Genomic DNA, 41657 nt, shown 5'->3' with positions numbered 1-41657 from the left:
ATTGATAGTATCAATGCAATTACGCCATTAAACAGAAATTTGAATTTTATGGATTTTAAAGAAGTTAAAACTCATGATCTTTTTGATTTTATGTCCCAAATAAGTCTGGAAATGTCCTCGGAGTATGACCGTATTCAAAAACGTGCTACTATATAGCGGTTATCGCCCTTGATGCAATACAATCGAGGGCGCAGACCCTGCGCCCCTACTGAGTTTGCGATTAGCTGACTGTATCTCACAAAGAGTGCATACCGCTATAATATGATTTAATATTAGAAAGGCAATTTCGTAATTAAACGGATCTTTGAATTTTATGGATATCGCACCTAATCAATCATCAACTCAATTTTTATCTTCAGAAGAATCAGCCCAAGTTGATGCAGCTTTGTTGTCTTCTCCGGAAAAGTTTTTAACTAGATTGACTATTTCTTCTTTGAGAATTTTACAACATATTGCTAAGGAATATGAAGTTCCTATTGAGGAGTTAACCACAAAACAAATTATTACTTGGTTTGAAATAGATGCAAAAGTTAGGCGAGAATATGGAGTTGAGGAGGCGTTTTTGAAGTGGTAGGTAGTTAATAATTGGTAATTTTTAAATAATAAAAAAAGCACTTGGAGAAAGTGCTTTATAAATTAATTGGTTTTTATAGTTAGTACATCATGGCGTTTTCAAACGATTAAAAATTAAGAACAAGCTGGTTTTATCTGCTTTTTTAATTTTTAATTATTAATTCCGCCCTGCGGTACTAGTTGTCAAGAATTGTAATTATTAGTTCTAGAAGGGGTACGCGCACCTGCTACTGCTCCGATTAAAGAAGCAACTAAACCTAAGAGAGAACCAAAGACAAACCACCACAAAGTTCTCGAAGTTGCAGCCGCAATATCACGGGTCTGTTCGGCAGTCAAGACGGGTATATTCGGCGTTACCAAATTGCCTTGTAGCTGTAGTTGATTAATAAGATCTGCTGCATTATAAGCAGCTACACCAAAAGCACCTAATACTCCATTTGCTAATAGAAAGGAGCTAAATGCTAGAGTTGTTGCCCAAAGAATTGCACCATTTAGTAGTGCTGTATCTTTGTGCATTGGACCACAAGCACGGGTTGTTATCCAACCGCCAATAAATAGGGACAATAGTAAAGCAAGTGTTGACCAAATTCCAACATTACTAATAATATTAGGGGTAATTGTTCTCGGTGCGAATGATTCAGCAATTGTTTCTGTACCCAGGGCGCTAAAAAAGGAACTCAAGATTAGTTGAGTTGCTAAAGCTACTAACACACCAGAAATAATAGGACCCCACCGCACACGGTCCCGATATTCAGTGACTCGACTAGCTACCAAAGACTCAGGAGGACTAATTTCCTCACCTACCCGATTTACGTATGACATAGCTATTTTTCTCCCTTGCTATTGCAGCAAAGTTGCTCAGGTATTGTATATTTTTTGAGAAAAAACCCTGGTTGGGAATTTTTTCTTCTCAACGCTCTTTTTTATGCTTATGTTTAAAATTAAATCGCTAATTATGATTTTAAATATCTATCAATAGAAAGACTTGTTTACTCTTTCTTTGGTCATAAATTGACTAGATAAGCTTAATTGATAAATTAAAAAATCAGGGAAATATTAACGAATTTTGACGGCTGTCCCTGTGGCTGTAATTACTAATAAAACACCAGATTGATCAACATTAATTGTGCCGGTGTCAACGGCGATACCAATGACAGCATCTGCGCCTAAACGTTGCGCTCTTTGTTCTAATTCTTCCATTGCTTTTCGTTGTCCTTCTTCAAATAACCGCTCGTAGCTACCGGTGCGTCCACCAACAATATCTCGAATACTCGCTAAAAAATCTCGTAAGAAATTGCTACCATAGACAACTTCTGCTGTCACAATACCTAGATATGATTGAATTACAGCGCCTTGAATAACATCAGTAGTAGTTAGAAGCATAAATTTAATAAAAAGAAGGACTAAGCCATATTTTGATTTTCAGTTTTACCTTATGCACTTGCAATCTGCTCTGGCTGTGGTAAGGTTTCTGACAATTTAAAAATAACATATATTATATAGTTAGTCATAAGTGAGATGGAAATTTATGAAATTCTGGGTCAATCAAGATATTTGCATGATTATTTGTCCTTATTGCTTGGCGAAGGTATTAATTCATTGCTATAATGGTGTGTCAAGTTATTTAATAAATTATTAATATTCTGTGAATGTGAATAAATACGCATTACAAAAAGAGATATTTTTGTTTTAATGTACAAATAAAAATAATTTAACAGACTGTAGGAAATTTTACTATGTACAAAAAAACATCATTTGTGTTAACTGTCTTATTATTAGGATGTTTTGTTACTAGTACACCTGTAGTAGCACAAACCGATGTATTAGTTGCACAAGCTAAGAATTCAGAGTTGAAAAATTTGATAGAAGAGGGAAAAAGACTGGTAGATTCTGGAGATTATAATGGAGCGATCGCTGTTTATCAAAGAGCCGCTAAGTTAGATCCCAGGAATGCCAGAATTCATGCAGGTGTTGGCTATTTATATACACAACAAGGGAATTTTCCCTTAGCCTTAGCTGCTTATCGGCGAGCGATCGCTATTAATCCTAATAGTAGTGATTTTTACTATGCTGTTGGTTATATAAAAAGTAACACAAGAGATAACAACGGCGCAAAAGAAGCTTATCGTCGTGCTATCCAATTGAATCGTAATAATATCAACGCTTATCTAGGATTAGGAGTTGCTCAAACTAGTTTAGGTGATTATAAAGCAGCTATGTGGGCTTATGAACAAGCAATTAATCTTGATAGAAATAATCCTCGTATCTATGAATTAATGGGTACAATGTTCAAGCAGCGACGACAAACTACACAAGCCAACAGTGTTCTTAGAAAAGCATTAGATTTGTATCGCCGGGGAAATGATACAGAAGGAGTAGGACGGGTACAAACAATGCTGGGACAAATAGGTGGTTAGATGTAGTTATTAAAATATCTAACTCAAATTGCTGTGATTTTATTCCACATTCCGCATTTCAATAAATAGTATGAAGTGCGGAATGTTTACATCTCTAAGGGTTAAGTTAGATCACTATTTATTTGTCATTAGATTCTTTTTTTCTCTACTCATATAAGTTACATTTTGTCAAAATAATTTAGATCATTTCCCCTGACTGCACTCATGGCTGTAAATGAAGTTATGAATGTTTGTTTTCGTTATTGGAAGGAACAGGGAACGGCTGATAATTTATCTGGTTTGATGAACTTTCAGGATTTTCAAGAATTGATGGATGTGCCGCAATATTTAGCTGTGGAAAAGCAGTATAAAAAATGAATTATGAACAGCATTAATAATTATGTTCGATAATTTACTGTAGGAAGATGACGACCTATATAGCCAATAATAATTTTTCCTGGCTGCAATGGAAAGAAATGAATCCGCCAATTACAAAACCTTAATTTAATATGACGTTCAAATAAACGTTCCTCATCATCAGGACAAGTAAATAGTCTTTCTTGTCCATATTTGTTTAAAGTTGGTTCACTTTCTCCAGATTCATCAAGAGAATAACCTGTGACACTAAATCCTCCACTTTTCCAATTTTGACAACATTTCTGAAGTTCAATTAGGGTTTTATATACTGGTGCTAATTCTAATTGTCTACATTGAATATTTTTTAACTGTTTGCTGACATGATCACAAAATTCTAGATTAGGAAATAACTCTTCTTTTCTATCCCAAATATCCTCACCATCAGTAATAGATGCTTGAATTTGCCCTTGTATCCATTCAGTATGATCTTGAACATGAATATTACAACTAGCGTGACGAATTTCTAAAATTTTTCTATCTTCTTCACCATTTTCCGTATATTCTAGGTAGTTGATTTCCAAGTTGCTTAAATTCCAGCATTCATCTGATATAAAACTAATTGCTAATGTATTAATTCCTAATATATCAAGTAAATAAGCAATACCTAATCCAACTGCAACTATTCCTTGATAATAAAATTCTGATAATCCTTGATTATTTTCAATATCTTGAATTTCTGAATTGATAATATTCGTGGAAAAAGGACTTCCTGTAGCTAAAGTTTTAATAAAAATCTGTTCTTCTTTTGCTACTTCTTGATCATTTAGCCAGCTACGTAAAGGATATTCATGGGCAAGTATAGTTTTATAAAAATCATATTGAGTACGAAGATAAACTTTTACTCCTTGAGATTTTACTGCTTTAACAGTTTTAATGAAGTTTGACATCCATTCTCGTGCTGTTTGCTGATCATAAGCAGGATTTTGTAGAGAGAGTTCATTTAATATTAAGTCAATTTCCACAATTTACTCTCCCGCAGGTTCTAACAAAATATCCAAACTTTTTTCCCACTCATCAAAAAATCCATCAGGCCATCTATCAATCCTGCCATTTCGATCAATGCGTGGTGAAATAACTTTTGTAAAAGCTTGTTTTTGTTTTTCTTGACGTTGTAAATAATGTAATTGCACATCTTCTGGTTTAATTTTCCCTCCATGAACAGCTAAACGAATACCATTTAAAACATGATCACTATGGGTTTCTATCACCACTTGAATACCACAACTAGCTGCTAATGCTAATAATTCTCCCATTTTTGCTTGTCCTCTAGGGTGAAGATGTGCTTCTGGATTTTCAACTAGAATTAATGTACCAGGAGGGGATGCAAGTACAGCTACAATAATTGGTAACGTGTAGATAATTCCAAATCCTACATTAGTAGAACGATAACGGTTACTATCTCCAGAACCACACCGTATATTTATGACACCCATATCGAGGCTTGATTTAATTTTGAAGCGTGTACCAGGGCTAATTTCTCCCATCCATGCTTCTACTTGATCTATTAGTTTTAAGGATAGAATTTCTGGACCATCATACTGGGATTGGGAAAATTTTACATTTGGATGACTTAATTTCGTATCAAAAATATCCTTACTTTCATTAATTTCTAAGAAATGTATAGTATATTCGCATCTATTACCTAACGTTCCTAGACGTTGTACTTTGTCATAAGATATTTTATTAAAAGCTCTTGAACCTATACGTTCTGCTGGAATATAATGGAAATTTTTCGTAAATAGGCTAGTTTGATAAACTTCATCGTTTATTTTTGAAAAAAGATTAATAAAACTATTATCCAAATTTTCTGTTTCTTGAAATTTCCATATTCCTTGTTTTCCATCTGACCAAACAATATCGAAAATTATAAAATCTTCTTTTTTTGCTCCTTCAAAAAGAGCATCTTTTACTGTCCCAATATTAACTAAATCACCATTCAGCGTTAGTCCATTTTCTGGTAATAATTTCTGTAAATAAGACTGACGCAGTAAAAGCAATGATTGTAGAATTGAAGATTTACCGGTACTGTTCAAACCAGACAGAAGTGTTAAAGGTTTGAATGGAAGTAACTGCTCTTGAAAAGGTTTGAAGTTTTGCAATTTTATGGAAACAATCATGAAAGTACCTCTTGAATTATTTTTTCTATAATGCTGAATCGGTATTGAACCTTTTCAGATGCCTGTGAAATAGATTTTAGAAAAATTTTGTCATTATCCATATTATCAATAAATTTATTGATTAATTCTTCCCGTTTACTTATTAATATTTTCATTTGTTCATCATTTAATTTACTAATATTTACAGACCAAGCCTCAAACAAAGCCTTATTTATTGGATATTGCCGTTTTTGGGATGTAGATATTTTACGAAAAGCATCTTTATTAAAGAGATTCCAAGCAGCAATCATAGTTCGTTGAAAATTATTTTCAATTTGATTTAAATCAGTTTCTGTAAGTCTATTGGTTTTAGATAGTGCTTTGGTTAAAAAAGTATCTCTATTATTACTGTATTCTTCGTAAGGAGTTAAGGTAAAAGCTAGAAAACCAAGTATAAATTCTCGATCTTCCATCCGCATTTTTCGTTTTTTGTCTAGTTGAACTACTTGCAGAAATTCGGAAGATCCAGCAAGTTTAGTTAAAAATTTTGTTCCCTTACCAGGATTGAGAGCATGACGTAGTTCTTGAGGAGATAGAGCTAATCCTCCCGTGTTAATACGTTTAAAAATATTATACTTAATTTCTGGCGGTGTTCCTTTTTCAATTAAATATACTGTTAGTTGAGTTTCTTCAAGACGACGTTGATATCGGCGATCAATTTCATCAAAGGTTTTATCTTTGAGATGGGTAAGATACTCTAACCCAGAAAGTTTTAGTTCTTTGTCAAGCATAAACCGTTTTAGTGCGAATAATCTTTGTAATCCATCTACTACTAACCATTTATCTTCATTAGTAGCATCTATATAAAATGCTGGTATAGGAATACGAATTATTATAGATTCTATTAACCTACTTTGAGCATCTTCTTGCCATATATCGGCATGACGCTGGAAATCAGGTGCTAAGTCAAGTTCTTCTTTATTTATTCTCTTGAGTAATAGCTCTATCGTAGGTTCTTTCGTGCTAATATTAATCTGATCGGGGTCATATATGAAAGTATCTTTCTCATATTGTTGATCATTACTATCTTCTACATCTAAATTTTTATCATCAAGTAATTCTGTGTTGTTATCATTCAAATCTATCACGGCATTTACTCCTTACTAATTCTATTTATATCTTCTCCCACTTCTCGTAAATCTAAAATTGATACTATCGCATTTTTAACCCAAAATCCAAATAATATTAAGCTTCCGGTTCAACTCCCAAAGCACGCAATTGTGCTGCCAAGCGATTTGCTCTTTCTTCACCAGTTAATAACAAATTACCTTGCAAATCCCACCACCGCAACCAGGGTAATTCCATATTTTTATATTCTCCCTGCCATAAACCCAACTCAATACCCATAGTTGTAATTGGATAATGTCCTCTTTCATTTGCTGTTAATAACTGATATTGTCCACCAATTAATTCATAAACTTCTACACTTGCTTTATTCACTTCATAAATGCCATAAAAAGCGGGTTTAATGACTTGTTCATAAATCCAGAATTTACCTTTCCAAGGCGTTTTATCTCGCTCTTCTGCACCATTTCCAGAAACAAATTCTAACACAATTAATGGCGAAATATATTCTTGCCACAGTACATAGGAACGTCGGGTTTTACCATTGAGTAAAGGTGGGACATTCGGGACATAATACCAGTCTGGGGCTTCTGCACCTTTTTCTGGTGGCTCGGTAATACGCCAATAGATACCGCAATCTTGACCTATAGTATATTGTTCATCTGGATGGAGTTTTTGTAATACTTGTGTGATGGACTCTGTTAGTAGAATGCTTTGGGGATGTGCCTGGAAATTTTTTACAAAAGTACCGTTAGAGTCTGGTAGTTGGGTATGATCTGGAAGAGAGGTTTCTGGGTAAGGGCGTAAGTCTGGATCTTCCTGGATATCAGTTGTAAAAGTCATATATCCTCCTGCTGGTGTGAGGTTTATTCTAGTTTAGCAAAATTAGGAGGTAAAGCGATCGCACATAAGTTAATACGATCGCATTTCCTCCTAACTAACTTTCTCCACCCCCGCTAAATCCAAAATTGGTGCAATCAAATCTTCCCGCTTCACCGCCATCAAATGCACACCTTGACACAATTCCCGCGCAATTTGCACTTGTTCTGCTGCAATTTTGATTCCTTCTTCTAGAGGATGTTTCGCTTTTGCTAATCTCTCAATAATGTGTTCAGGAATATTCACACCGGGAACAGCCTTATTAATAAACTGGGCATTTTTTGCCGATTTCAAGAGAAAAATTCCCGCTAAAATTGGTTTGTTGTAACCACAAGCAATTTTATCCATGAACTTTTCTAATATTTCAAAATCAGTAATTAATTGACTTTGAAAAAATTGCGCCCCGGCTGCTATTTTCTTTTCAAAACGACTTTGCAAACCTGACCAACTTTTAGATTGGGGATCTACTGCTGCACCTGCAAATAAATCTAATGCTCCATCAGTGAGGGGTTTCTCATTAAAATCAACACCCTGATTCATGTTTCTAATTAACTGCAATAACCGCACAGCTTCCAAATCAAAAACAGGTTTTGCATCAGGATGATCACCTGCTTTTACAGGGTCGCCAGTTAAAGCTAAAATGTTGCGGATACCCAAAGCATGAGCGCCCATTAAATCTGCTTGTATTCCGATTCTATTACGATCGCGGCAAGCAAACTGACAAATCGGCTCAATACCATTCTGCAATAAAATCACCGAGGCTACCAACGAAGACATCCGCATTACGGCACGGCTACCATCAGTAATATTGACAGCATGAACCCTTCCCTTAAGAGTCGCTGCCATTTCGATGGTATGGGTGGGATCTCCTCCCTTGGGAGGTGCAACTTCGGCGGTAATTAAAAAGTCACCAGCAAGGGCGGCTTTACGGAAGTTATTAAAAGCACTGGAGCTATGGGTATCCGGCATAATGTTATCACTTCGGTTTTCTTAAAGGGTAAAACAAATTACACCTAAAAGCTTAAACCTTAGAGAGGGACAGAGAAACCCAAAGCAGCTTTCACATCTGCTAGAGTCTGATTAGCGATCGCTCTGGCTTTCTCTCCACCATCCCGCAACACAGAGTCTAAATAACCTTTATCGGCCATTACCTCCTGATATTTGTCTTGAATTGGCTTTAAAGCATGAATCGCCGTTTCTGTCAACAAAGGTTTAAATTGTCCCCAACCCATATCTGCACATTCTGCTGCTACATCTTCCTTAGTTTTTCCCGACAGCAGCATATACAAAGTTAACAGGTTATGGCATTCTGGACGATCTACATCATCAAAGGTTAAACCCCTCACCAAGTCAGTTTTACAGCGTTTAATCTTCTTCGTAATCTCCTCTGGTGAATCTAAAACATTAATCCGACTTAATTCTGAAGGATCAGATTTTGACATTTTCCGAGTTCCATCTGTCAAACTCATCACCCTTGCACCTTCTTTTCTAATTAAAGGATCTGGTAATTTTAATACAGGCGCTTTTTTCGCAAATTGATGATTAAAGCGATTGACGATATCCCGCGTTAGTTCTAAATGTTGCTTTTGATCTTCACCTACAGGCACTTTATCAGCTTGATAAAGCAGAATATCCGCCGCCATGAGTACGGGATAATCTAACAAACCAACACCGACATTTTCCCCTTGTTTAACGGCTTTTTCTTTAAACTGGATCATATCTTGCAACCAGTTCAGGGGAGTAATGCAATTTAGCAACCAGGTAAGTTCACTGTGTGCGGAAACATGAGACTGGACAAAAATACTAGAATGCTGTAAATCAATGCCACAAGCTAAATATAAAGCCGCAATGTTGTAAGTATCAGCCGCTAAAGTGGCGGGGTTATGTGGTACAGTGATGGCGTGTAAATCTACCACACAAAAGAAATTTTCATATTGGTCTTGAATTTCTACCCAGTTGCGAATCGCACCTAAATAGTTTCCTAAGTGTAAGTTACCAGTTGGTTGAACTCCCGACAAAACGCGCTGCTTACCCATAATTATCCGTTATTTATCTCCTCTTCCCCGCTTTGTAAATGGGGCGGTTACAACACTCATTTTAGTAGTCATTGGGGATTAGTGATGGGATTAATGAAAAGTATCTTTTGTCTTTTTCCGATTTTTGCCATAAGTTTATTAACAATTAATAATTTTAAACATTACCTAGTCAAGCCATTATTCAGCTAAATAAGTAGGATTTATTTTGAAAAAAACTGCTAATTCTTGAGTTTGTTTTTCTGTTAATTGGCATTTACCATCAAGAATATCTAAAACTATGAACTCACTTTCTAAGACAGCAACTAAATCTTTGGGTTGCAGATTAGATTCTTCTAGTAAAGCTTGAAGGAGTGCAATACCTTTTAGAGGAGGTATTATTTCATGTTGTTGTTCATAATCATAAACAAGAGTACCAAGAACCTGAAGATAGTCTCGATCATCTTGTGTAATATTTCTTTGATCCAAAATAGAATTAATTTGATTTTGCGTAGCAATTAATTCATCTTCATTGGTAATTGGCCGTGGCGGAAATGTGGTAATTAGCTTGATATAGTAGTTACTAGGAGTTTTTAAACCAGTTGTCATTTTTCCAATTCTCCTTATCGTATTCAGAATGAGTGAGTACAGCACGGATAAATAAAAGTTGATATTCGTAATCTATATAGGTTATCAGCCTATAATGATTACCTTTGATATTAAAAATAGTCAAGTTACCCACTAAGTCTGCTGATGGAAAAATTTGTCTAACATCATTAAAAGTTTCTAATTGAGAATCAGATATGCGCTGATACCATAGTAAAAGTCCTGATTCCGCTTGGGAGTGCTTTCCCCAAAAGTCTCTAAGTATTTTTTTGCTAATAACACGCATTCAGTTAACACAACAACATTATAGCTATTTTCAGGTAAATTTACCATATATTTTGTTTCATGTTTCAGTCGCAGATAAATTTTGTTTACTACTCTGTTTCTGATCCCTACTTCACGGATTTCTTTTCTAAAGAATCAAACTAAAAGAATCTGTACCTTTAGAGAGATAAAAACTAACTAACCCAGCTTTTATAGTTCAAGACTAAATGGGTTTTGAACTTAAATAAATATAGAGGCAGATGATTGATGAAAGCCTTATTAATCTGGCCAATAATGCCTAATTCCTTCTGGTCTTACCAGGAAACCCTTAATTTAGCTAATTTGCGGGCTACAAACCCGCCATTGGGTTTAATTACGGTTGCAGCGATATTACCCAGTGATTGGGAATTCAGATTGAGCGATCGCAATATCAGTCTAGAAACAGATGCAGATTGGGAATGGTGCGATATTGTGATCATCTCTGCAATGATTATTCAAAAACAAGATTTTGGCGAATTAATTAGGAAAGGTAAAAAGTTAGGTAAAAAGGTCGCAGTAGGTGGACCATTTGCCACATCTGTGCCAGAATTTGTTTTAGAAGCAGGAGCAGATTATTTAATTTTAGATGAAGGGGAAATCACCATTCCCATGTTTTTAGAGGCGTTAGAAAAGGGTGAAGAAAAGGGAATTTTTCGCGCTACAGAAAAACCAGATGTCACCACAACTCCTTTACCCCGATTTGATTTATTAGATTTAAATGCTTATACAGCAATGACTGTGCAGTTTTCACGGGGTTGTCCATTCCAGTGTGAATTTTGCGATATTATTACGCTTTTTGGTCGCAAACCCCGGACGAAAACACCTGAACAAATTCTTGCAGAATTAGATGTATTATATCAGATGGGTTGGTGGCGTTATGTATTCATAGTTGATGATAACTTTATTGGCAATAAACGTAATGCTAAAGTCTTTTTAAGGGAATTAATTCCTTGGATGGAAAAACGTAATTATCCTTTTGCGTTATTAACAGAAGCTTCTTTGAATTTAGCGGAAGATGATGAATTATTAGAATTGATGGTAAAAGCTGGTTTTGTTCAAGTATTTATGGGGATTGAAACTCCTGATGTAGATAGTCTAATCGGCATTAATAAACCACAAAATACTCGGAATTCCTTAGTGGAATCTTGCAATAAAATTACTAAAGCCGGATTACAAATTATGTCTGGTTTTATTTTGGGATTTGATGGGGAAAAACCAGGTGCAGGTAAACGAATTCAAGAGTTTGTAGAAGAAACCTGTATTCCCCAAGCTCATCTAAATTTACTCCAAGCTTTACCCAATACGGCTATGTGGACTCGTCTGCAAAAAGAAGGACGGTTAATGGATGGATTAGGTGAATTTGTCGGTTCTCAAAAAGCTTTGATGAATTTTGTTCCGACTCGACCAATGTCGCAAATTGCTGAGGAGTTTATTGAAACTTTTTGGAATTTATATGAACCTATGCCATATCTGAAACGGACGTTTAAACATTTTATGATGATGGAAGGTTGGCGGGCTAAATATGAAAGAACTTTAACTAAACCAGAGTTCCAATTTTTAATGTCTATTTGTTGGCGACAAGGGGTATTACGTTCTACACGGTTTGTTTTTTGGCAGCAATTAATAACAATGGCAGGGCGTAAACCTCATCTATTATATGATTATTTAATTGCTTTAGGTACAGGCGAACATTTTTTCAAGTTCCGTCATGAGGTGAAGGCAGAAATAGAATCGGAATTAGCAGAATTACAGCAACAGGAACGGCAACAAAAAGCCATTAGTTTAGAGTTAGAAACTGTGAATTGATTTGGTGTTGCCTAATGGCGGTATAATTTATATTTCGCGCAAAGAGACAAAGGGGCAAAGGCGCAAAGTTGAAAATTTGGAATTTTCCAATTTCGGCGTTGCTGAATTAGGGTATGAAATTCAAAAATCAATGATTTCAAACTCTTACTCTCTGTAGACTCTGCGCCTCTGCGTGAAACAAAATCATACTCTTAATCAGCAACGCCCAATATCGCTATCGCTGTTAATTTAAAGGACTTACACAACTCGGCACAGGTGAAAAGATAGAGACTTTCCATGGAAGGTCTCTAGATTCTTTTCTGGAGATGTCTACTATAATTAGAAATTGGGTGTTTTTGTGTGCTAAATGAAATTTATTGGTATTGATTTGGGCTGGAAGTCTCAACCAAGTGGACTATGCTGTTTAGAATTAAGAGATGGAAAACTGCAATTATTGGATTTAGATCGCCAAGACTCTATTGCAGATATCCTGACTTGGATTGATAAAAGTGTAAAATTAGACGAATCTGCTATTGTGGCTGTTGATGCCCCAACGCTGATACCCAATGCGACTGGAAGTCGTTTACCTGATAAACTTAGTCATAAATATTTTGGTAAATATCATGCTGGTTGCTATCCAGCCAACCAAAATTTAGCCTTTGCAGAACGGACAATTAACTTTGGTTTAGAATTAGAATCCCGCGGCTTTGTCCATGCTCCCACTATTGAACCACAAAAACTGGGAAGATATCAAATCGAGGTTTTCCCGCACCCAGCCATAGTTAATTTATTTAATTTACAACGAATTCTCAAATATAAAAAAGGACGACTGAGCGATCGCCAATTAGAATTGATTAAACTATATAATTACATTCTAGAAGTCTTACCATCTATCTCTCCTCATCTACATCTATCTGCGTTTATCTGTGGTCAATTTCCCCATACAGGTGCAAAACTCAAAGAAACAGAAGATAAACTCGATAGCCTCATTTGCGCTTATGTAGCCGCTTACTGGTGGTATTGGGGGACACAACGCAACCTAGTATTAGGTGATGATACCACTGGCTATATTGTTATCCCACAGCGAATTTCAGAGGTAATTGGTGATTGGTAATTGGTGATTGGTGATTGGTAAGAATTATTTCTCCTACCTCCTGCTCCCTGCTCCCCTGCTCCCCTGCTCCCCTGCTCCCTAACTCCCTTATAGAGACGTTCCATGGAACGCCTCTACGCAATGATATTATTCAGCCCAAGCGATTAACCTGGGTTCATAAGGACTAGAGAGGTATTGATTGCGAGGTAAAACACGCAAAGACATACCTTGCAAACCAGAAATAGTGTAAGTGATATTTGCCGTATAAACACTTAAACCTTCTGGATCAGATCCTTGGTAATCCATGACGACAGGGATAGCATTGACAATATCACCATTGGCATCAATAGAACCTTGATAGAGTTCTACTTGAACATCATCATTTTTCAAAGTTGCTAAATCAACCTTAGCTTTTACCGCTACAGTTTGATTAACTTCAATATCTGATGCTGCGGATACGTCAACATCCTTGATTTTGATGTTAAACCAATGTTCCCCTAGTTTCGCTTTCCAAGCGGCTAATTCCTTGGCTGGGGCATAATTATCAACAGTGAGGGTATGATAGCGATCGCTCGCCGGGAAATAAGCCCTAACTGCATATTCTCGCACCATCCGGGCTGTATTAAAGAAAGGACAATTCAAGCGAATTGCATCCTTCATTTTTGCCACCCAAGGACGAGGTAAGCCATCACCATCACGATGATCATAGAATAAGGGAACAACTTCCTTTTCTAGTAACTCATAAAGAGCATTAGCTTCTACTTCATCTTGGTAATTGGGATCTTCGTAATTTTCCCCATGGCCAATTGCCCAACCAGTGCGGACATAATCAGCTTCATCCCACCAGCCATCAAGTACACTTAAGTTTGGTAAACCATTCATTGCGGCTTTCATGCCACTTGTACCAGAAGCTTCACGGGGACGACGGGGGGTATTTAACCAGATATCACAACCTGCTACCATCAAGCGAGCGATGTGAATATCGTAGTTAGGAACAAACACCACTTGTTTTTCTAAGTGTTGTTCATGGATAAAGTGATTAATATCCCGGATTAATTCTTTCCCCGGAATATCTTTAGGGTGGGCTTTCCCAGCAATGACAAACTGCACCTTGCGGTTTTTATTCCCTAGCAAAATCCGCTTGATTCTATCCAAATCACGCATCCATAAGGTAGCGCGTTTGTATGTGGCAAAGCGACGGGCAAAACCAATAGTTAAAACGTTAGGATCAAGAACTTCCTGGGCTTGGGCAATTTCCGAGGCCGAAGCACCGCGATCGCGTAAATGCTTCACTAAATGTTCTCGGACATACAAAACCATATCCAAGCGGCAGCGTTCATGGTTGCGCCATAATTCCTCATCAGGAATCCCATCCATTCGTTCCCACAATTGGTTATCTGGTGGTGCTGATGACCAGTTTGGACCAAGATAGCGATCGTATAATTCCTGAGTAGATTTACTCACACAACTGCGAGCATGAACCCCGTTAGTAATAGCGGTAATTGGCACTTCTTCCACAGGAACTTTTTGCCACAAACCCTGGAACATCTGCCGGGAGACAACACCATGCAATTGTGCCACACCATTGGAGAATGTCGCCATCTTCAGGGCTAAAACTGCCATACTGAAGGGGCTAGACAAATCACCAGTATTTTCTCTTCCCAAACCTAAAAATTGCTCTTTAGGTAAACCAAAGATATCTGCGTAGTAACCCAGATAATACAAAATCTTATCGGGGGCAAATAAGTCAATACCAGCGGGTACGGGAGTGTGAGTAGTGAAGATATTGCTAGAGGATACTACCTGTCTAGCTTGTCTGTAACTCAGTCCTTCTTCCTGAATCAGAATCCGAATCCGTTCTAAAGCAGAGAAGGCCGCATGACCTTCATTCATGTGATAAGCTGTCACCTCATAACCCAAGGCTTTCAGCATTTGCACTCCACCTATGCCCAGCATAATTTCCTGGTGGATACGCATATCTATATCACCACCATACAATTGATCGGTGATGTCGTGGTCGTAAGCCTTATTGGGTTCGATATTGGTATCAAGCATATACAGGGGTACTGTCCCTACTTGGACACGCCACACTCGTGCATATACCTTGCGTCCTGGATAATCTACCGCAATTCGCAGTTCTGTACCATCAGGATTCCGTTCTAAATGCAAGGGCATATTATAGAAATCATTGATGGGATAGCGTTCCTGTTGCCAACCATCAGCATTAAGATACTGAGCAAAGTAGCCTTGTTGGTACAGTAACCCTACGCCTACCAGCGGTAATCCCAAATCACTAGCCGATTTGAGGTGATCTCCTGCTAGTACGCCCAAACCACCTGAGTACACAGGTAAACAATCTACTAACCCAAATTCAGCCGAAAAATAGGCGTAACATTCTTTGGTTTGTTGATTTCTTTGTTTTTTATACCAAGTGCGCTCTTGCAAATAATCTTCTAATTGCCGCGCGGCTCGATCTACTTGTGCTAAAAAGCCTTCATCTTCGACAACTTCTAGCAGCCGCTTTTGGCTGATTGTTCCCAGCATTAAGACTGGATTATGATGGCTTGATTCCCACAAGTCAGGATCTAAGCGCCGAAATAAGTCTTTGCTCTCAACATTCCAATCAAAGTGAAGATTGTATGCCAGTTTCCGCAAAGGTTCTAGCCTGGATGGTAGTGAAGGAGATACGTTAAAAGTGCGAATTGGCTGCATAGTTTAGAAAAACTTTTAAGTTCAGCTATGGTTATTGTTTACTGTTTTTACTTAATGTTGCCAACTCTTTATACTATGTTTGTGAATTTTTGATGACTTTGTTAAGAATTGATAATCATTTAATTGTCTAGATAGACATTACGCCAATAGCTTTCATGAGTCTAGGGGTTTTCCTAAGTTATTACCAAAGCTTTAGTAAAATTTAATTATGTGTCCTTTGGTTAGGCAATATAGCAATACCAAGGGTGGGTGTACTTCTATCACAGGGAACAGGCTGGAAAGTCTGTGTGTATCATTTAGTTGATATCCCAACCAGCTTTATAGTTGCTGTATTTCGGGAAAAGCGATCGCTAAAAACTTAGATTAAATATGTAGCATTTTTACTGCCAATTAACAATCATGACAGTATTTACCCCCAATGTGCTGTAGTTATCCGGATCTAATCTTCCCCTATCCGGATATTCAGAAATATCTTTACTGAATTTGTTTATGAATTCACAAAATTAGAGAATGTTTGAAAGTTTTAGGCGCTACGACATAAGTCAAGTCCTAAGAAAATCAAGAATTTGAAACCCACGGAGGTGGGTTTTGTCTGTGTAGCTACGACTTCTAGTCGCCAGGGCTAATTAAAAAAAATGTCCCACCAATTAAAAATATGCTATGCTTAAAAGCAATTGTTTTTAATTAACAATTATGTAATTAAAAGTGTAATTTAGTTAGCCTATAAATCATCTTTGTGCAACATGATTAGAGCCATATACTCTAGAAAATTTTTACAAGAAAGCCGTCACAGCAATCGGGGGAGTGCTGTCTTGTTTGCACCAATGGTGAATTTTAATGTAATGGCAGACGTTGGTGATAATCCACCTTAAATTTATTTATAAGTAGTAGTGCCAAAAAATGCACATTTTGGCAAGTAAACAGAGAACATAACAAGATTACAAAGATTCCTCTGCTTCTAAAAAATGTAAGTAGGCAAGTTTAATTAAAAGCAAGATAGAAAAGGTATCTAAAACTCTTATCAATCAATGGCTTGATCAGATATTGAACCTGCTCGATTATCTTATAATTAATTTTGCTGAGGTACGTATAGAGTATTCTAACTGAAAAATGATTCAGAAGTATCATTTTGTGCGCGGAGCGTGGCAGATGAATTCTCTGTTATCATGCCAACTAAGTAGGTAGGTGGGAAAACTTATAACTATGTCATTGCGAGTGGAACGGAGTGGAACGCAGCAATCCCAAGAGTTTTGGGTAATTTACAGTTCGTTACATAGTTGGGTTGATTAGCATCTACCTACTTATAGCCATCTAAAATGCAGTGTAGTCAAAAATCTCCAAGATGCTAAACGGAGTAAAGCATGACTGGGTATTTTATTTCTTGAAACACTCTTCAACAATGGACAATTGGTTAATTTTGTTTAAAATTTCTTTTTTGCAAGATAAACAGCAAAAAACCTTTCCTTATTTTCAATCTTCTACCATTGCCAGATAGGTAATTGAAAATGATAAATTGATAAGTTTTTCTTCCGCTTGTTACCAAAATACACAACTGTATCTATAGTTGCATCAAAAACTTTTCAATTTTGTCAATGTACTCTTATTGTTCCATACTTGTTGATTCTTACTAGTACAAAACGGCAAAAATCAACTACCAATCTCACAACATTAGCAAGCTTAGAGATTAAGCATTTTTAAAATTCCAAATCATGATTTAGTTTACAAAAATGTCTTTTACTACCAAGACTTCTCGATTAATGAAAAAGGGTAAAAGAGAAAGCAAAACCTTTTCCTAAACCAACTTAACTAATTCTCTACATCTTCAGGCTTCTAACTCGAAAAAAAGATTGGTATTATAGATTTCCAAGAGACTGCGGACTGTTTTTAGGATAATCTCACATTGGGCTTCATGGTGAATAATTACTAATTAACTGCATCTAGAAATACAGAAATTCTCAATCATTTGGGAACAATCTTCAGTGGTCAATAGTAGGCATTATGCAAAAATCAAATAATAGTCCTACACCACAAGATACAAAAAAATATCAATTTTTCACCTTGTCTAAATAATTTATTGGAGATATTTTTAGCTATGATTAACCAACAATATTCTGCAAAATTAAAGCGATTCCAAGAACTATTAATAACCACCTTATTAGGAAGTATTCCTAATATTGCCCTGGGTCCTCAATTAAGAAGATTAATATATCAACATATTTTTGCAGTTCTTGGTAATAAAGTTTACATTCAGCATGATGTAGAGTTTTTCTCTACTGCTTGTATTGAAATAGGCAATGGGGTACATATATTTAAAAATGTGCGTTTAGATGCCAAAGGACACCCAAACAATAAAATTCATTTAGCAAATGGAGTAGCACTTGAGCGCAATGTGGATATAGGTTGTTTAGAAAATACCTGCATACACATAGGTGAAAATACTTTTATTGCTCCTAACGTTTGTATTGCCGGACCTGGAGATATCCACATTGGTAAACACTGTATGATAGCGAGCCATTCTGGACTATATGCTAATAATCACATTTTTAGCAATCCATTGTTACCAATAAAGGATCAAGGTATTACTCGCCAAGGAATTACCATTGAAGATGACTGCTGGTTAGGACATGGAGTAACTGTATTAGATGGCGTTACTATTGGTAAAGGTAGCGTTATTGGTGCAGGTGCGGTTGTCAATAGAGATATTCCCCCTTATTCCATTGCAGTGGGTATACCGGCAAAAGTTATTAAGAGCCGAGTTGCAAACGTAATTTGTAATTTGTAATTACTCCTGTAGGGGCGAAGCATTCGGACGATAATTTATCGGTTTTTCCCAAGTTTATTTTCCGAATGCTTCGCCCTTACACTTACTTACTTTGCCCGTACACTTACACCGAATACTGATACTTCCATCTCCCGTCATGTATACGCCCCTAACCGAAAGACTTTTATAGCTAACGCCACCCTTACGCTATCAGCAAACCATGTAGACAGTGAACAGTTTTTGGTCAAATTGCATTAGTCCTGGATAGACTAAGAAAGTAAAGAAATGTAAATATAACCAATTTGACCAAAATGGAAACCATTACATACAGTTTTTGGTCTAATTGCATTAGTCGTAGATAGACTAAGAAAGTAAAGAAATGTAAATATAACCAATTTGACCAAAATGGAAACCATCACATTAGGAAAAAATGGTCTCGCTGTTCCCCCTCTTTGTATAGGGACTTGGGCTTGGGGTGATAAAATATTTTGGAACTACGGCGACAGCTACGGAGAAGAACAGTTACAAGCAGCTTTTACCGCAGCCTTAGATGCTGGTGTCACTTTCTTTGACACTGCGGAAGTTTACAGTTTAGGACTTTCAGAACAGTTGTTAGGAAAGTTCATGAAACAAACCTCCCAACAAGTGCAAATTGCCACAAAGTTTGGCCCCTTACCTTGGCGTTGGGATGGTAAATCTGTATCTGAAGCCTTAACCGCTAGTCTTCAACGTCTCCAAGTTGAGAAAATTGAATTATATCAAGTTCATTGGCCTTTCACTTTATTTTTGAGCCAAGAAACTCTGATGAATACCCTTGCAGATGAAGTGAAACGGGGGAGAATTGGTGCAGTTGGTGTGAGTAATTATTCAGCCGCCCAAATGCGAGAAGCACACCAGCTATTAGCCGCTAGAGGTGTACCTTTGGCTGTAAATCAGGTGCGTTATTCTCTACTAACACGCCAAATAGAAGGTAAAGGCATTTCTCAAACAGCCCGTGATTTAGGTGTAACTATTTTAGCTTATAGTCCCTTAGCGCAAGGATTACTCACAGGTAAGTATACACCCTCTCAAAATCCTACGGGCGCAAGAAGCATAGATCCGCGATTTAGTCGAGATGGTTTAAATAAAATCGCCCCAGTTTTATCTTTATTAAGAGAAATTGGTGAAAAATACGATCGCACTCCCGCTCAAGTATCCTTAAATTGGTTAATTGCCCAAGGTAATGTAATTCCCATTGCTGGAGTTAAAAATGCTGAACAAGTTAAACAAAATGTTGGTGCTTTAGGTTGGAAAATGACTGAAGATGAAATTGCCGAATTAGAAAAAATTTCCCGTCCTTGGTTACATTAATTTAACTTTGAATACCGCGCAAATATTCCTAATATAGGTGAGGTGAAAATCCTCACTTGCCAAACATTCATCCCCACAGCATAATTTGATTTTTCGACTATTAAGAAAAACGAATTACTTTAATTGCTGAATTCTTTGATTGGCTAATGTCAATAATCGTTGTGACTCAGCATAAGCAGTAGTCCCTGGTTTAATGGTATTAAGTTGAGTCATAACTCCCTGAATTTCGGCTCTAATTTGATTTTTGTCAGTTGGTGGAGAAGCAATCAATCGTTGAATTTCTTTGTTAGCTTCGTTAAGAATTTCCACTGCATCACTTTCCATTTGCTGACGAATCTTAATAGTTCCTAAATTGGTTTGATATTGTGCTATTAATGTTTGCGCTTCCACATAACTAGGTTCAGTAACTTCAATTCTTTTTAATTGCTGAATTGCATCTTCCCATAATTCACCAATTTGTCCCCATCTTTGAGTTGTATGAGGGGGATTTTGGGCAGATTTCGCAGCAGCTAAAGCATACTGTTTTCCAGCTTCAATTAAAGTCGAACTGCGTTGATCAACAACAGTATTTTGTTTGACTTGATATGCAGCTATTAATTTTTGTGCATCTAAATAACGGGGATTTTTATTTGGTACTTGTTCAAGTCTAGTAATTGCTTGTTGCCATAATTCGGATGCTGCTTGAGAGTTTGTAGATTTAACTTTCTGGGCTTCTAAATCAAATTCCTGGGCAGCAGCAATAAAATTACTAATTTGCACATTTTCAAAATCACGTTTGTAGGCTGCAAGTTGAGTTTGGGAATTTTTACCAGCGAATGTTTGTTGAGAAATTTGATCTAATTTATCTATAGCTGTTTGCCAAGATGCGATCGCAATTTCTCGATCTTTTGTATTTTTCGCTTCTTGATATTCCTGCTTTGCTGTCAGTAACGCTTTCTGTGCTTCATTAAATGGTACTAAAGCATTTTTATCCTGAAAAGCCACAGCTTCTAACCGTGCTACTCGCTGACGTGCTTGTTCAAATTCATCAAAAGTAAACTTCCAGGAACAACCAAATAAAGTACAATAACGTTGAGGATAGTAACCCAAAAACCAAACTGGTAAATATTCCAAGTGTTTTTTAGCATCTTTGACTTTTTCTCCACCCCGTTCAATATCTGCAATGCTAGTAGCTTTACTAATTAATTGATCTGCCTGTTCCAGAGAATCAATAGCACCTCGGTAGTGAAGATCCATACTCATAAAACTGGGTAATAACAGCAATGGCGCTGCTTGAGCTACAGGTTGACGAATCATGGGGTAAGGTAAATTTACAACCCACAATATCCCTGCTGTACCCCCTACAATAATCGCCGCAAATTTTATTTTACCGAACATAGTCATTCATATTTAAGATACATACTAGACCGTATAGTATGATATCGCCAGAAATATGCAAAAAAGTTTACCTGGAAAACATTCTCCTTCACCTTATAAACCTCCGTAATTTACCTATAAGTAATTCTAACCATTATTTCTCATCTTTCTATAAATATTTACGTAAATATATAGTATTATTACAGATAAAGCGAGTTAGGTCAAAGCAAGGATTTTAAAAATGCAGCCTCAAACACAGCAGTATTGCAAATTAGGACTAACCACTTTATTTATTATTGGTGGCACAATTACAAATCAAAGTGCATTTGCTCAACTTACACCAGATAACACATTAGGTACAGAAAGCTCAATTGTGAACCAAATTAATCTTTCCAAAGACAGAATAGAAGGTGGTGCTACGAGAGATACAAATCTATTTCATAGTTTTCAAGAATTTAATGTAGATGCAGGTAAAAGTGTTTATTTTGCAAATCCTACAGGAATTGACAATATATTAACTCGTGTCACTGGTGGTAATGTTTCTAATATTTTAGGAAAGTTAGGAATAGAAGGAACAGCAAATTTATTTTTAATTAATCCCCATGGAATTATTTTTGGACAAAATGCCAGTTTAGATATTAGTGGATCATTTACTGCTACAACTGCGGATAGTATTAAATTAGGAGAGGATGGTTTATTTAGTGCAACTAATCCCCAAGGTAGTAATTTACTTTCTGTGCAACCAGGAGCATTATTCAAAAATGCTTTAATAACTCAGCAATCAGAAATTAAAAATGAAGGTAATTTGGAAGTTGGTCAAAATCTAACATTTAATGCAGATAATCTTAGTTTATCTGGTCAATTACAAGCAGGGGGAGATATTAATTTGAATGCCCCTAATCAAGTTACAATTACAAACGCTAAAATTAATAGTACAAATGCTAATGGCTTTGGTGTAATTAAAATTGGTAGTTTTCAAGACCCTATTAATACCTTTTTACCTCAACATATTATCATCAATAATTCTACTTTAAGCACCAATAACACTAGCTCTGAATTTGCTGGAGATATTATATTAAATGCCAGTAAACAAATAGAGATTAATAATAGTAATGTATCCAGTGAGGGAAATTTTGGACGTATCTTTATCGGTAAATCTCAAACTTTAAATGAACCATTTTCACCTATAAATGTCATAATTGATAATTCTAATTTAAATACTAAAAACAGTAATATTATAGAGGCTAATGACGAAAATATTGATGCAGGTGATATATCTATTGATGCACTGAATAGGATTGATTTATTAAATAAATCTCGCATAGAAACATCTACTGTTCGTAAGGGAAATGCAGGTAATATTATAATTACAACTGGTTCATTATCAGTCAAAGATAATGCTAGAATCTTATCACGAAATGATGGTGGACAAGGAAATGCAGGTAGTATAACCATCACTGCCAGTGATATAGTTGAATTGGCTGGAACTCAACAAAATGGAGATGCTACTGTTGGCACTGATGTAGCAAATGAAGGAATAGGAAATGGTAATAATATTAATATAATAGCACGCTCAATCTTTATTAAAGATAAAGCTATAGTTGCTGCTAGTATTATTAATGGTAAAGGCGAAAATAACCTAAAAGCACAAGCGGGTAACGTAAATATTACAGCCAGTGAAGAAGTTGCTATTAACAATAATGCAGTCATTTTTAGTGAAGTAGGTGAGGCATCAATAGGTAATGGTGGTTCAATAAATATAAAAGCTCCTACTGTTTCTCTTGATAGTGGTGGCTCTTTAATTACACAAATTAGAAAAAATGGTCAAGGCGATGGAGGAGATGTAAATATCTCAAGTAATTCACTTTCTGTCAAAAATGGTAGTAAATTATTTGCTGGCACATTTGGAAATGGAAACGCAGGAAACATCACAATTACTAACAGCGAAACTGTAATTTTTGATGGCACAGGAAACAATATATGGAATAGTGACCCTTCCAGTGGTGCTTTCAGTACAGCAGAAGAAGGAGCAGTAGGCAAAGGCGGGAATGTGGATATTTCCACTAAATCTCTAGAATTGCTGAATGAGTCTAGACTTTCTGCTAGTACATCGGGAAAAGGAGATGCAGGTAATGTGAAGATTACTGCTACTGATACCATTAAATTTGATGGTAAAAGTGTTGCTGTTAGTCGCGTCGAGTCAGAGGCAGTAGGAAACGCAGGAGGTGTAGAAATTTCTACCAAATCTCTAGAACTGCTAAATGGTTCTTACTTTTCTGCCAGTACCCTTGGTAAGGGAGATGCAGGTAGTGTGAAGATTACCGCTACTGATACTATCAAGTTTGAGGGAATAAGTGCTGCTGAGAGTCTTGTAGAAGAAAGAGCAGTAGGAAACGCAGGAGGTGTAGAAATCTCTACCAAATCTCTAGAACTGCTGGGTGATTCTAGACTTAATGCCAATACCTTTGGTCAAGGGAATGCAGGTAATGTGAAGATTACTGCTACTGATACCGTTAAATTTGATGGTAAAAGTGGTGTTAGTAGCCAAGTTGCACCAAACGCAGTAGGAAACGCAGGAGGTGTAGAAATCTCTACCAAATCTCTAGAACTGCTAAATGGTTCTGAACTTTCTGCTAATACCTTTGGTCAAGGGAATGCAGGTATAATTAAAATCATAACTAAAAATTTAAACATCCAAGGACGAGGAGCAGGAATTAGCGCTGCTACCATAGAGAAAGGTAATGGTGGTAGCATTCTTATTAATGCTGATGAAGTCAATATTAGTAATACTGATGAAGTCAATATTAGTAATACTGATGAAGTCAATATTACTAATGTTAATAGATTCAATATTAGTAACGCTGATGGAATCAATATTGATAATCTTGCAGGAATTGCGGCTTTGACTACCAGTCAAGGGAACAGTGGTAATATTATTATTAATGCTTCAAAAGAGATTAATATTAGTGGTAATAGTTTATTGACAGTAGAAACAACAAGTACAGGTAATGCAGGTAATATTCAAATTATTACACCACAATTAAATATTCAAAATGCTGCTAATGTTTCTGCTGCTACATCTGGTTCTGGTAAAGGTGGAAATATTCAAATTAATGCTAATGACTTCAAAACTGAATCTGGTGGAAAATTAATCACAACAACCTCTGCTGCTGGACAAGCAGGTACGATTATTTTAAAAATTAAAGATAATCTATATTTAACTGGAGAAGATACAGGAATATTTGCGAATACAAAAAAAGGTTCAACTGGAGCAGGTGGTAGTATTGATATTGACCCTATTACTATGCTGATTGAAAATGGAGCAAGTATTAAAGTGGATAGTCAAGGGACAGGAATAGCAGGTAATATAAAAATTGAAGCTGGTAATTTAACTTTAAATAATCGAGGCACAATTAGTGCAGAAACTTTTGGAGGTGAAGGAGGTAATATTAATTTAAAGATTGCTGAAAATATTGAATTAAGAAACAATAGTCTGATTTCTGCGGAAGCAGGAAATGCAGGAAATGGTGGTAATATCAATATCAATGCAGGTGGATTTGTTTTAGCATTTCTTAATGAAAATAGTGATATTGTTGCTAATGCTTTTGCTGGAACAGGGGGTACAGTTACAGGGAAAGCTGTAGGTATATTTGGTTTTCGTCAATTTATCAAAGAACGTACTCCAGAAAGTGATTTTATTGCTAGTTCCAAGTTAGGCATAGATGGTATTGTTAGCATCGAAACAAATCAACAAAACTTACCTCAAGTATCTCCTGACTTTATCAATATAGAAAGTCTCAATAAAAATGTTTGTGCTATCAAAGATGATAAAATTGCTGGTGGTAATTCTTTCACTATTACTGGTAAAGGTGGTTTACCTTTAGATAGTTATGAATTAATTAGCAATTCTCCTGCTTTTGTAGAATGGGAAAATAATTCAGAAGTAGTTACACAAGTTTCTAATTCTCCAGTCAAAGTTACTCAAAAAAATACAAATCATCCTCAAAAAATTCAACAAGCCCAAGGTTGGATAATTGGTGAAAATGGTAAAGTAATTCTCACGGCTGATAGTCAAAAAGTAACTTTACAAACTGATAAAAATAATCTGCCTGATTGTAAATAATAAATTAAAGGTTGGGTTTTATTTTATTCAACCCAACCTACGGCTAAAATTAATTGTTAAATCTCGCTAACAATTCCTCACGGGATAATTGTAAACACAAACGAGTATATTCTTCCGGTGGAAAATTTAGCAAATTATTGATAATCGTAGATAATTCATCATCCAAATTACCAAATCTGACCTTTAATAAACTTTCCAAAACCACACGCTGTCCTTCTTGTACAGCCTCAGCCCTTGCTTCTTGATAAGCTGCTGTCAACTTCATAATTAACTCCTGGTCATCTTCTGTTAATATGTCTTGAGTTTGTAAACTCACACGCCAACTAAAAACCAGTTCTAAAATATTATGACGTAATGGGTTTTCCTGTGGTAGTGCAAGTAATTCTTTTACTGCTTCCTCTTGAACCTTATCCCGTCCTAACAACCTACACAACAGTGTTTCACCAGTGACAGGTAACTGGTTAATTGCTACTATTGCCGTTTTGAAAGCGTCCGGGAGAAAAAATACTCCTGGTAGCCAATTATCTAAATCTAGTTTACCTCCAAAACTCTCTATTAAACCAGGAGAAGCAGAGGGAGCTAAAACCCACAAACGTGGTAAATTAGTTTCTGCTAAAGAAGTATTTTCTCGTTTAGCTTTCCGTTGAAAATCGCCATAAACAGAAAACAATTTTATGATACAGTTACGTACCTCCGTTTTACTCGGTTGGTTACGAAAAGGTTCTAATAAAGCGGTACTTTGTGCTATTCTACCTAGTAATCCTAAAGATTGTGGATCAACTTTGGGTGATGGAATAGGAGAAAAGAAAATATCCACCTGACGAACTTCATCAGTCACTTCCCGACTGACTTCTACTGTTCCCAACGGTGACAACAGTTCCTCTAAATATTGTTTTGCAAATTGGTCGTGTTGTTGTCGAGTCATGAACCTATTTTAACATTATAGTGAGTAAGATATCATTATGTTAAATCGCAATTTATTGGTTTTGAGTTTATTATCATTAAACTGTGTTTTCACTGCTCCTGTTTTTGCTAATATTAGTAATATTCAGGTTAGTTCTGAAAATTCCCTATCTTTAAAAAATCAAGCTCAGAGATTATATGAAAATGGAGAATTTCAACCAGCTATTACTATTTTAAAAGATGATATTAATAATTATCAAAAACAAGATAATTTTATTGGACAAATCATAACTTGGCGTAATTTAGCTTTAGTTTATCAAAAAATGGGAAACCCTCAAGAAGCTAAACAAGCCGTATCAGAAAGTATCAAATATTTACCCAAAATAACAGACGATAAAAAACGTCAAGAATTATTTGCCAAAACTCTAGAAGTACAAGGACAAATTCAGTTATCTATTGGGGAAATTCAAAAATCTTTAGATACTTGGAAACAGGTAATTGATATTTATGAAAAATCAGGAGATAGTAACGCATTAATTAGAACTAAAATTAATGAAGCTCAATCTTTACAAGGCTTGGGTTTATATAATCAAGCTGTTAAAAGTCTGACGACAACGCAATTAATTTTAGATAAACAACCGGATACTTTACTCAAAGCTAAAGCACTCTTAACTTTAGGTGATGTTTTACGAGGAGTAAGAAAATTAGACGATTCTCTAAATGTCTTGAATCAAAGTTTAACTATTGCTGAAAAACTATCATCTAACTCTACTATTACTGAAGTTCTAATTAGTCTAGGTAAAACCCATAGATTAAAATTAAATTCTGAGCAAGCTATTAATTATTATCAACAAGCTATTGAAAAATCACCAACTTCAGATTTACTTATTCAAGGCTATTTGAATCAAATAGAGTTGTTGCTATCAGATCAAAAAATCGCCGAAATTCAAGTATTAATTCCTAAAATACAAGATACGTTAACTAAATTACCTGCTAGTCGTAGTGGAGTTTATGCTCGGATTACTTTCGCTAAAACTATTCTGAACAATGAAAAAATAGCAAAAAGTTATCAAAATTTGATTGTTAATGAATTAGCAATAGCATTAAAATTAGCAAAATCATTAGCAGATAATCGCGCTGAAAGTTATACTTTAGGGGTTTTAGGAAATGTCTATGAAAAAAATCAACGTTATGCAGAAGCACAAAAATTAACAGAAAAAGCTGTTTTAATTGCTCAAAGAATCAAAGCACCAGATATTAATTATAAATGGCAATGGCAATTAGGGAGAATATTAGCAGCCCAAGGAAATAAAAAAGATGCTATATCTGCTTATAAACAAACTGTAGAAACTTTAAAAAATATCAGAACTGATTTAGTGGCTATTAGTTCAGATTTACAATTTTCTTTTCGAGAAGATGTTGAACCAGTTTATCGAGAATTAGCAGGATTATTGTTAAAAGAAAAACCCAGTCAAGAGGAGCTAAAAGACGCGAGAAAAGTTATTGAAGATCTACAATTAGCAGAATTAGATAATTACTTCCGCAATGCTTGTTTAAATAGTAAATCCGTAGAAATAGATGAACTTAATGATCCGACAACTGCTGTTTTTTATACTCTGATTTTAAAAGATAGATTAGAATTAATTGTAGCTTTACCTAACAAACCTCTACAACACTATTCACAATCTATATCTGAAGAGAATGTAGAAAAAAGTGTTAAGGGTTTAAAACGCGAATTAACTAATATTCACACAGGTTCACGCAAAGAAAGATTAAGATTATCCCAGCAAATTTACAGTTGGTTAATTAACAAAGAATTAGCTACTAAACTAGAAACTAGTAAGATTAGCAATTTAGTCTTTATTGCTGACGGAGTATTAAGAAATATTCCCTTAGCTGCTCTTTATGATGGTAAACAATATTTAATTGAAAAATATAGTGTTGCTCTTGCTCCTAGTTTACAGCTTGTTGATATCAAACCTTTGCCACGAGAGCAGGTTCAATTATTAGCAGGAGGAGTAAGTGAAACTCGTAGTAATTTTGTGGCATTACCTAATGTATTAGTAGAATTAGAACAGATTAAAGCTAAATTTCCTACGGGAATTTTCTTAAAAAATGAATCTTTTACCAATTTTAATGTAGAAAATAAAATTAAACAATATCCTGCTCAAATTGTCCATTTAGCTACTCATGGTCAATTTAGCTCTAATGTGGAGGAAACATTTATTTTAACTTGGGATAATGTCTTAAATATTGATCAGTTAAAGAATTTACTAAGTTCTGATACTAAACAAATTCGTCCTATTGAATTATTAGTTTTAAGTGCTTGTCAAACTGCAAATGGAGATGAAAAAGCGGCTTTAGGTTTAGCTGGAATAGCGGTTAAAGCTGGAGCGAGGAGTACCATTGCTAGTCTTTGGTCTGTGGATGATGAAGCAACATCTTTACTGATGAATCAATTATATCAGGAATTAGCTAATAGTAAACTTACTAAAGCGGAAGCTTTACGTCGCGCTCAATTAGCGGTTTTAAATAATAATAAGTTTCAACATCCTTATTATTGGTCAGCTTTTGTATTGATAGGTAATTGGTTGTAATGCTGTATGGCAAGGAAGTGATGCCTTTATCAAGCGATCGCATTTAAGACAACTTGATCCATTTTATCCTTGCTCATATAAAACAGTGAAGAAGGTGATAGGTAATAGTGTTCGTTCGTACACAGAAGAAGAATTTTCCATTTCCTCTGTCACCTGTCACCTGTCACCTGTCACCTGCTAACTATTCTCTACCCGTAGGTGAACCTAACTTTTGATTGCTAGGACTAGGAGAAGATTCACGGTGGCTTGTTCTTAACTTAGGTTTAGCACTACCACGTCTTTCATCGTTGCCTTTACCTTCTTTTGACCAAGAAGAACGGCCGCGACCACCGCCACCTGAACCACGTTCCCGTTCTCCACCATCACCGGAATCACGGCGTTTGTTAATTCTGGGTTTGGGTGTTGGGCTTTCGTCAACAGGAAGATCCACTCCTGATAATAACCAAGCGGGGCGAGTTTGATCGTAGGCGATTTGTAAAGCAGCAGCAGCGATCGCATGAGCGTCGTATTGCTCAATCATTTCGCTGATAATAGGCAAGAAGGAAGCTAACCGTTCACCAGTTAAGGCTTCAGCTACTTGTCCTTTCAATTTCTGGATATGTTGGGCTTCAATCTGTGCCTTGGTAGGAATAGATAGAATTTGCCAAGTTTGGCGGTTATGGCGTTCAAACGCTTGTTGTTTACGGCGCTCAAATGCTTGAACTAAAGAAATTGCCGTTCCTTCTTTTCCAGCCCGACCAGTTCTCCCAATCCGGTGAACATAGGTTTCCACGCTATCGGGTAAATCAAAGTTGATGACATGAGAAAGTTGATCAACGTCTAAACCTCTAGCAGCAATATCAGTTGCTACTACCCAACGAACTTGACGGTTACGGAAACGAATTAATAAGCGTTCCCGTGCTTGTTGGGACAAGTCACCATGATATTCATCCACACTATGACCAGCAGATTGTAATTGACTAGTTAATTCTGCGGCTGTGCGACGGGTACGAACAAAGATTAAAGCTGTTTCTGGATCTTCCATTTCCAAGATTGGCTGTAAAGCTTTAGCTTTTGTCCAATGACGAGGAATCATGTAAGCGACTTGATTGATTTTATTCGGTGCGGCTTTAGGTTGTTCAACAGTAACTGTGACTGGTGAGTTCAAAAATTTATTTACCAACATCCGAATTGATGGTGGCATTGTCGCTGAAAATAATGCTGTTTGGCGTTCGTTAGGCGCTTGGGAAAGAATTCTTTCCACATCATCAATGAAGCCCATGCTCAACATTTCATCAGCTTCATCTAAGACAAACCATTTCACTTGATCCAATTTCAAGTTACCACGATCTAGTAAGTCTATTACCCGTCCTGGTGTACCAACGACGATTTGCGCCCCACGTCTGAGTTGCATAATTTGGCGGTCAATTGATTGACCACCATAAATAGCCGCAGCTTTTAAGTAACTGTTACCAATAAATTGGGAAACAGCCGCATGAACTTGAATTGCTAACTCACGGGTTGGGGTTAAAACTATTGCTTGTACAGCTTTTAAGTTTTCATCTAACCGTTCTAAAATCGGTAGAGAAAAAGCTGCGGTTTTACCTGTTCCTGTTTGTGATTGACCGACTACATCCCGACCATTTAATAGTTGAGGGATTGCCTGGGTTTGGATATTAGTAGGTGCTGTAAAACCCATGTTTTCTAACAGTTCAGCACGTTCTTGGGAAATGCCTAATTCTTGAAATGATAAATTCATTAACGCTCCTAGATTTTATTGTGAATTTTGGACTTGTAAACCGATACTTATTTGTAAATTAAGTCTTATACAACAGTAGATAGTAGTTGGGAAGATAATCTATCACTATTGACAACTTGACCATAAAGGTCATAGGCATCGGCGTTTTGAATCGCTACTTTGACGATGGTTCCTAGCCTAGCCTCTCCTTTAACATAGACTTGACCATCAACTTCGGGAGAAAATCTGCCAGAACGACCGATTAATTCTCCACTTTCAGGATTTTCTTGCTCAATCAGGACATCAACAATTTTGCCGATTTCCTGTTGATTTTTGGCGAGGGAAATTGGCTGTTGTAATTCCATCAGTTGATCACGGCGTGCGGCCATTACTTCTGCGGAAATTTGATTGGGGAGACTGTAGGCAGGAGTTTCTTCTTCTGGTGAGAAGGTAAAGACACCAACATGATCAAATTTATGTCGTTGAGTAAACTCTAATAAATGCTGAAAATGCTCCTGTGTCTCTCCCGGAAAACCAACTATAAATGTGGTTCTTAGCACTGCTGATGGTAGTGCAGTTTTGATCCGTTCCATAATCCCATCATTGATCTGCCCTTGCCAAGGACGATTCATGGCGCGGAGAATTTCTGGATGGGAATGTTGTAGAGGCAAATCCAAATATGGCAAACAGTTAGGAGTTTCTTGGATGGCCGCAATCACATCCGCTGTCAATCCGGTGGGATAGGCATAGTGCATCCTAATCCAAGGTATATCTACTTTTCCTAAAGCCCGCAGCAATTCGGCTAGTTTTGGTTTCCCGTAAATATCTAAGCCGTAATTGGTGGTGATTTGGGAAATAAGAATTATTTCTTTAACACCTTGATTTGCCAGTTGTTGGGCTTCGGCAACTATTGATTCAATGGTACGCGATCGCTGGTTTCCTCGCAAATGGGGAATAATACAAAATGCACACCGATAATCACAGCCTTCTGCTACTCGCAGGTAAGCTACTCCTTCGGTTGTTGTTCGATAACGTGGTGTGGTTTCATCAGCAATATATGTGGGTTCAGCAGTAATTTCTTTAACTCTTTCTCCCTGCTCTACTCGCTCGATCACATCAACAATTTTGTGATAATCTCCTGTTCCCACTACCGCTACTGCTTCTGGCAATTCTTCCAATAGTTGCTCTTGAAAGTGTTGCGCCATGCAACCAGTAATCACGATTTTTTTATTGGCTTCTGCCAGTTCTACTAGGGTTTTTACTGATTCTTGTCTAGCTGCTTCGATAAAACTACAGGTATTAACAATTACGTAATCTGCTAATTCTTCGTTACTATCTACACCATAGCCTGCGTTTACTAGCAGCCCTAGCATATGTTCTGTATCAATTCGATTTTTCTCGCAGCCCAGGTGAGAAATGGCAATCGTTGGCTTTTCACCCATATTTTCAATAAATCTTCTGTTTTTTCTTGTCCATTAACTTTCAATTATTGGGTCGAAAATCAACAAATATTAGGAGATTGCAGATCAATGAAGTATAAAACTTCAACAAAAAAATCAAGTATCAAATGAGTTTTACTCTGTTACTCCTGACTTCTGCTGTAATTCCCACCCAACTACCCGCTACTAATTACCAGATTTAATCTATATAACTAATAACTTGAATTAGTAAACACATAACCATAGACCTCATCATTATATTGATGGAGTCTATACTATGATTTTTCTACTAATTTGTTTCCCAGGGTAATTGTAAGTGTCTTTGGGTAAGTCTGACACTCGTAATATTTTTTAACAATTCGCTTATTGGTATTTTATATTACCGCAGCGTGGGCGTTGTTAATTTACCCATCGGGAAGCCGACCAAGAGGTCTGTTGTGAGAAGCCGCTACCCTCAGGGAAATCGCGCTCGCGACTACGCCTATCAAGCAGTAATGCTACTCCGGCATTTAGAATTAAATGACGGGAAGCTGCCTTGCATCTTGTGAGTGGCAAACTCCTCTTCTGATCAGATTTTATCTTAACATATCTTATGGAAGGTTTAAAGTTAATTTCCATCTTGAGGAGGAGGCAGCAAACAGAGGCTCAAAAACTTATCTTATGGATAGATAAGAAGGTGGATATGAGATAAACAAAATGTGTGAAGAAAAGTAAATAGGAATGAAACCCTTTTTTCCCTGCTCCCTGCCCCAACGACTATTTTTAACGCCAACCTACATAAGAGGCTTCTACTTTTTCAGCTAAAACCCAAAATTGTGGGACTTGTTCTCTACTATATCTAGTTTAGACTAGGAATACGTAATTAGCAAAATTACAATTTCTTCTCTGTTAAGAGTTCCCTAAAGCAACTTAATATTAGTACAAGAAGACAGAATACTGTAATACCTGGTAGAGAATCTACATTTTTTGTTTGGTTCTCACTGTCTAATTATTGATGCCATTTGAAGCCCCCTTGTCTGGAGAGTGGGGATAGGCAAGCATTCCAGACTGTGCCAAGTAAATTAAAGACGTGGACTTACATCAGTTATTTAACACCCAAACACCAATTATTGGCGTAGTACATCTGCTACCCCTTCCTACCTCACCCCGTTGGGGCGGTAGCCTAAAAGCAGTGATCGACCGCGCTGAACAAGAAGCCACAGCCCTCGCCAGTGGAGGGGTAGATGGGATTATTGTAGAGAATTTTTTCGATGCCCCATTTACCAAAAATCAAGTTGATCCCGCAGTTGTGAGTGCCATGACTGTGGTTGTCCAACGCATACAAAATTTAGTCACTGTGCCTGTAGGATTAAATGTGTTACGGAATGATGGCAGAAGTGCGATCGCTATTGCTAGTTGCGTAAAGGCACAATTTGTCCGTATCAATGTTCTCATAGGTGTGATGGCAACTGACCAAGGACTAATTGAGGGGGAAGCCCATCAGTTACTGCGGTATCGGCGAGAATTAGGATCTGATGTGAAAATTTTTGCTGATGTTTTGGTAAAACACGCCCGTCCTTTAAGTTCTCCTAATCTAACTGTTGCTGTTAAAGATACTATTGAAAGAGGTTTGGCCGATGCGGTAATTTTATCTGGCTGGGCTACGGGTAGTCCACCAGACCAAGAAGATTTAGAATTAGCTAGTGCGGCGGCGGCTGGCACTCCTGTTTTGATTGGCAGTGGCGCAAGTTGGGAAAATATTGGCACTTTACTACAAGCTGCTAATGGTGTGATTGTATCCAGTTCTCTCAAACGTCATGGTCAAATTCAGCAACCAATAGACCCCATTCGCGTCAGTCAGTTTGTAGAAGCAGCCCATCGCAATTGGAATGTTAAAGGTGATCATCTAGGCGGAGTCAGGAGTTCAGGAGTTCAGGAGTTCAGGAGTTCAGGAGTTAATTAAGGAGTCAAGGGTTAAAGAGAAGGAAGAAGAAAGAGAAAAAAGTCACCTGTTAATTACCAATCACCAATCACCAATTACCAATTACCAATATTATGATTCGTCGTCGTTCTACTCCTTGGATTCATAAATGGTCGCGTCCATTGATTGGAGCGATCGCTGGATTTGGTATCCTGAATACAGGTTATCTGACTTATGAAAAGCTCTCAGGTAAAATTCCAGTTTGCACTACACCAGAAAATGTAAAAAGTTGTGTAGATGTTCTTTCCAGTCCTTGGGCTACGGTTTTGGGTCAACCATTACCTGTATTTGGTTTATTAGCATACATAGGTATGTTCATATTTGCATTAGCTCCCTTAGCATTGAACTCAGGAACAAATCCCAAAAACCAGAAACAAATAGAAAATCTGACTTGGTGGTTGCTGTTTATGGGAGCGATCGCTATGACAGTGTTTAGTGCATATTTAATGTATGTCTTGGCATTTGAACTCCAAGCCGTATGTCTTTATTGTATCGCCTCTGCCTCCTTTGCATTAACTATGTTAGTGCTAACCGTTGTTGGCAAGGATTGGGAAGATATTGGACAACTTCTATTTACTGCTCTAATTGTGGCGATGGTGACACTAATTGGTACTTTAGGGGTTTATGCTGGTGTCAACCAATCCGCTGAAATTCCTGAATCAACAGATGGTAAACCTACAGCAATTACCTTTACACCTAAAGTAGAACCGAACCCTGCGTTTGGCTGGGAAATTACTACTACTTCTGGAGAGGCAGAAATCGCCCTAGCTCAACATCTTGCCAAAGTTGGTGCTAAAGAATATGTAGCCTATTGGTGTCCGCACTGCCACGAACAAAAGCTACTTTTTGGTAAAGAAGCTTATGCAATTTTGAATGAAAGTTCTGCTGTAGAGTGTGCTGCTGATAGTCCCAAAGGTAAACCAGAATTATGTAAAGCCGCAAAAATTGAAGGTTTCCCAAGTTGGATTATTAATGGTAAAACCTATAGCGGAGTACAGAACCTAGATGAACTAGCGAATATTACTGGTTATACAGGTCCAAAAAACTTTAAATATTTCCGTTAGAGATCAGACTACATCCAGCAAACCAGTAATCAAGCATCGAGAGTAGGAGTTTAGCAATGCTCATAGGTATCAACTTAGATTCAAACCGCTGATATAACGTCATTACAAGGATTTCACGTTAAGTTGACACCAAAGAGCTTTTACTTTACCCCTACTGGATATTTATATAAATAATACACAAAATCTCCTTTTTGTCAACCCGTATTTCAATATATGAAATTTAGATAAAGATTATACATTTAAGTAAATATACGGTTTCTTCATAAGCTAATGATTAATTACTCTGTTATTATCTAGCTAACAGAGCTAAAAATTAGTTTAATATGTACTCGTGTAATTCTTACTTACTATTATATGTATGCTGATCATCAGGATATGGACTCAACCTTTTGGCCATTATGGCAACAACATCAGGACTATTTGTATCTTTGCTGTGTAAAATGGACGGATAATGTCGCTGATGCTGAAGATGCACTCAGTCAGGCAATGTTGAAAGCCTGGGATAAAATCAGTAATTCTCCGGTTGATATTAAAAACTTTAAAGCGTGGTTAAGTCAATTAACTTATAATCTTTGCGTAGATATACATAGAGAACGTCATCGGGGTGGAAGACAAGTTGAGAGTTTGGATGCAATAGGTTTTGAAGAACAAGAAATAGCTAGTCAGGAAGAAACACCAGTTCTTGTTGCGTAGCAACAAGAACTAAAAATTTTTTTTTGTCTTGCTATTGATGAGTTACCAATTAGACTGCGAGAAACTTTTATTCTGCACTTTAAAGAGGAAATTTCATATCAAGAAATTGCGGAAAAACTGAATATTTCTTGTGATAATGTCCGCAAGCGGATTTCCCAAGCACGGGCAATTTTAAAAAAGAGATATCATCAAGATTTTATTAGTGAAGATATTAATCACAATGCGGTTTATTCTCAGTTAAGAAAAAGTAATATATTTAACAACACTCAACAGCTAGAAATATCTATTTCTAAGACTGAGGTTTTATCCGATGAGTTGGAAATAGTAGAAATTGTACTTGAAGATAAACAGGAAGAAGAGGTTATTGTTTTGCAGCTTGTTGTGGTAGATAGCCAATCTGATGGAGAGGTTGAAGAGGTCATCAAAGAGTCTGATGTAAATGATGAATGTCTGGCTGTACTGGATTTTGGAGTTTTGGAAAATAGGAAAAATAGACTATCCAAACCAGTAAAATGGTGCAATTTTCAGGGCAGAAAAGATATTTACCCCACGATAATTAATGCTATATTGTTTTATTTATTTTATTACCAAGTCTTTTGGCAAAAGTGGGGTGATAGTGGTGGGAGAAGATCCCCGACTTCTTTTTTCATCATTTCTATCAATAGATCAATAATGTTCAGAAGTCGGGGATCTGGATTATTTTCTGCTGCCTTTTAAATGAATAAAAATAGTTGCTACCCACAAACTTCATCAAAAAATTGTTGGGTTGCTTTTGCTTTGTCAAGTTACATAGATTCACTCGCAATATACATAAAGTAGGCGGTTTGACGAGAAATTATCATTTAATATTTTGATGATTAGCATTGGAAAGTTATTACATATTAATTCAGTTAAACAATTCACAATTTGGCATCGGCAAACGTCTAAGTAATGGAAAGACAAAAAACTTATCCCTGATATTAAAAATGAAAAACCTTCGTCGTCTTGCTTTAGTTGCTGGTATTGCCCTCAGCGCTGTTGCTTTTAGCCCCAAAGCCCAAGCTCAAACTGCTGACATTGATTTTAATGGTACAGTTCCTTCAAATTGCACCATTAACTTCGGCACAGGTGGAACACTAGCTGCTTCCCCTACTGTCCCTGAGAGAGCCATTCTATCTGAGGACATAGCTGGCGTACCTGGAAATATCAATGTTACTTGTGGCGGTGGTGTAGTATTTACTGTTGCAAGTGTTACTGATACTGGTACTTCCCTAACCTCTGGCTCATACGCAACTAACGTTGATGGCGTATTTGCCAAAGTTGTAGATACAGCTACCAATACCAACGTGGCTTACGGTGAGGTTTCCCCTAGTGGTAGAGCAGCTCTTTTAAACAATCCCCCTGGTGTACCAGGTCCCCTTCAAGCGGGTCCTATCGTTAATAAAAACTATGGGGTGTGGTTGTCTCTTTTCAACATTGCTGGCAGAACACTGAGTCCTGGAAATTATAGCGTCCGTGTTTCTGTTTCTTTAGCACCCCAATAACTGCATAAATATAGGGTGCATCCCACTTTGGTAACCTGGTAAATATAATCTAATGTCAAGACCCATAGAAGTCTTAAATTTCAGGACTTTACCAACTGAGTATAATTACTCAATTTCCTAACTGGGATGTACCCTAAATATAACTCTGACTTGATCATTAGATATCATCTAGGCAGACTTTTCTCTGCCCTTACATAACATCCCCAAATATTACCTATTACCTGCGGGAAGTTATGCCTACCGAGTAAATATTCTTTTGACACCGCATTAGTTTAAAGCTAGACACTGAGAGAAAATTAATCACTTATTTATATGTTGAAAAGATTACAAAATATCCTCACCTTATCGTGTTTTTTTGGCGTTAGTTTTGCCTCCATACCAGCCTATAGCCAACAGTTATCGGTTTCGCCCTTAGTCATTGAACGCAAAGCTGAATCAGGACAAGCTAGGGGCGTTATTGATGTTACTAATGGTTCTGATAAACCCTATCGAGCTAGAGTTACCTTATCACCTTTCACCTATAGTCGTGAAGGATTGCAAGTTTTAAAATCTAGTCCCAATGACTTAACACCCTATTTAACATTTTCTCCCCGTGAATTACTGATTACCCCAGGACAGAAACGCTCAATTCGTTTCAATGCTAGGTTGCTTCCTAGTTTACCTCAAGGGGAATATAGGGCAATGTTTTCCATTGAAGAACTTAAAGAAAATAGTCCTTCTACTCAAAAGAATGAGGTTAGTTTGGTTGTTAGTATAGTTTCGACTATTTTTGTGAGAAATGGCGATCTTGCTCCGATTTTAAAAATAGAAAAAGCATTTTATGACGGTAAAAATAAAGAGATTAGATTATTAGTTAATAATGCAGGAAAAGCCACAATCCGCGCTAGAACTGACTGGAATTTAACTCAAAATGGTAAATCTGTAAACTCTGGTAAATTAGAAGAAACTACGATTATTGCTGAAGGTGATAGATATATTAGAATCGCCTATCCTCCTCAAGAACAAAATCTGACACCTGGTAATTATAACTTTTCAGGAAAATTAACATGGGACTTTCCCAACAAAGGGGGGACTTTACCTTTTAATGTTAATTTTAATGTCTCTCCAGAAGATATTAAAACAGAAACAAAACCTGCTCAACCACTAAAGAAATAATTCTAAAATTGGCAGAAAGAATACCAGCGATTATAAATCACGTCTACACAGGTAAAACCCACCTTCGTGGGTTAATTCACATATTTGGGATAGTTTCCAAAAATTCATATTTCTGTAAGTTTTGTGATCATAGCTTCTGTAATTTTAAATTCCTATCAACAACCAGATTTAACTTCATCTGTTCATGATGTTAATCATCCTATCAATGAAGTTAAAAGTCTCTCATCTTTTCCCCAACCAGAAATTGATCAAACACCAGCTTTTAGTTTATCTAAACATAATATTAATCAAGTTAAAATTTTAGATTCATTTCCCCAACCAGAAATTGATCAAAAACCAGCTTTTAGTTTATCTAATTATGGTCTTAATCTAGCTCAAGTTAAAGATTCTCCTTCTTTAATACCAGAACCACCACAATTTGTTGTATTACCAGTAGGAATTAATATTGGTAGACGTAATATTCTACAATCTTCTTTTGTCAGAGGTTATGAAGATGGAGAAAAAGCCGTTAATTTTGCTGATTGGTTAGTTAGTTTTAAAGATTTAACTACAGCATTAAATTTAACTGTGAATACCTTACCAGATGGACAATTAGAATTAAGAGGAATTGGTTTAATTAAACGTATTAATCCCAATGAATTAACCACAGATCCAGAATTGGGTTTAGCTATATCTATTGCTAAAATTGAGGAATTATTAGAAGTTAAATCTCAATTTGAGATTGCAGCTTATTCAATTATATTTGAACCACCTTGGTTGAATTTGCAAGGTAAAAAAAATCGTATTCAAGAACTTCCAGTAATATTAGAAGGTTTACCTGTTGTTAAATCTCCTAACTTTACTTTTTCAAATATAGGACAACAAATTAATATTAATGGTAGTGAAAACAGTAATCAATTAACTACTCAAGGTAACTTCACAGCTATTGGTACAATATTGGGTGGAAGTTGGTTTTTAAGAATTAATCAACCAGATTTACTTGATAATACAACTTGGCAAATTCAAGAAGGGCAATATTTTAAACCAGGTGATTTTAATGATTATATTATAGGTTCTCAACCTACTTTTTGGCAAGGTCAAGGTAGAGGAGATTATTGGGGTTTTACTGCTATTAAAAGATTTGGATTTAAACCAGATATTTTTGACGGTAGCACCTATTCTCCTTCTCAACGTTTACAAAGTAATACCATTAATCGCATTATTGAGGGAACAGCAGCACCAGGAACTTTAGTACAATTAGTTTCTGGTTTTGATAATACAATTTGGGAACAGGTATTAGTTGATTCTACAGGAGTTTATCGGTTTGATAATATTCCTATTAGTAATAATGGGGGAAATTATCGAGTTTTACTTTATGCAAATGGACAATTAGCAAATACTCCTGTTGAACAAGAACCTATATTTCTCAATCTTCCTGGACAATTAACTAAAGGAACATCAAGTTTAATTGTATCCAGTGGTTTGAGTAGACAAACAAGAAATAATGAATTATTTGGTGACTTAACTGATATTCGGGGAGGAGTTGGTTATCGTTATGGTGTTTCTGATTCTTTAACTTTGGGTGCAGGAATAGTTTATGATCGAGATTTGTTAGGATTTGCAGATATCTATTATCAACCTAATAATTTTCCTTTGAAATTAGCTTTATCAGCTTTACAAACATCAGAAAAGTTTAAATATAATGCTAATATTGAATTTAGACCCTCTCCTCAATTAAATCTAAATTTATCCAGCAATGAACTATTCCAAAGTTTTAACTTTAACTGGAATGTAGCTAGAGGTTTAAATATTAATAGTAGTGGTAATAATAACAGTGATATTATTAATCTGGGATTTAATGTAAATCAAAATATTGGTAATATATCCACTTTTTCTAGTTTAAAAATTGACAATAAAGGACAATTAGATTTACTATCTAACGCTCGTTGGCGTAAATTTAATTTATTAGCTAGATCAAGTTCTACTAGTATGGGATTACAGTTAAATTATGATGGTGATATTTTTAATTTACCGGGAAATGAGTCTTTAACTTTAGGTTATGAAACTAATAATTCTAATAATCGAAATAATGATTTATTGACCTTGAAATGGAAATATCAATCACTATATAGTCAAACTGAACAACGGCCTATCTGGGATTTTGATCTAGGTTATGGTATAGGTTCTCAAGGTAGTGGTTTATTAGCTTCTGTTTCTACTGTTTTTATTCCTGGTTTGTCTTTACGTTTACGTTATGATGGTATTTCGTTAACTTCCGATAGTGCTTCTTATCGGATAGAAATTGGTTCAGCAGTTAATTTTAGTCCGAAAATTAGCCCTGGAGATACAAGATTTGAACGTTTACGCAGTGAAGGGGGAATTTTTATTCAGTCGTTCTTAGATAAGAATAATAATGGTATTAGAGATAATAATGAAGAGATTTATACTCAAGATACAGAACTACTATTAATGTTGAATAATAAAAAATTTAATCCTAACTTTTCAAATATTACAAAACAAGGTGTATATTTAAAACTTGCACCTGGTATTTACCGTTTAGATTTAGATCCGGCTGGATATCCTCTCGACTATAAACCTACTCAAGTAAGTTCTGCAATAGAAGTGGTTGCTGGTAGTTATACAAAACTTTCCATAGCTTTTGTTGCTTCCTACACTTTAGCTGGAACTGTGACAGACTCCCAAGGAAAACCTATTGCTGGTGCTAAAGTTGAAGCGATTAATGCTAATAATAAATTATCAGCGATATCTATTACTAATAGTGCTGGTATTTTTTATTTAGAACAATTACCATTAGGAACATATCAAATACAAGTTAATGGTAAACCTGCTGAACCTAATACAATTACGATAAAAGCAGATGATCCAACTTTAAAAGAATTAAATTTGAAGTTACCCTAGAAGCCCTGGCGACTGGAAGTCGCGGCTACACAGACAAAACCCATCTTCATGGGTTTCAAACTCTTAATTTTTCGTCCTTAACGGGTGACAAGGTAGCTAAACAGCTCTATTTTTCAATACC

The 41657-nt window shown here is 36.3% G+C and carries 32 protein-coding genes and 1 pseudogene; 18 read left to right on the top strand and 15 right to left on the bottom strand.

Annotation, left to right across the window (positions count from 1 at the left end; genetic code table 11):
* Nucleotides 1–313: 313 nt before the first annotated feature.
* Nucleotides 314–574, top strand: coding sequence for a hypothetical protein (locus FJR04_RS21365; protein ID WP_168498553.1), 261 nt, complete (start codon nucleotides 314–316; stop codon nucleotides 572–574).
* A gap of 182 nt (nucleotides 575–756) precedes the next feature.
* Here the strand turns inward: FJR04_RS21365 and FJR04_RS21360 are convergent, their stop codons facing one another.
* Both FJR04_RS21360 and FJR04_RS21355 read right to left on the bottom strand, forming a co-directional pair.
* Nucleotides 757–1395 (bottom strand): hypothetical protein, encoded by a 639-nt coding sequence (locus FJR04_RS21360; protein ID WP_168498551.1) that lies wholly within the window; start codon nucleotides 1393–1395, stop codon nucleotides 757–759.
* Nucleotides 1396–1629: 234 nt separating this feature from the next.
* Complete coding sequence (locus FJR04_RS21355) at nucleotides 1630–1956, bottom strand: YbjQ family protein (RefSeq protein WP_168498549.1); 327 nt, start codon at nucleotides 1954–1956, stop codon at nucleotides 1630–1632.
* A 353-nt stretch (nucleotides 1957–2309) separates the two neighbouring features.
* Between FJR04_RS21355 and FJR04_RS21350 the strand changes: the two genes are divergently transcribed.
* Nucleotides 2310–2990, top strand: a complete 681-nt coding sequence (locus FJR04_RS21350) for a tetratricopeptide repeat protein (protein ID WP_168498547.1) — start codon at nucleotides 2310–2312, stop codon at nucleotides 2988–2990.
* 204 nt (nucleotides 2991–3194) lie between these two features.
* A complete protein-coding gene (locus FJR04_RS21345; protein ID WP_174763567.1) occupies nucleotides 3195–3347 on the top strand; it encodes a hypothetical protein in 153 nt (50 codons plus the stop codon).
* A gap of 20 nt (nucleotides 3348–3367) precedes the next feature.
* On the opposite strand, the gene FJR04_RS21340 is transcribed toward FJR04_RS21345, so the two are convergent.
* The 8 genes from FJR04_RS21340 to FJR04_RS21305 form a co-directional block, all read right to left on the bottom strand.
* On the bottom strand, nucleotides 3368–4348 hold the full coding sequence (locus FJR04_RS21340; protein ID WP_168498545.1) for a hypothetical protein: 981 nt from the start codon (nucleotides 4346–4348) through the stop codon (nucleotides 3368–3370).
* A 3-nt stretch (nucleotides 4349–4351) separates the two neighbouring features.
* Nucleotides 4352–5503 (bottom strand): DUF3696 domain-containing protein, encoded by a 1152-nt coding sequence (locus tag FJR04_RS21335; RefSeq protein WP_168498543.1) that lies wholly within the window; start codon nucleotides 5501–5503, stop codon nucleotides 4352–4354.
* Nucleotides 5500–6630, bottom strand: a complete 1131-nt coding sequence (locus tag FJR04_RS21330) for a DUF262 domain-containing protein (protein ID WP_168498541.1) — start codon at nucleotides 6628–6630, stop codon at nucleotides 5500–5502. Before FJR04_RS21330 ends, FJR04_RS21335 begins: the two co-directional genes overlap by 4 nt.
* A 97-nt stretch (nucleotides 6631–6727) precedes the next feature.
* The gene (locus FJR04_RS21325) at nucleotides 6728–7450 is read right to left on the bottom strand and encodes a Uma2 family endonuclease (RefSeq protein ID WP_168498538.1); all 723 of its coding nucleotides are present in this window, start codon (nucleotides 7448–7450) and stop codon (nucleotides 6728–6730) included.
* A 90-nt stretch (nucleotides 7451–7540) separates the two neighbouring features.
* Nucleotides 7541–8455: a methylenetetrahydrofolate reductase gene (locus FJR04_RS21320; RefSeq protein ID WP_168498536.1), complete on the bottom strand. Its 915-nt coding sequence runs from the start codon at nucleotides 8453–8455 to the stop codon at nucleotides 7541–7543.
* A gap of 59 nt (nucleotides 8456–8514) precedes the next feature.
* Nucleotides 8515–9522, bottom strand: a complete 1008-nt coding sequence (gene trpS / locus FJR04_RS21315; protein ID WP_168498534.1) for a tryptophan--tRNA ligase — start codon at nucleotides 9520–9522, stop codon at nucleotides 8515–8517.
* Between the two features lie 177 nt (nucleotides 9523–9699).
* Nucleotides 9700–10107 carry a type II toxin-antitoxin system HigA family antitoxin gene (locus tag FJR04_RS21310; RefSeq protein WP_168498532.1) on the bottom strand — a complete coding sequence of 136 codons (408 nt, stop codon included), beginning with the start codon at nucleotides 10105–10107 and terminating at the stop codon, nucleotides 9700–9702.
* A complete protein-coding gene (locus tag FJR04_RS21305) occupies nucleotides 10082–10390 on the bottom strand; it encodes a type II toxin-antitoxin system HigB family toxin (RefSeq protein WP_168498530.1) in 309 nt (102 codons plus the stop codon). The genes FJR04_RS21310 and FJR04_RS21305 overlap by 26 nt, the downstream gene beginning before the upstream one ends.
* 245 nt (nucleotides 10391–10635) lie before the next feature.
* Between FJR04_RS21305 and FJR04_RS21300 the strand changes: the two genes are divergently transcribed.
* A complete protein-coding gene (locus FJR04_RS21300) occupies nucleotides 10636–12213 on the top strand; it encodes a B12-binding domain-containing radical SAM protein (RefSeq protein ID WP_168498528.1) in 1578 nt (525 codons plus the stop codon).
* Between the two features lie 346 nt (nucleotides 12214–12559).
* Nucleotides 12560–13306 carry a DUF429 domain-containing protein gene (locus FJR04_RS21295; RefSeq protein WP_168498526.1) on the top strand — a complete coding sequence of 249 codons (747 nt, stop codon included), beginning with the start codon at nucleotides 12560–12562 and terminating at the stop codon, nucleotides 13304–13306.
* A gap of 126 nt (nucleotides 13307–13432) precedes the next feature.
* Here the strand turns inward: FJR04_RS21295 and glgP are convergent, their stop codons facing one another.
* The gene (gene glgP / locus FJR04_RS21290) at nucleotides 13433–15997 is read right to left on the bottom strand and encodes an alpha-glucan family phosphorylase (RefSeq protein ID WP_168498523.1); all 2565 of its coding nucleotides are present in this window, start codon (nucleotides 15995–15997) and stop codon (nucleotides 13433–13435) included.
* A gap of 743 nt (nucleotides 15998–16740) precedes the next feature.
* Here glgP and FJR04_RS26530 point away from each other — a divergent pair.
* From FJR04_RS26530 to FJR04_RS21280, 3 genes are all read left to right on the top strand, one after another.
* Nucleotides 16741–16869: a hypothetical protein gene (locus FJR04_RS26530; RefSeq protein ID WP_256366805.1), complete on the top strand. Its 129-nt coding sequence runs from the start codon at nucleotides 16741–16743 to the stop codon at nucleotides 16867–16869.
* Nucleotides 16870–18089: 1220 nt separating this feature from the next.
* Nucleotides 18090–18779, top strand: a complete 690-nt coding sequence (locus FJR04_RS21285) for a DapH/DapD/GlmU-related protein (RefSeq protein ID WP_168498521.1) — start codon at nucleotides 18090–18092, stop codon at nucleotides 18777–18779.
* Between the two features lie 384 nt (nucleotides 18780–19163).
* Nucleotides 19164–20108: an aldo/keto reductase gene (locus FJR04_RS21280; protein WP_168498519.1), complete on the top strand. Its 945-nt coding sequence runs from the start codon at nucleotides 19164–19166 to the stop codon at nucleotides 20106–20108.
* Between the two features lie 114 nt (nucleotides 20109–20222).
* Here the strand turns inward: FJR04_RS21280 and FJR04_RS21275 are convergent, their stop codons facing one another.
* Nucleotides 20223–21485 (bottom strand): hypothetical protein, encoded by a 1263-nt coding sequence (locus FJR04_RS21275; RefSeq protein ID WP_168498517.1) that lies wholly within the window; start codon nucleotides 21483–21485, stop codon nucleotides 20223–20225.
* A 220-nt stretch (nucleotides 21486–21705) separates the two neighbouring features.
* On the opposite strand from FJR04_RS21275, the gene FJR04_RS21270 reads away from it, so the two are divergent.
* Nucleotides 21706–25587, top strand: coding sequence for a filamentous hemagglutinin N-terminal domain-containing protein (locus tag FJR04_RS21270; protein WP_168498515.1), 3882 nt, complete (start codon nucleotides 21706–21708; stop codon nucleotides 25585–25587).
* 49 nt (nucleotides 25588–25636) lie between these two features.
* On the opposite strand, the gene FJR04_RS21265 is transcribed toward FJR04_RS21270, so the two are convergent.
* On the bottom strand, nucleotides 25637–26512 hold the full coding sequence (locus FJR04_RS21265) for a hypothetical protein (protein ID WP_168498513.1): 876 nt from the start codon (nucleotides 26510–26512) through the stop codon (nucleotides 25637–25639).
* Nucleotides 26513–26549: 37 nt separating this feature from the next.
* Here FJR04_RS21265 and FJR04_RS21260 point away from each other — a divergent pair, with 37 nt between their 5' ends.
* The gene (locus tag FJR04_RS21260) at nucleotides 26550–29087 is read left to right on the top strand and encodes a CHAT domain-containing protein (protein WP_168498511.1); all 2538 of its coding nucleotides are present in this window, start codon (nucleotides 26550–26552) and stop codon (nucleotides 29085–29087) included.
* Between the two features lie 181 nt (nucleotides 29088–29268).
* On the opposite strand, the gene FJR04_RS21255 is transcribed toward FJR04_RS21260, so the two are convergent.
* Nucleotides 29269–30825 (bottom strand): DEAD/DEAH box helicase, encoded by a 1557-nt coding sequence (locus FJR04_RS21255; protein ID WP_168498509.1) that lies wholly within the window; start codon nucleotides 30823–30825, stop codon nucleotides 29269–29271.
* 65 nt (nucleotides 30826–30890) lie between these two features.
* Nucleotides 30891–32246, bottom strand: coding sequence for a 30S ribosomal protein S12 methylthiotransferase RimO (gene rimO, locus FJR04_RS21250; protein ID WP_168498507.1), 1356 nt, complete (start codon nucleotides 32244–32246; stop codon nucleotides 30891–30893).
* Nucleotides 32247–33312: 1066 nt separating this feature from the next.
* Here rimO and btpA point away from each other — a divergent pair.
* The 8 genes and pseudogenes from btpA (at nucleotide 33313) to FJR04_RS26700 (ending at nucleotide 41536) form a co-directional block, all read left to right on the top strand.
* Nucleotides 33313–34185, top strand: a complete 873-nt coding sequence (gene btpA / locus FJR04_RS21245; RefSeq protein WP_168498505.1) for a photosystem I biogenesis protein BtpA — start codon at nucleotides 33313–33315, stop codon at nucleotides 34183–34185.
* A gap of 92 nt (nucleotides 34186–34277) precedes the next feature.
* A complete protein-coding gene (locus tag FJR04_RS21240) occupies nucleotides 34278–35267 on the top strand; it encodes a vitamin K epoxide reductase family protein (RefSeq protein ID WP_168498503.1) in 990 nt (329 codons plus the stop codon).
* A 375-nt stretch (nucleotides 35268–35642) separates the two neighbouring features.
* Nucleotides 35643–35960, top strand: coding sequence for an RNA polymerase sigma factor (locus FJR04_RS21235; RefSeq protein ID WP_168498501.1), 318 nt, complete (start codon nucleotides 35643–35645; stop codon nucleotides 35958–35960).
* A 15-nt stretch (nucleotides 35961–35975) separates the two neighbouring features.
* Nucleotides 35976–36131: pseudogene (locus FJR04_RS26705) on the top strand (RNA polymerase sigma factor); the annotation flags it as partial.
* A 144-nt stretch (nucleotides 36132–36275) separates the two neighbouring features.
* Nucleotides 36276–36677, top strand: a complete 402-nt coding sequence (locus FJR04_RS26295) for a hypothetical protein (protein WP_254445340.1) — start codon at nucleotides 36276–36278, stop codon at nucleotides 36675–36677.
* 248 nt (nucleotides 36678–36925) lie between these two features.
* Nucleotides 36926–37483 (top strand): hypothetical protein, encoded by a 558-nt coding sequence (locus FJR04_RS21225; protein ID WP_168498499.1) that lies wholly within the window; start codon nucleotides 36926–36928, stop codon nucleotides 37481–37483.
* A 312-nt stretch (nucleotides 37484–37795) separates the two neighbouring features.
* Nucleotides 37796–38638: a P pilus assembly protein, chaperone PapD gene (locus FJR04_RS21220; RefSeq protein WP_168498497.1), complete on the top strand. Its 843-nt coding sequence runs from the start codon at nucleotides 37796–37798 to the stop codon at nucleotides 38636–38638.
* A 123-nt stretch (nucleotides 38639–38761) separates the two neighbouring features.
* Nucleotides 38762–41536: a carboxypeptidase-like regulatory domain-containing protein gene (locus FJR04_RS26700; protein ID WP_168498495.1), complete on the top strand. Its 2775-nt coding sequence runs from the start codon at nucleotides 38762–38764 to the stop codon at nucleotides 41534–41536.
* Nucleotides 41537–41657 lie beyond the last annotated feature (121 nt).

Source organism: Anabaena sp. UHCC 0204 (genome assembly GCF_009711975.1).
GTDB lineage: Bacteria > Cyanobacteriota > Cyanobacteriia > Cyanobacteriales > Nostocaceae > Dolichospermum.
Note: the sequence above shows the minus strand (reverse complement) of the source record. Positions and strands in the feature narration are given on the sequence as shown.

Coding starts and splice junctions, on each gene's coding strand:
- FJR04_RS21365 (WP_168498553.1), top strand. CDS start 314: ATGGATATCGCACCTAATCAATCATCAACTCAATTTTTATCTTCAGAA.
- FJR04_RS21360 (WP_168498551.1), bottom strand. CDS start 1,395: ATGTCATACGTAAATCGGGTAGGTGAGGAAATTAGTCCTCCTGAGTCT.
- FJR04_RS21355 (WP_168498549.1), bottom strand. CDS start 1,956: ATGCTTCTAACTACTACTGATGTTATTCAAGGCGCTGTAATTCAATCA.
- FJR04_RS21350 (WP_168498547.1), top strand. CDS start 2,310: ATGTACAAAAAAACATCATTTGTGTTAACTGTCTTATTATTAGGATGT.
- FJR04_RS21345 (WP_174763567.1), top strand. CDS start 3,195: ATGGCTGTAAATGAAGTTATGAATGTTTGTTTTCGTTATTGGAAGGAA.
- FJR04_RS21335 (WP_168498543.1), bottom strand. CDS start 5,503: ATGATTGTTTCCATAAAATTGCAAAACTTCAAACCTTTTCAAGAGCAG.
- FJR04_RS21325 (WP_168498538.1), bottom strand. CDS start 7,450: ATGACTTTTACAACTGATATCCAGGAAGATCCAGACTTACGCCCTTAC.
- FJR04_RS21320 (WP_168498536.1), bottom strand. CDS start 8,455: ATGCCGGATACCCATAGCTCCAGTGCTTTTAATAACTTCCGTAAAGCC.
- trpS (WP_168498534.1), bottom strand. CDS start 9,522: ATGGGTAAGCAGCGCGTTTTGTCGGGAGTTCAACCAACTGGTAACTTA.
- FJR04_RS21310 (WP_168498532.1), bottom strand. CDS start 10,107: ATGACAACTGGTTTAAAAACTCCTAGTAACTACTATATCAAGCTAATT.
- FJR04_RS21305 (WP_168498530.1), bottom strand. CDS start 10,390: ATGCGTGTTATTAGCAAAAAAATACTTAGAGACTTTTGGGGAAAGCAC.
- FJR04_RS21300 (WP_168498528.1), top strand. CDS start 10,636: ATGAAAGCCTTATTAATCTGGCCAATAATGCCTAATTCCTTCTGGTCT.
- FJR04_RS21295 (WP_168498526.1), top strand. CDS start 12,560: ATGAAATTTATTGGTATTGATTTGGGCTGGAAGTCTCAACCAAGTGGA.
- glgP (WP_168498523.1), bottom strand. CDS start 15,997: ATGCAGCCAATTCGCACTTTTAACGTATCTCCTTCACTACCATCCAGG.
- FJR04_RS26530 (WP_256366805.1), top strand. CDS start 16,741: ATGATTAGAGCCATATACTCTAGAAAATTTTTACAAGAAAGCCGTCAC.
- FJR04_RS21285 (WP_168498521.1), top strand. CDS start 18,090: ATGATTAACCAACAATATTCTGCAAAATTAAAGCGATTCCAAGAACTA.
- FJR04_RS21280 (WP_168498519.1), top strand. CDS start 19,164: ATGGAAACCATCACATTAGGAAAAAATGGTCTCGCTGTTCCCCCTCTT.
- FJR04_RS21275 (WP_168498517.1), bottom strand. CDS start 21,485: ATGTTCGGTAAAATAAAATTTGCGGCGATTATTGTAGGGGGTACAGCA.
- FJR04_RS21270 (WP_168498515.1), top strand. CDS start 21,706: ATGCAGCCTCAAACACAGCAGTATTGCAAATTAGGACTAACCACTTTA.
- FJR04_RS21265 (WP_168498513.1), bottom strand. CDS start 26,512: ATGACTCGACAACAACACGACCAATTTGCAAAACAATATTTAGAGGAA.
- FJR04_RS21260 (WP_168498511.1), top strand. CDS start 26,550: ATGTTAAATCGCAATTTATTGGTTTTGAGTTTATTATCATTAAACTGT.
- FJR04_RS21255 (WP_168498509.1), bottom strand. CDS start 30,825: ATGAATTTATCATTTCAAGAATTAGGCATTTCCCAAGAACGTGCTGAA.
- rimO (WP_168498507.1), bottom strand. CDS start 32,246: ATGGGTGAAAAGCCAACGATTGCCATTTCTCACCTGGGCTGCGAGAAA.
- FJR04_RS21240 (WP_168498503.1), top strand. CDS start 34,278: ATGATTCGTCGTCGTTCTACTCCTTGGATTCATAAATGGTCGCGTCCA.
- FJR04_RS21235 (WP_168498501.1), top strand. CDS start 35,643: ATGGACTCAACCTTTTGGCCATTATGGCAACAACATCAGGACTATTTG.
- FJR04_RS21225 (WP_168498499.1), top strand. CDS start 36,926: ATGAAAAACCTTCGTCGTCTTGCTTTAGTTGCTGGTATTGCCCTCAGC.
- FJR04_RS21220 (WP_168498497.1), top strand. CDS start 37,796: ATGTTGAAAAGATTACAAAATATCCTCACCTTATCGTGTTTTTTTGGC.